The sequence below is a fragment of the Roseateles sp. P1_C1_2 genome (assembly GCF_056406535.1).
In genome coordinates this window covers 57,672-114,578 of the sequence record NZ_JBFUAB010000017.1, presented here as the reverse complement: position 1 = coordinate 114,578, position 56,907 = coordinate 57,672, and the positions used below count along the sequence as shown (strand labels likewise).

Here is a 56,907-nt window from a genome sequence, read left to right as displayed (position 1 = left end):
GAAGGTGAAGCTGGAGATGTTCCTGGAGATCGCCGAGCGTGCCGAAGCGCAGCAAGGCGAGGAGCCCAAGAATCCCAACGCTTACTACTGGCAGGCCTATGCGATCGGTCGCTACGGCCAGGGCATCAGCGTCGCCAAGGCGCTGGCCCAGGGCCTGGGCAGCAAGGTCAAGAACGCGCTCGAAACCACCATCGAGCTCGCACCCAAGCATGCCGACGCCCACATCGCGCTGGGCGCCTTCCACGCCGAGGTCATCGACAAGGTCGGCAAGCTGCTGGGCCGCACCCAGGGTGCCGACACGGCCACCGGCCTGAAGATGTTCGAGCAGGCCATCAAGCTCAACCCGACCAGCGCCATCGCGATGATCGAGCGCGCCAACGGCCTCGTCATGCTGGAGGGCGACAAGCGCATGAAGGAAGCCGAAAAGCTGTACGCCGACGCGGCCGGCTGCGACGCGATGGACGCAATGGAGCTGCTCGACATCGAGCTCGCGAAGGAAGAACTCGAGGAGTGAGCGCGGACCGAGGACAGGACCTGCGTCCTGTCCGACGCCTCGCGAACGCCCGCTTCTTTGCAAAGAAGCGGGCATAAGTCACGATGCCGACAACCGGTCGTGAACTCCGTCACAACCCGATCTCCCGCGCCTCCGGGGGTGCAAGTCAGCGCACGGCGGCGTAAGCTTCGTCTCCATCAGCCACCCCCCAAACGAGACCGCACCATGAAGTTCCTGATCCCCGCTTTCGCTGCCGTCACCGTCTTTGCCGCCCAGGCCGCCAACAACGCGACCCCCGAGCAAGCCGAGCTGCGCGCCGAGTGCGCCAAGAGCTACACCGACACCAGCAGCATCGGCACGCCGGTCTCGTCCAACGAATACCAGTTCGTCTACGCCAACGGCAAGTACAAGGGCGAAGCCAAGCCCGGCAAGCTGCTGGCTTGCACCGAAGGCCAGTACGCCGCCTACCTGGACAAGGCCGATCCGGCCAAGGTGATGGCTGCCTACCCGACCGCCGCCGGCCGCCCGACCGCGCCCAAGAAGAAGGCCGAACCCTTCCGTCTGTGATTCGCTCGTGAATCGCTGCTGATCGTTTAGACCCTTCGGCAAAACAAGGCGCTCTTCGGAGCGCCTTTTGTTTTTTGCGGCGTGTCCCCCGACAAGCTGCGGGCCGCTGAGAACGGGGGGCACAGCATGCGTGCATTTGCGGCCGGCTAGGCGTAATCTCCCACCACTGCCTCTGGCAGTTTGGAGGTCGCCATGAGAACCCTCGCAGCCGCAATTGCCGCTCTGGTGTCTGCCCTCCCCGCCTTTGCCGACACGCCTGCCGACTACGCGCAGGCGACGTTGCGCGAAGGCTGCGCGCAGAGCTACGCCAGCTACAGCGCCTACTACCCGACCGGCAGCCCCGCCCCGGCGTTCAGCGGTGAACGCTACAAGGGCGACAACCGCTACTACAACAACGCCCAGCCCTGCGACGAAGCGCAGTACGCCGCCTACCTCGAGAAGGCGGACCCGGCCACGGTGACGATGGCCTACCCGACCGGGGCCGGCAAGAAGGCCAAGGCGAAGAAGCCCGGCGCCGCGGCGTCTGGGCCCGCGAAGGCCAAGTGAGTTTGCCCCCCGGGCCGAGCGCCGGGCCGCTCCCTAGCCGGCCCGCCACGGCGATGTGCGTGTCGGTCGATCCGACACGCATCGCCGTCACCTCGGGGGACCGGCCAAGGTACTCCTTGGACGAGGGGCTCAGGCTTCCCAGGGCATCATCAGCGACAGCATCAGCAGCTTCTCGAACTCCGGTGCGAAGTTGGCGATGATGGCCTCGGGGTCGGGGCACAGGCCGGTGTCGGTGATGAGGCCGAACTGAACGCGGCCGGCATAGGTCAGGATGCTGACCCCCATGCCGATGTCGCCGGACTGCGGCACCCAGAACATCACCTTCTCGACCGTCGAGCCGCAGAACTTCAGCGCCTCGGCCGGGCCGGGCACATTGGTCATGACCGCCGTCGCCTTCTTGGCGAAGAGGTTGAGCATCGCGTGCTGCACCGGCTTGATCAGCAGGCCGGCCACCGACAGCAGCCCGAAGGCCATCACCGGCTGGAAGCTGCCCTTGAGCTCGCTCATGCGTGCCCGCACCGCGAACAGCCGCTCGATGGGGTTGGCGATGCCGATGGGCAGCACCAGCGGCACGAGGCCGAAACGGTTGCCGAGCTGCCAGGCCTGCTCCAGCGGGCGCAGGTTGACCGGCACCATGGCGCGGATCTCCTTGCCCGCCGGGTCCTCGCCCTTGTCGGCGAGATAGCGGCCGATGGCGCCGGCCGCGCAGGCCAGCAGCACGTCGTTGATGGACGCGCCCAGCGCCTTGCCGACGGCCTTGACCTCGTCCAGCGCCAAGCTGTCGTCCCAGGCCACCGTCTTGGTGGTGCCGGGCTTGCCCTTGAGGCGCGTCGGCGAGTCGTCGGGCATCAACGCAAAGGCCGCCACGTCGGACACGGCCTGGTAGCCCATGCGGGCCATCTCCAGCGATGAATCCATCGGCGTGTCACCGCGCATGGCCAGGTCCACCCCTTTGGCCACGCCCTTGCCCGTCATGCCGATGGCCTTGACGGTCAGGTTGCTCATGGGGCGCAGGAAGGCGTCCAGCAGCCAGTCGGCTTCTTCCGGCTCCTTCGCCGCGCGCTTGGGCGGCGCCTTGCCGCCGTCGGTGATGGACAGCATGACGGCGATCAGCGCAATGCCGTCGGCGATGCAGTGATGGATGCGGGCGATCAGCGCGCTGGTGCCGTCACCCATGTCCTCGATGAGCTGGAACTGCCACAGCGGGTGAGCCGGGTCCAGCGCTTCAGAGCACAGCTCGCCCACGCGCTCACGCAGCACCTCGTCGCGGCTCTGGCCGCGCAGCGGCAGCGGCACCTCGGCGACGACATGGCGGGCGATGTCGAAGTCGCGGTCCGTCACCCATTGGGCACCGAGCAGGGCGTCCTCGACGACCCTCTGCCGGAAGCGCGGGTACTGCAAGAGCCGCTCGGCCACCCGCTCGCGCAGGGCGGCCAAAGTGATGCCGGGGCGGATGGACCAGACCCCGACGATCATCATCAGATTGGCCTCGGTGTCCATGCGCAGCCAGGCGGTATCCACCTTGGACATGCGTTCGCTGCTGGGGCCCATGCGTCTCCTCGGAATCGTTATTGGCCGGGCCTAAACTCGGCGGCCCGTCGTTCGATTGTGACCAAGTCGAACCCCGCGAATCAGCCTGGAGAACCCCCGTGAGCCTGAAAGACCAATTCGAAGCCGCCGTTGCCGGCTCCAAGGACCTGCCCGAGCGGCCGGACAACATGACGCTGCTGAAGCTCTACGCCCTCTACAAGCAGGGCAGCGCCGGCGACGTCGACGGCAAGCGCCCCGGCTTCACCGACATGGTCGGTCGCGCCAAGTGGGACGCCTGGAACGAGCTCAAGGGCACGTCGACCGATGACGCGATGCAGCAGTACGTCGATCTCATCGAATCTCTGAAGTAAGCGGCTCCACCGCCTCACCAGGAACCGGCCGGGCCTTTGCTCAGGCCGGTTTCTTTTTGGCCGCCGCCTTTTTCTTGGCCCCGGCCGCCAGCAGCGCGTCGAGTTCCTTCTCGATCTCGCCCTCGATGGTCTTCTTGAAGGCCCCGAGCAGGAAGCCGAGCTGGGCGACCAGGTCGAAATGGTCGGCTGCCACGGTCAATTCGCCCTTCACGCCGGAGCGCGTGAACTCCACGGTGTCGCCGTCGTCGCCCTCGTGCACCGTGCATTCCATGTCGAACTTCTCTTCGACCTGCTCGGCCCACTTCCAGGCAATCTCGCGGGCCTTCTTCAGGCCCAGCTCGTGGTCTCGGTGGATGCGGATCTCAGCCATCGGCGGCTCTCCTTGTCTCGTGCCGCGCACTCTACCGCCGGCGTCGCATTTGCACGCATACTTCGCCGCCTAAAAGCCTGGCGCCAAGCCAGCTGAAGTCCAGGGAGGATCCATGCGCCTTGCCGACCCCGACCCGCTCGTCCAGGACCCGCTCATCGAGGGGCTGGTGCATTTCCGCGCGGCCGAGCCCGATCATGAGCAGGCCGTCTACTGGTTCCGCGTCGCCGCCGATGCGGGCGACGCCGAAGGCATGGCGCTGCTCGCCCTTTGCCAGCTCGAGGGCACGGGCCTGCCGCGCGACCCCGCCAAGGCTCGCGAGGGCATGGAGAACGCGTCCAGGGAAGGCAGCCTGACGGCCAAGTTCCACCTGGGCCGCATCCTCGTCGCCGGCTGGGGAGGCGACCCGGACGCGCCGCGCGGCGTGGCCCTGTACACCGCCGCCGCGGCCATGGGCCATGCCGACGCCACCTTCAACCTCGCCAGCTGCCTGGACGCCGGCTGGGGTTGCCAGCCCGACCGCCTCGCCGCCAAGGCCTTGTTCCTGCGCGCACGCGCCATGGGCAGCCCGCTGAAGGCGCCGGGCCTGCGCATCCGGCAGCGCGAGCTGGATGCCGTGCGCGAGCTCGCGCGGCGCCTCGAGGTGGGCAGCGAACTGGGCCGCATCATCGACGAGCGCCAGCACGAGATCGCGCTGATTCACGATCTCTCCGGCAACCCGGCGCGCAAGGCCATGCTGAGCGCCCGCCAGCGCCGCCGCCTGCTGCACCTCGCCAGCATCACGGCCGTCGTCGCCGGCCTGGCTGCCGCGCTGGCCGGCCTGTTCGGCTGGCGTAACAACCACCCGCTGGCGCATGATTCCGGTCCCACATCGATAGCCTGAACATGATCCGCCCCCTGCCCCTGAACGCCCACCTCATCGACGTTGGCCCGCTGGTCTACGGCTGCATGGCCCTCGGCGGCGATTGGGGCGGTGACCCCATCACCGAAGCCGACGTCGCCCAGGCCCACGCGGCCGTCGAGGCGGCGCTGGAGATCGGTGTCAAGCTCTTCGACCACGCCGACATCTACCGCCGCGGCAAGGCCGAGGCCGTGTTCGGCGAACTGCTCAAGCGCGATGCCGGGCTGCGCGCCAAGGTCAGGCTGCAGAGCAAATGCGGCATCCGCTTCGCCGATGACACCAACCCGGGCCGCTACGACCTCAGCGCCGACTACATCGAGCACAGCGTCGACGGCATCCTGAAGCGCCTGGCCGTCGAACGCATCGACATCCTGCTGCTGCACCGCCCCGACGCGCTGATGGAGCCCGCCGAGGTCGCCCGCGCCTTCGGCCGCCTCAAGGCGGCCGGCAAGGTGGGTCATCTGGGCGTGTCGAACATGCACGCAGGCCAGATGCGCTGGCTGCAGACGGCGCTCGCCGAGCCCATCGTCGCCAACCAGCTGGAGCTGAGCCTGGCCAAGCTGGACGCCCTCGACGTCGGCACCACCTTCAACGACCCGCAGGCCGCGACGCGACCCGGTGGCATCGCCTGGGGTGGCACGCTGGAATACGCGCAGCAGCACGGCGTGCAGCTGCAGGCCTGGGGCTCGCTGGCGCAGGGGCGCTTCAATGATCCGGCGGCCTCAGCGGCAGCCAGGGTCGTTCATGAGATTGCTGAAGCGCATCGCACGACGGCCAATGCGGTGCTGCTCGCCTGGCTGCTGCGGCATCCGGCGGGCATCCAGCCGGTCATTGGCAGCGGCAATGCGGAACGCATCCGCGCCTGCGCCGATGCGACCAGGATTCAGCTGAGCAGGGACGAGTGGTACCGGCTGTATGTGGCGGCGCGGGGACAGGCGTTGCCATGAATACTTCGAGCCGAATGCCTTCCTGATTCGCCCATGCCAGCGCTAGTTTGGAACCCCGTCGATTTCCTTGACGTTCTCGAAACCGTTCCTCTCGAGGGTGAATACGGCATATCTTTCACCTACAGGATGGCGCGATCGAACTTCGTCCTGGAAATGGCCATCTTTCCGCTGGTCGGCGATGTGTCCATCCTGATCACTTGCGGCCAACAGGAGCAGCCCGTTCTCAAGATGAACCTGCTCGATTGCCCGGCGGCGCGAGTCGTTCATGACAAACGAGGAACGCACATCGAATTCGCCGGCGCCAATGCATTCACTGGTCGCTTCGACGAAAGCTCAGCGGCTCCATTCGGCTTTCGCCTTCAGGTGAAGCCGTTTGTTCAGATTGAGCCGTTTTCCTACCCCGGCTGAGAGACCGTCACGCGCCGGATTGCCGCACCAACGGCTGCCTCGGATGCAGCCGCGCCATCGCCAGCGCATCTACGTAAACCCCGTCGCGCAGCGCATAGGCCTTGAAGCGCCCCTCGTGCTCGAAGCCATGGCGCTCGTAGAGGCGGATGGCGCGCTCGTTGTCGTGGAAGACGGTCAGTTCGACGCGCAGCACCTGCGCCCAGTTGTCGGCGTAGTCCAGCAGCGCCTTCATCAACGCGCTGGCCACGCCCTGGCCCTGGGCTTCCGACAGCACCGAGATACCCATCATCATGGCGTGACGCCGGCGCAGCTGGGTGGCCGCGGGATGCAGGCCGGCGCTGCCGATGACGCGGCCTTCGCGTTCGGCGACGAGGAAGAGCTCGGGCGAGCCCGCCACGGGCGGCGTCTTGAGCCTTTGCTCCCACAGCTCCACATGCGCAAAAGGCACTTGCAGCAGGCCGGGAAAGATGTCGGGCGCGGCCAGTTGCTCCGCCACGGCCTGCGCGTCAGTGGGCCGTGCGCGTCTGAGGATCAGGGACATCAGGACCTCCTTGGCTGCGCAATGTAGCCCGGCGCTCCTCCCGCGCCAGTGGCTTCAGCCGCTCGACGGCAGCGTGAAACTTCACCCAGTCCCGCCCCTCGCGCTCGAACAGCCGCATGAAGGCCGGCACCAGTTCGTCGTACGCCGACAGGATGGCAAAGCTGGCGTTGTTGGCGCGCTGGAACCAGACCTCGTAGCCCGGCGCTTCCTTGGGCGCGCGTTCGCGCAGCTCGGCCATGACGGCGGCCTTGCCCGTGGCGCGGGACTCGGCCGGGCCGGCGTAGACGGCCTTGAGCTTGTCCCGCCCTTCGCGCGCCAATGCGAGGAAGCGTGCCCGCCGCGCACGGCCGGCCTCGAAGGCGGCCAGCGCCTCGGGCTTGGCGGCCAGCCATTGCCGCGCACCGAGCATCTCGACGGCGCTGGCATAGGCCTCGTTGAAGCCGGTGTCGTCGCTGGTGTAGACGCGCTGGTGGGTCAGCTCGTGGAAGATCATGGCCGCCAGCTCGCCCTCGGGATAGCGGATGAAGGTGTTCAGCAGCGGGTCGCCACCGAACCAGCGGCTCCAGCCCAGCGTCGAATAGGCCGGAATGGGCTGCACCTGCACCTCCCAGCCCTCGGCCTTGAGTTCGTCGGCATGGGCCTGGGCGGCATCGCGGTCGAACCAGCCCTGGTAGCCGGCGCAGCCCATGATGGGATAGCACCAGGTCTTGAGCTGGAAGCCGAACTCGGGGGCGGCGACGATGTTCCAGACGACGGCCGGCCGCTTGAGGTCGGCGTAGCGGCGGTAGCTGTTGTTCTCCGGCAGCGCGAGCTGGCTGCTGGCGTAGTCGCGCATCTGCTGCGACAGTTTGAGACGCTCCGCCAGCTCGGGTGGTGTTGCCGGGTCGGCCAGCCAGTCCTCGATCGGCTTGGCCGCGCGCACGATGCCCAGATGACCACCGGCCGCCTGGCCCCAGTGGCCGACGGCGCTGCAGCCACTCAAGGCCAGCACGGCGGCGGCGGCGAGCAAGGCGCGGGAAAACGTCATGCGCCCAAGGTTACCGTCAGTCCACCACGCCAGGCTCATCCCCTCAGCGCAGCACCACCGTCAGCACGGTGCCCGCGGGCACGCGCACGCCACGGCGCACATAGCGCGTGGCGCCCACCGGCACGCTGTCGTCCAGATAGGTGTGGCCGGTGCTGCCGAAGCGTGTCAGGCCATCCAGGGGCGCGGCCTTGCGGCTGTTGGCCTGTTGTGCGGTGTCGGCGCCCATCAGCCAGAAGCCGTCCCATTGCACCTGCGGGAAACCATAGCCCCAGGCTGCATGGCGCTGCGGCATGCCACCGAACACGCTGCTGCCCAGGCGCTCCCACTCGTCGGCGAGGCCATCGCTGCCGGCGCGCTTGAGCAGCGTGTCCAGGCAGGTGTAGCTGGTGGCGCTGCTGCCGCAATCGGTCACCAGTTGCCGCGCCCAGATGCTGCCGTAGCGGCGGTTCAGGAAGGCCGCCAGGCTGCCGCCGACGCCGTAGTTCACGGTGTCCGCGCTGTCCAGCCAGTCGATCATGGACGTGCTGCCGCCCGAACGCAGATAGCTGGGCAGTCGCGAGCCGACGATCTTGTTCACGCCCGGCGTGACGGTCTCGGCCAGCAGGTCTTCGGTGGCCATGGCCGAGGTTTCCTCCAGCCAGGTGTCGTGGGCGACGCCGCGCTGGATCGAGCGCTGGTGGTAGTTCACCATGTGTGTCAGCTCGTGCACCAGCGTGGAGGTGTAGAAGGTCGGGTTGCTGGCCAGGCCGGTGCCGCTCATGAAGAAGGCGAGCGCTTCGTTGGAATTCGCATAGCGGCTGCTGCGCCAGCGATAGGAGTTGTTGAGGCCGTAGAAGTAGCCGGCGGCGCCACTGTCGGCACCCATGTGGTTGGTGATGACGATGTTCATGTCCTGGGGCTGTGCGGCGCTTTCCTGCACCAGCCAGGGCCGGTTGGCCACCTCGCTGCCACCCCACACATCGCCGAGCAGGGCAATGACGCGCGCATAGCCGCCCTGGTCGCCGCAGAAGCTGCGCTTGAGCGGCTCGACCTGTGCGGCCTCGATGGTGCGGGCCGAGGTCAGTTCCTGATCCACCCAGAAGACGAGGCGGCGGCTACCGCCTGCGCCTCCGGTGCTGCAGGTGCTCAGCACGCTGGCCGTGAAGGGCACTGGCTTGGCGGGGTCGTCGTAGAGGTCGTTCCAGACCCGCGTGCTGCCCACCTCGGTGGCCGCCAGCGCACGGCGGCGCGGCTCGCCGGCCGGCGGGGCCTGCGGCGGCCGAAGCTCGTCCTGCTGGTCGTCAAGCCACTGCTGGCGCATCTGGCTGAGCATGCGGGCGTGCCTGGCGTCATGGCGGGCCTCGCCGGCCTGCGCGCCGTCCGAATCAAGCGCCGCCAGCGTGCGGGCGCCCGGCATTGCGCTCAGGCCGGCCAAAGCGATGCTGCCACCCTTGGGCAGCTCGGTGGCGTCGCTGCTACGGCCGTTGCTGAAGACCAGCGTCACGGCCTGCCCGGCCTTCACATTGGCGATGTCCACGTCGACCAACTGCGACGTGGTGCCGGCATTGCGCAGGCGCCAGACGCCCGTGCCGCTGCCGGCATAGCGCCCATCGGCTGCGACCGCGCAGTGCAGGCCGCTGCAGCCCGGCAGCAGCGCGCCGTCGGCGCGCGCCAGCTTCGCGGGTGCCGCCTCGACCTGCACGGTGGTGCTGGCCCGCACCGTCGTGCCGGCACTGTTCTGACCCACGGCCGTGGCGGTGAAGCTGCCCGCCTGGGCGAAGCGCCGCTCCACGACCAGGCCATCGGCCACGCCACCATCGCTGAATTCCCAGCGCCAGCTGACGCCGGACTGGACGTCGCCGGCGGTGAACTGCACATACTCACCCGCATAGAGCTGGCTGGCCGAGGCACTGGGGCGCACGACCGGGTCGGGCACGACCGGCGCGGGGGGCGTCGGCGTGCCGCCTCCGCCACCACCACCGCCACAGGCGGCAAGCAACACCAGCCCACAGGCCGCCAGCGCATGGCGCAGCCCACCGTTGAAACGGCTCTTCATGGTTCTCCCTGTCTTTTTCATTCCTGCGCCGCACCCTTGTGCGCACGCCGCGGCGCGCATTGTGCGGGAGCCACCCTGGCGTCAAACCGTTAGCCGCCCCTAGCCCGGGCGTTAAGAATCACCAAGAAAATGGAGTAGGCGTTCAGGCCGCTTCGACCTGCACCAGGCAGTCGTAGAAAGCCGGCGCATTGCCCATGTCGGTCAGGCGCTGGTGCGTGACCTCGTTGACATTGCTGCCCTGCACGCCCAGCTTGCGCCACCACACGCCCAGGCCGTTGACGACGCCGGGCCGCGCGCGCTTGCTGACCTTGAGCGTGGCCACATAACGGCCGCGGTCGTTGAAGGCTGAGACCAGCGCGCCATCGGCCAGGCCGCGCGCCGTGGCGTCGTCGGCATGCATCTCGATGATGGGCTCGCCCTCGATGTCGCGCAGGCTCTTCACGTTCACGAAACTGCTGTTCAGGAAGTTGCGCGCCGGCGGCGAGATCATGGCCAGCGGGTAGCGTGCGGCCAGCTCCGGTGAGCTTTGCGCACTCTCATAGTTCGGCACGAAATCCGCACCCGCCGCCTGGGCGCGGCCATTGGGGGTGCGGAAACCGCCTTGCGCAAACGGGGCCTCGGCAATGGGCAGCGGCTGCCAGCCCTGGCTGCGCAGCAAGTCCATGTCGATGTCGGACGTGAAGGCCTGGGCGGCCAGGTCCTCGTCGCTGTTCATGAAGCAGGGATCGGTCAGGCCCATCGCCGCGGCCAGCTCGCGGAAGATCTGCGTGTTGGTCTTGGCCTCGCCGAGCGGCGCTATGGCCGCCTGGTTCATCAGCACATCGGTGTGGCCGTAGGAGGTGTGCACGTCCAGATGCTCGAGCTGGGTCGTGGCCGGCAGCACATAGTCGGCCAAGTCGGCCGTGTCGGTCATGAAGTGCTCGAGGACGACGGTGAACAGGTCTTCGCGCTGGAAGCCCTTGATGACCTTGGGCGACTCGGGCGCCACGGCGGCCGGGTTGCTGTTGTAGACGATCAGCGCCGCTATGGGCGGGTCGGCCTGCAGCAGTGCGTCGCCGATGGTGCTCATGTTGACCATGCGCGGGTTGCGGCCGGCGAGCAGGTCGGGCCGCTCCAGATTCGCGTTCTTGTAGGGCGCGTTCCAGCCCGAGGCCGACAACAGCACGCCGCCGCTCTGGTGGCGCCAGGCGCCGGTCAGGCAGGGCAGCAGCGCGATCAGGCGCACCGCATTGCCACCGCCACGCACGCGCTGCAGGCCGTAGTTCATGCGGATGGCAGCGGGCTTGGTGGTGGCGTAGTCGCGGGCCAGGGCGCGCACTTCGTCAGCTGTGATGCCACAAGTCTCGGCCACACGCTCCGGCGGCCAGGCCAGGGCCTTGGCGCGCAGCTCGTCCCAGCCGTCCACGTAGTTGTCTATGTAGTCCTGATCCAGCCAGCCGTTCTGGATCAGCTCATGCATCAGGCCCAGGGCCAGCGCGCCGTCCGTGCCAGGCAGCACGGCGATGTGTTGATGACATTTGTCGGCCGTCTCGGTCTTGCGCGGGTCGATGCAGATCAGCTTGGCGCCTTCGCGCTTGGCCTGGTTGGCATAGGTCCAGAAATGCAGATTGGATGCGATGCTGTTGCTGCCCCAGATGACGATGAGCTTGGCGCCCGCGAAGTGCCGCGTGTGCATGCCCAGCTTGTGGCCATAGGTGGCGGTCAGGCCGGCGCCGCCGGCGGAGGCGCAGATGGTCCGGTCCAGGCGCGCGGCGCCCAAAGCGTTCCACAACCGGCCGGCCATCGCCTCGCCCTGGATCAGGCCCATGGTGCCGGCATAGCTGTAAGGCTGGATGGTCTGCGGGTCTTTCACTGCCTTGAGCCGCGCGGCGATGTCGGCGATGGCTTCGGTCCAGCTCACCTGCACGAAGGCCGGCGCCTCGGTCTTCTTGCTGACGCGCTTGAGCGGGTGCAGCAGGCGCTCGGCGTGATAGGTGCGTTCGGGGTAGCGCGAGACCTTGGTGCACAGCGCGCCATGGGTGTTGGGATGGTCGGCGCGGCCCTGCACCTTGATGACGCGTTCGTTCTCGACGGTGATCTGCATCGCGCAGGTGTCGGGGCAGTCGTGGGGGCAGGCGCCGAAGACGGTGCGGGTGGTCATGGCAATCGCGAAGCTATGGAACTCCGCGATTGTCTCAATCCACGCCGCCTGGGGTCAGCGACGGTTCAGGAAGTCCACCAGCCTGGGTATGACTTGCGCCGGCGCCTCTTCCATCAGCCAGTGGCCCGAGCCCTGGATGACGACGCCTTCGACCTTGTCATCCACCAGCTTGGCCTGCTCGATCAGGAAGCTGCCCGAGGCCTTCTCGCCGGTCAGCACCAGCATGGGCTGCTGCAGCTTGACCTTGGCGAAGCCGGCGAAGTCGGCCGCATCCTGCTCGAAAGCCTTGAAGTAGCCGAAGCCCGCCTTCATGCCGCCCGGTTGGGCATAGGCTGCCGTGTAGAACTGCCGGTCGGCCTCGGACAGCGAGCGCGTCTTGTCGGCCGCGAAGTCGTTCCAGAAATGCTCGAAGTAGATGCGCTCGCGGCCCGCCACCAGCTGCAGCGCGGTGTCGCCGTGGAAGTGGAAATGCCACAGGTCGCGAAGCAGCCAGACGTTCTTCCAGTCGCCCACGCCAGGCAGGAAGGCGTCCATCAGCACGATGCTTTCCACCTCGTCCGGGAACTGAGCCGCATAGGCATAGGCCACCATCAGGCCGATGTCGTGGCCCACCACCTTGACCTTGCGATGGCCCAGGCCCTTGACGAGGGCGTGCACGTCCTGCGCCAAGGTCTTCTTGTCGTAGACGCCGTCGGGCTTGGCCGAGCCACCAGCGCCGCGCAGGTCGGGTGCGATGACGACGCGGCGGTCGGCCAGCTTGTCGATCAGCGGCCGCCACATATGGCTGGTCTCGGTGTAGCCGTGCAGCAGCACGACCGGCGTCTCGCTGCCGGCACCGGCCTGCAGATAGCGCAGTTGCACGCCGTTGGCGGTGGCGCTGCGGTCTTCGATGGTGGCGGCATGCACGCCTGCTGCGAACAGCAAGGCGGCGATGGTGGAGATGAAGCGCTTCATGGTTCTCGCTCCTTAAAGTTGGCTCATGCCGCCGTCGACAACGATTTCCGTGCCGACGATGAAGGCCGATTCGGGCGCGGCCAGATGCAGCACGGTGGACGCGATCTCATCCGGTGTACCGAAGCGGCCCAGCGGCACCTGACTCTGGATCTGCGCGGCGACCTGCGTCAGCGTGTCGGCGTCAAAGCCCAGCTTGCCGTACAGCGGCGTGGTCACCGGGCCGGGGCTGATGACGTTGACGCGGGCGCCTTGGGGCAGCAACTCGGCCGACAGCGTCTTGGCCATGGAGATCAGCGCGGCCTTGCTGGCGGCGTAGATGGCCGAGTTGGGCATGCCGATGTGGGCATTGATGGAGCCGTTCAGCACGATGGACGCGCCCCTGGCCAGCACCGGGCGCAGTGCCTGGATCAGGAAGAAGGCGCCCTTGGCATTGGTGTTGAACGTGCGGTCCCACAGGTCTTCGCTGGCATCGGCCAGGGAGGCGAACTCGGCGATGCCGGCGTTGACGAAGACGGCATCCAGCTGACGGCCGGCGGCGGCGAGGTGGGCACCCAGCGCGCGGGCGCCGAGCACGTCAGACGCATCCAGCGCCACCAGCTCGAAGCCTTCGGCCTCGTGCTGCTTGCCCGGGCGGGCGGTGACGATGACATGGGCGCCTTCGGCCTTGAAGGCGCGAGCGGCGGCCAGGCCGATGCCGGAGGTGCCGCCGGTGACGAGGACGGTCTTGTGGGTGAAGCGTGTCGACATGATGGTTTCCTTTGGGTTTGCGGTTGAGCGGCTTGTCTGCCGTGGACTCGATACTCGGCCGCGCACCCTTTTTTGACGTCCGGCCGCGTTGGTCAACACGTGCAAGGCTTTCGAACATGCTCAGCGACGACGAGATCCAGTTGATGGAGGCCATCCTTGCCAGCGGCAGCCTGACGCGCGCCGCGGCCAGCCTGGGCAAGGCCCCGTCGACCGTCTCGTACACGCTGCGCCAGATCGAAGGCCGCTTCGACGCCCTGCTCTTCGACCGCCGCCGCTACCGGCTGCAGCTCACGCCCGCCGGCGCCCTGCTGGTGCGCGAGGCCACGCGGCTGCGCGACGACATGCAGCGCCTGACGCGCCGCGTCACCCAGGTGGCCAAGGGCTGGGAGGACCGGCTGTGGATCGTCACCGACGAGCTGATCGAGTTCGACAGCCTGCTGCCCGTCATTCGCGACTTCGATGCGCTCGACTCCGGCGTCAGCCTGCGCATCACTCACGAGGTGCTGGGCGGCACCTGGGAGGCTCTGGCCGAGGGTCGGGCCGACCTCGTCATCGGCGCCACCAACGAGCCGCCGGCCGGCATGAGCGTGCAATGGCGCGAGCTGGGCTCCCTGCGCTGGGTCTACGCCGTGGCGCCGCGCCACCCCCTGGCCAAGGCGCGCGAGCCGCTGAGCGCCGAGCAGATGCAGGCCCACCGCGCCGTCGTCGTGGCCGACACCTCACGCCGCAACGACGGCCGGGCCTATGGTCACGGCGCCGGCCAGGCCCGGCTGGCCTTGCCCAGCATGGCCGCCAAGATCGCCGCCCAGCGTACGGGCCTGGGCGTGGGTTGGCTGCCCGAGGCGCGCGTGGCCTCGCTGCTCAAGCGCGGCGAGCTGGTGCAAAAGCAGGTGGCCGTGCCGCGCGAGCCCAACACGCTCTACGTCGGCTGGCGAGCCAGCGACGGTCGCGCCCTGGCCTGGTGGCTGGAGAAGCTGACCGACGCGCGGCTGTGCCAGCGCCTGGTCGATGGCCTGGACACCCACGCCTGAAACCCTGCGCGAGCGCCGGATGGCGCCACGCACAGTGACGTTTGGCACGCCCGCTTCAAGAGAGCAGGCTCAGCAAGGGATTCCCTGGGGAAGGATTCGCCCCGCCGGGGGACCGGCAGGGGTAAATTGCCGGCTTGCCAGGGCCTCGAAAGGGACCGAGGCAGGTCGAAACAATGCGATCCAGCTCAAGGCCGCCCGGCGCTGATACCCCCGGACGGGAGAAGCCAACGGGAGACAGCGCATGCGAGTTCACGACAGCTCGGCCAGCACCTCGGCCCCGGCCGCCTGGCAGCGCTTTGCGCCATTGGGCCTGGGGTTCGCCGCGGCCCTGGCGGTGCTGGGCTGTGGCGGCCTCGGCCTGCTGCCCATCATCCTGGCCCTGGCCCTGGCAGCCGCCGGCCTTGCGCTGACGAGCAGCCTCGGCCGCTGGCAGGCTGGTCAGCGCGCCGACGTCCAGGCTTATCTGGACGGCGAACGGCAGCTGGGCGAGACGCTGTTACCGGTCTGGAGCGGCCACATCGAATCCACCCGCGGCCAGGTCGAGACAGCGATCTCGGCGCTGGCCGAGCGCTTCGCCGGCATCGTCCAGCAGCTGGACCAGACCGCACGCCTGTCTGACATGGCGGCCGACTCCATCGCCAACGGCGAGGGTGGCCTGGTGGCGGTGTTCGCCCAGGGCGAGCGTGATCTCGGCCAGGTCGTGAAGTCGCTGGAAGAGGCCATGGGTGGCAAGGCCGAGATGCTGGCCAAGATCCAGGCGCTGGAGCAATACATCCGCGAGCTGCAGGACATGGCGGCGGCCGTGGCCCGCATCGCCCAGCAGACCAATCTGCTGGCGCTGAACGCCGCCATCGAGGCCGCGCGCGCCGGCGAGCAGGGGCGCAGCTTCGCCGTCGTGGCCCAGGAGGTCAGGCAGCTGTCGCAGATGTCGGCCGACACCGGCCGCAACATCGCCGCCAAGGTGACGATGATCAGCGAGGCGATCGCGGCCACCAGCGCCGCTGCCGCCAAGTCACGGGTCCAGGACGACGCCGCCACCACCCATTCGGCCCAGATCATCGACACCGTGCTGCAGCAGTTCCGACGCTCCACCGACGCACTCGTCGAGTCCGGCAGCCACCTGAAGAGCGGCCGCGACTATCTGCAACAGGAGATCAGCGAGGCCCTGGTGCACCTGCAGTTCCAGGACCGCATCAGCCAGGTCATGAGCCATGTGCGCGACAGCATCGACGCGGTGCCGCCGGCCATGCGCGCCTTGCAGGACGAGTACGAGAGCCAGGGCCGGTTGCGCCCGCTGGATGCAAAAAGTCTGCTGGCCTCCCTTGAGAAAACCTATGCAATGGCCGATGAACGCAAGGTGCACCGCGGCGGCGCCAGCGCCAGCGCGCCCGCCCCGGCCGCTGCAGACGAGATCACTTTCTTCTAGGCCCTCTTCTAGGAACAACCAGCATGAGCAAAACGATCCTGGTGGTGGACGACTCCGCCTCGCTGCGACAGGTCGTGGGCATCGCCCTCAAGGGTGCGGGCTACACCGTCATCGAGGGTTGTGATGGCCGTGACGCGCTGACCAAGCTCAACGGCCAGAAGATCCACCTCGTCATCAGCGACGTGAACATGCCCAATATGGACGGCATCAGCTTCGTCAAGGCCATGAAGGCCATGCCGGCCTACCGCTTCACGCCGGTCATCATGCTGACGACCGAGTCCGCAGAGTCCAAGAAGGCGGAGGGGCAGGCTGCGGGCGCCAAGGCCTGGGTGGTCAAGCCCTTCCGGCCCGAGGTCATGCTCAACGCCGTGCAGAAGCTGGTGCTGCCGTGAGCGCCGCGCCGGGCCGCCCCAAGCAAGCTCGCTCCCGCTCAGCGGGACAGCGCGCAGCGCGAAGGGTGCACCAGTGAGCGCCGCGCCCCTGCGCCTGGACGGCGAGCTGAGCATCTACCGTGCAGCCGAACTCAAGCCCGTGCTGCTACAGGCGCTCGGGGCGGCCGAAGGCGGGCTGGAGATCGACCTGTCCGCCGTCACCGAATTCGACACTGCCGGCCTGCAGCTGCTGATGCTGGCCAAGCAGCAGGCGCGCGCCCTGCAGCGCGAGCTGCGCCTGGTCGGGCACAGCCCGGCCGTGCTGGAGGTGTTCGAACTGCTCAACGTGGCCGCCTATTTCGGCGACCCGCTGATCGTGGCCGCGCCAGCCGCCGGAGGTCGCCATGGATCTTGATGCCGCCCTGCAGACCTTCATCGCCGAATGCCGCGAACTGCTGGCCGACATGGAGACCGCCCTGCTCGGCATCGAACAGGCCAGCCAACCGGAGGAGGCGGTCAATGCCATCTTCCGCGCCGCCCACACCATCAAGGGCTCGGCCGGCCTGTTCGGCCTGGACCATTTCGTCAGCTTCACCCATGTGGTGGAAAGCCTGCTCGACCAGGTCCGCGATGGCAAGCTGGCCATAGGTGACGAGCTGGTCGTGCTGCTGCTGTCCTGCTGTGACCACCTGACCGTGCTGACCGACCGGCTGGAGGCCGGCCAGACCGAGGAGGATGCCGCCAGCGCGCGCAATGCCGAGCTGCTCATTGCGCAGCTGACCCGCTGGCTGGAGTCGGGCTCCTCGGCCCTGGCCGTGCCCGAGGTGCCGCTGGCCGAGGTGGAGAGGATCGCCCGCCAGGATGGGGCCGGCACGACGGAGGAACTCTGGCATCTGTCGCTGCGCTTCAGCCGCGACGTGCTGCGCATCGGCATGGACCCGCTGTCCTTCATCCGCTACCTGGGCCAGATCGGCCGCATCGCCGCGCTGGTGACGCTGGCCGACGCCCTGCCCGCGGATGCCGACGACATGGACCCGGAAAGCTGCTATCTCGGCTTCGAGATCGCGCTGCAGAGCAAAGCCGACAAGGCCACCATCGAAGGCGTGTTCGAGTTCGTGCAGGACGACTGCAGCCTGCGCATCCTGCCGCCGAACAGCCGCGTCGAAGACTATGTGGCCCTCATCAAAGGCCTGCCCGAGGAGCCCGCGCGCCTGGGCGAGATCCTGATCAACTGCGGCAGCGTCACCGCACGCGAGCTCGAGGCCGCGCTGGCCGCCCAGGCCGAGAGCGGCGCTGCTGGCGGCGTGGAACAAAAGCTCGGCGCCATCCTCATCGAGCAGCAGGCCGTGCCGCCGGCCGTCGTGGATGCCGCCCTGGCCAAGCAGCGCCAGAGCAGCGAGACGCGCAGCCAGGAAAACCGCTCCATCCGCGTCGATGCCGACCGGCTGGACCATCTCATCAACCTGGTCGGCGAGCTCATCATCGCCGGCGCCAGTGCTGACCTGCTGGCCCGCCAGGTGCGCAACCCCGAACTGCAGGAGGCCACCTCGCGCATGGCGGGCCTGGTTCAGGAGGTGCGCGACGGCGCGCTGCAGCTGCGCATGGTCAAGATCGGCGCCACCTTCAACAAGTTCCAGCGCGTCGTGCACGACGTGTCGCGCGAGATCGGCAAGGACATCGCGCTGCAGGTCAGCGGCGAGGACGCCGAGCTGGACAAGACCGTCGTCGAGAAGATCGGCGACCCGCTGCTGCACCTGGTGCGCAACGCCATCGACCACGGCATCGAGCCGGCCGAGGCCCGCCTGGCGCGCGGCAAGGCAGCCAAGGGCCTGGTCAAGCTCAACGCCTTCCACGACTCGGGCAGCATCGTCATCGAGGTCAGCGACGATGGTGGCGGCCTCAAGCGCGAGCGCATCCTGGCCAAGGCCATCGAGCGCGGCCTCGTCGATGCCGAGGCGCGGCTGAGCGACGCCGAGGTCTACGAACTGATCTTCGAACCGGGCTTCTCGACGGCGGAACAGGTCACCAATTTGTCCGGCCGCGGCGTCGGCATGGACGTCGTCAAACGCAACATCACCGCGCTGCGCGGCACCGTGGGCATACGCAGCGCCGAGGGCCAGGGCACCACCGTCAGCGTGCGACTGCCGCTGACGCTGGCCATCATCGACGGCTTCCTCGTCAAGGTCGGCGACTCCGTCTTCGTCGTGCCGCTGGACCTGATCGAGGAATGCATCGAATTCAGCACCGAGTCCGGCCACGACTATTGCAATCTGCGCGGCGAGGTGCTGCCCTTCGTGAAGCTGCGCGAGTTCTTCGACATCGACGCGGCGCCAGCGCGGCGCGAGAGCGTCGTCGTCATCCAGCACGCCGGCCAGCGCGCCGGCCTGGTGGTCGACGCGCTGCTGGGTGAGTTCCAGACTGTCATCAAGCCGCTGAGCGGGGTCTTCCAGCAGGTCAAGTGCATCAGCGGCTCGACCATCCTTGGCACCGGCGCCGTCGCGCTGATCCTGGATGTCGCCGCGCTGCTGCACCAGACCAGCCAGCGTCACCAGCTCGCCAACATCGCTCACGCCGCACGAGCCCATTGAGTCCGCCCCTTCGAAAGGAAGAACCATGCTCAACAAGATGACCGTCGCGATGCGACTGGGCCTGCTGGTCGCAGTGATGGCGATTGCAATGCTGCTGATCGGCTTTGCCGGCCTGCGTGGCATGCAGTTCAGCAACGACAAGCTCAAGACGGTCTACGAAGACCGCACGATCGCGCTGGTCCAGCTCAGCAAGATTGCCGATGCCGCCTATCAGATCCGGATCAACACGCAGAAGTCTGCCGAGGCCGACAAGGCGCAGGAAGCCGAACCCTTCATGCAGACCATCGTCAAGCAGGAAGAGATCTTCAACGGCCAGATGAAGGCCTATCTGGCCACCACTCTGACGCCCGAGGAGAAGCGGCTGGCCGACGAGCTGCAGCAGAGCTGGGGGGCCTACACCGAGGCACGCGGGCAGGTCCTGTCGCTGGTCAGAGCCGGCAACCTGAAGGCTGCGGTGGAGAAGGTGCCGGGCAGCGAGTCCCCGTTTCGCACCGCCCGCACCGCCTTGTCCAAGCTGCGCGAGCTGCAGGAAAACGTCGCCAAGCAGGAGTACGAGGAAGCGACCGCGCAGGCCGCTGCAACCTTCAAGGTCAACATCGCCCTGATCGTTGGCGGTTTGGTGCTCGGCGCGCTGTTTGCGTTCGTCATCATCCGCAATCTGATGGCACAGCTCGGTGGCGAGCCCGGCTACGCGGCGGCCATGGTGAGTGAGGTGGCGGCCGGCAACCTGACCGTCGACATCCAGACCAAGCCGGGCGACACCAGGAGCCTGCTGGCTGCCATGAAGACCATGGTCGAGAAGCTCAGCCAGGTCGTCTCCGAAGTGAGCAGCGGCGCCGAGGGCATCACCGGCGCCGCCGAGCAGGTCAGCGCGACGGCCCAGTCGCTGTCGCAGGCGACCAGCGAGCAGGCCGCCGGCGTCGAGGAGACCAGCGCCTCGGTCGAGCAGATGACCGCCTCCATCGCCCAGAACACCGAGAACGCCAAGGTCACCGATGCGATGGCCAGCAAGGCCGCCACCGAGGCGGCCGAAGGTGGCGACGCGGTCAAGTCCACCGTTGCAGCCATGAAGCAGATCGCCAAGAAGATCGTCATCATCGACGACATCGCCTACCAGACCAATCTGCTGGCGCTGAACGCGGCCATCGAGGCGGCGCGCGCCGGCGAGCATGGCAAGGGCTTCGCTGTCGTCGCTGCCGAGGTGCGCAAGCTGGCCGAGCGCAGCCAGGTCGCGGCCCAGGAGATCGGCGAGGTCGCCAGCAGCAGTGTCGAACTCGCCGAGCGGGCCGGCACGCTGCTGGACGCCATCGTGCCCAACATCAGGAAGACCTCCGACCTGGTGCAGGAAATCACCGCCGCTTCCGAGGAGCAGTCCAGCGGCGTCGCCCAGATCAATTCGGCCGTCAGCCAGCTCAGCCAGACCACGCAACAGAATGCAGCCGGCTCCGAGCAGCTCGCCGCCACGGCCGAGGAGATGAGCAGCCAGGCCGAGGAGCTGCAAGCCACCATCGCCTTCTTCAAGGTAGACGGCGGCGGGCGTTCGATGCCGCTGCGCCGCCGCCCTGCTGCGCCAGGCAAGCGACCGATCGCTCGCGCCGGCCTGGCCGACACCCGCGCCGGCTTCTCCGACGTCGAGCCGGACGAGTCGCAGTTCGTCAAGTACTGAGCCTCGAGGACCCGGTCCCATGAACGCCCTCGTCACCCAGGCCGGCGGCCGTCAGCTCGCGGCGGGCGCCGCCGCCGAACCCCAGCAATACCTCACCTTCATGCTCGGCGGCGAGGTCTTCGCCATCGGCATCCTGGCCATCAAGGAGATCATCGAATACGGCGGCCTGACGCCCGTGCCGATGATGCCGAGCACGATACGCGGCGTCATCAACCTGCGCGGCGCCGTCGTGCCCGTCATGGACCTGGCGGCGCGCTTCGGCCGGCCCAGCTCCGAGCCCAGCAAGCGCACTTGCATCGTCATCGTCGAGCTGCGCGCCCAGGAGGAGCAGCAGGTCATCGGCGTCATCGTGGACTCGGTCAACGCGGTGCAGGAGATTGGCCCCGCCGACATCGAGCCGGCGCCGGGCTTTGGCATGCGCATCGCGCCGCATTTCATCGCCGGCATGGGCAAGGTCAACGGCAAGTTCGTCATCCTGCTGGACATCGAACAGGTGCTGTCCATGCACGAGATGGACCAGCTGCAGGCGCTCAAGCCCGCGGAAACATGAGCCCCTCGTCCAAGGATTACCTTGGCCGGTCTTGCAGACCGCGCTGCGGCTTGAGCCGCAGCCCTTCGGCAGGCACAAGCCGCCCACCGGGCGCCTTGTGTCCGGCCTCAGCCCCCGCGGGGACGGCGATGCTTGCGGCATTGAGCCGCAAGCACATCGCCAGCGCGGGCCGGCTAGGGAGCGGCCCGGCGCCTGGCCCGCAAACTCCATGCGACGCGCGATGGGGCGCCTGATGTGATCGAGCTCGGCGACAAGGAGTTCACACGCTTCCAGGCCTTCATCTACGAAGCGGCCGGCATCAGCCTGTCCGACAGCAAGAAGGTGCTGGTCAGCGGTCGCCTCGAAAAGCGCCTGCGCCACCACCACCTGAACAGCTACAGCGACTATCTGGCCCTGCTCAGCCAGCCGGGCCAGGCGGCGGAGCGCCAGATCGCCATCGACCAGCTGACCACCAACGAGACCTATTTCTTCCGCGAGCCGCGTCATTTCGAGCTGCTGCGCGAATGGGCCCTGGCGGCACGCGACGCGGGCCGCGGCCTGCGCGTCTGGAGCGCCGCCTGCTCGAGCGGCGAGGAGGCCTACAGCATTGCCATGGTGCTGGCCGACTGCCTGGGCGAGCACCGGCCCTGGGAGGTCGTCGCCTCGGACATCAGCAGCCGCGTGCTGCAAAGGGCGCGTTATGGTCACTACCCGGTCGAGCGCACGACGCAGATCCCGCTCGGCTATTTGCAACGCTTTTGCCTGCGCGGCACCGGCGAGCAGGCCGGCACCCTGCTGGTTCAGCGCACACTTCGGCAGCGGGTGCAGTTCACGCAGATCAACCTCGACCAGACGCTGCCGCCCCAGGCCGCCTTCGACGTGATCTTCCTGCGCAACGTGATGATCTATTTCAGCAACGACACCAAGCGTCGCGTCGTCGCCCGGCTGGTGGGCCAGCTGCGGCCGGGCGGCCACCTGCTGATCGGGCATTCCGAGACGCTCAACGACATCAACAGCCAGGTGCGGCCGCTGATGCCATCGGTCTACTGCAAACCTTGACGCCATGGCTGCCGCCAAGACCATCGTGCTGCTGCCCGGCGAACACTTTGCCGGCGACGAGAGGTTTCGCGTGCGCACCCTGCTGGGCTCCTGCGTGTCCATCGTGCTGTGGCAACCGCACAGGCGCATCGGCGCGATGTCGCATTTCGTGCTGGCCGGCGGCAGCGCCGTGAACGACGGCGAGCTCAACGGCCGCTACGGCAACGAGGCGCTGGCCCTGATGCTGGCCGACCTGCGCGAGCTGGGCGTCGCGCCGGCCGACTGCCAGGCCAAGGTGTTCGGCGGCGGCGCGATGTTTGAGACCGGTACCAAGCTGCCCGACGTCGGCCGCAAGAACGGCGAAGCGGCCCGCGAACTGCTGCTTCAGCAAGGCATCCCCATCGTGTCGGAGAGCTTGTTCGGCGAGGGTCACCGGCAGATCATCTTCAGCATCCGCACCGGCGAGGTCTGGATGCGCCATGGCCATCAGGGCGCCGGTGCCGCCAGGAGCCCGGCATGAGCATCAAGGTGATGGTGGTTGACGATTCGGCGGTGGTGCGCCAGGTGCTGTCCGGCCTGCTCAATGCCGCGTCGGGCATCGAGGTGCTGAATGCCGTGTCGGACCCGCTGCTGGCCATGGAACGCATGAAGACGGCCTGGCCCGACGTCATCGTGCTGGACGTGGAGATGCCGCGCATGGACGGCATCACCTTTTTGCGCAAGATCATGGCCGAGCGGCCCACGCCGGTGGTGATCTGCTCGACGCTGACCGAGAAGGGCGCGCAGACCTCGATGGACGCGCTGGCGGCCGGCGCCGTGGCCATCGTCACCAAGCCCAAGCTCGACCTGAAGAACTTCCTGCAGTCCAACGCGGCCGAGCTGGTCGCGGCCGTGCGGGCCGCGGCGGGTGCAAACGTGGCCCGGCTGGCTCCGCGCGCTGGCCCCGCCCCAGTGGCGCGCGCCAAGCTGACGGCCGATGCCATGCTGCCACCCGCCGAAGGCCGCGCCATGGCCCAGACCACCGAGCAGGTCGTGGCCATCGGCACGTCCACCGGCGGCACGCAAGCGCTGGAGGAGGTGCTGACGGCCTTGCCACGGGTCTGCCCCGGCATCGTCGTCGTGCAGCACATGCCCGAGAAGTTCACGGCCGCGTTCGCCGCGCGGCTCAACACCTTGTCCGAAATCGAGGTCAAGGAGGCCGCCAACAACGACCGCGTGCTGCCGGGCCGAGCCCTGATCGCACCGGGTGGCAAGCACATGCTGCTGCGCCGCAATGGCGCGCAGTATTTCGTCGAGGTCACCGACGGACCCCTCGTCAACCGCCACCGGCCGTCGGTGGACGTGCTGTTCCGCTCGGTCAGCCGCTGCGCCGGTGCCAATGCGCTGGGCATCATCATGACCGGCATGGGCGACGACGGCGCGGCCGGGCTGCTGGAGATGCGCCAGGCCGGTGCCCGCACCTTGGGCCAGGACGAACGCAGCTGCGTCGTCTACGGCATGCCCAAGGAGGCGGTCAAGCGCGGCGCCGTCGAGCGCAGCCTGCCGCTGGGCAGCATCGCCGCCGAGATCGTGCAGCAGATGTCGCGTGGCGGCGGCATTCGGGGAGAGTCCTGATGACGGACGAGGCCATGAGCCAATTGGTCGCCCTCGTCGTCGAGGACAGCGCCGTGCAGCGCAACCATCTGGTGTCGCTGGTGCAGGAGCTCAAGATCGGCACGGTGCTGCAAGCCGCCGATGGCCTCGAGGCCATGCGCATGCTGGAGCAGCAGCCGCAGCAGCGCATCTTCCTCGTCATCACCGACATCGACATGCCGGGCATGGACGGCATCGAGCTGATCGGCCGCCTCGCCGAAGGCCGCCAGGTGGACAACCTCATCGTCACCAGCGCGCGCGACCCGCGGCTGCTGGAGACCGTCGAGAGCATGGGCGCTGGCGACGCGCGCCTGAAGCTGCTGGGCACCCTGCCCAAGCCGGTCACGGCCGCTGCGCTGGCACGCATGCTCGACCATGCCCGCCCCCGCAAGGGTGGCGCGGGTCTGCGCCCGCAGTTCGAACCCAGCCAGGAGGAGATCGGCCGGGGCCTGGACGCCGGCGAATTCATCCCCTTCTTCCAGCCCAAGGTCAACATCGCGACCGGGTTGATCAAGGGCGTCGAGGCGTTGGCCCGCTGGCAGCACCCGCAGCATGGCCTGCTCAGCCCCGCCACCTTCATCGCCCGCATCGAGGGCACGCCGTTGATGGCGCGTTTCACGCTGTCCATGGTCGAACAGGCCCTGCGTCAACTGCAGGAATGGGCACGTTCGCTGCCGGCACTGACGCTGTCACTGAACCTGTCGGCCGATGACCTGGCCGACCGCGACTTCATCGATCACCTGACCGCCCTGGTCGTCCAGCACGGCGCGGCGCCCGCGTCGGTGATCTGGGAGGTCACCGAAACCATGATCATGAACAGCCAGGCCATGGCCAATCTGGCGCGGCTGGGGCTGAAGGGCTTCGGGCTGTCGATGGACGACTACGGCATCGGCTATTCGTCCATGCAGACGCTGTCCCGCAGCCCCTTCACGGAGCTGAAGATCGACCGCATCTTCGTCAACGGCGCCAGCGAGCGCAGCAACCGCCGCGCCATCCTGAACAGCTCGCTGGACATGGGCCGGCGCCTGGGCGTGTGCACCGTGGCCGAAGGCGTGGAGACCGTGGAGGACTGGCGGCTGCTGGCCGAGCTGGGCTGCGACGTCGCTCAGGGCTATCTGATCGCGCGGCCCATGCCGGCCGCGGAACTGATCGGCTGGTACCGCGGCGAGCGCGCCCGGCTGCGCGCCCTCGCGGCCGGCGCCGTGGCGCCGCGCGCCTGATTCATTGCTCGGCGGGAAGCTGGCTGCGAAAGCCGATGGCGAAGCGGTTCCAGGCGTTGATGGTGACGATGGCCAGCGTCAGGTTCACGAGCTCCGCTTCGCTGAACTCGGCCTTGGCGAACTCGTAGTCGGCGTCGCTGGCATGACCCTGCGTCACCAAGGTCAGCGCCTCGGTCCAGGCGAGAGCCGCCTGCTCGCGCGGCGTGAACAGCGTGGTCTCGCTCCAGGCCGGCAGCACGTAGAGGCGCCGCTCGCTCTCGCCGGCCTTGCGCGCGTCGCGGCTGTGCATGTCCAGGCAGAAGGCGCAGCCGTTGATCTGCGAGGCGCGCATCTTGACCAGCTCGATCAGGCTGGCCTCCAGGCCCAGCTTGCCGATACTGCCCTCCAGGGTCAGCATGGCCTTGATGGCGGCGGGCGAGGCGCTGTAGAAGTCGATGCGGGGGGTGGTCATGAGATGCTCCAGAAGCTGGTGTTGGGGTGAGCAAATGGTGAACGCGCCCCGGCGCCGCGAGCAGTCCAATCCCGACCAAATCAACCAGTCCACCGCCGTCCCGTCGCATGGATCTCCACATCGTCATCGACCGCGACCAGCCGCTGGGCGAGCAGCTGCTGCGCCAGCTGCGCGGCCTGATCCGCAGCGGCCGCCTGGCCACCGGCGCCCAGCTGCCGCCGACGCGCCTGCTGGCCGAGCAACTGGGCCTGGCGCGCCAGACCGTGGCCGAGGCCTATGAGCGGCTGACGCTGGAGCAGCTCATCGAGGCGCGGCGCGGGCGCGGCAGCTTTGTGCGAGCGCTGCCGGCGGCCGAGGCCGAACGGCCCGTGGCAACCACCGTGCGCCTCGCCAGCGCCGAACGCATCGCCGCCTTCCAGGCCCTGCCGGTGCCGCTGCTGCGCTTTGCCGACAACCCGCTGGCGCGCTGGGACTTCATCGGCGGCTCGCCCGAGCCCGCCCTCTTCCCGCACGAGGACTGGCGGCGCCACCTGCACGCGGCGCAGCGCCAGCTCGGCCAGGGCGGCGCGCATGCCCCGCCGGCCGGGCTGGCCGCGCTGCGCGAGGCGATTGCCGAACACCTGGCCTATGCCCGCGGCGTGCGCTGCTCGGCGGCGGATGTCATCGTCACGCAGGGCGCGCAACAGGCGTTTGACCTGCTCATCCGCGTGCTGGTCGGGCCGGGCGATGTGGCGGCCATCGAGTCGCCAGGCTACCCGCCCATCATCGGGCTGCTGCAGGCGCAGGGCGCGCGCATTGCGCCCGTGCCGGTGGACGAACAGGGGCTGGTGACCGACGCGCTGCCGCCCGACGCCAAGCTCGTCTACACGACGCCGGCCCACCAGTTCCCGCTCGGCGTGGCGATGAGCGCGTCGCGGCGGCGCGCGCTGCTGGCCTGGGCCGCACGCACCGGCGCCGTCGTCATCGAGGACGACTACGACAGCGAGTTCCGCTTCGAAGGCCAGCCGCGCGACAGCCTGCAGGGGCTGGACACGGACGGCCGCGTGGCCTTTGTCGGCAGCTTTTCCAAGACGCTGGCGCCGTCGCTGCGGCTGGGCTATGTCATCGCGCCGCCGGCCTTGCGCGACGCCCTCTTGCACGCCAAGCACCTGACGGACGTGCACGGCCCCAGCCTGCTGCAGAACGTGCTGGCCCGCTTCATGGCCGAGGGCAACTACCGCAAGCACTTGCGCCGCTGCGTGGCCGAGTACGCGCTGCGGCGCGAGCGACTGATGGCGGGCTTTGCCGGGCCACTGGCGCCGTGGCTGACGCTGCTGCCCGCGGAGGCTGGCTTCCACCAGGCGGCGCTGTTCAAGCCGGGCGTTGCCATCGACGCACCGCAGCTCGCGGCGCTGGCGCGTCGGGTGGATGTCGGCCTGTATCCGCTGCAGGCATTTGCGGCCGGGCGGGATGGCTTGCTGATGGGCTTTGGGCGCGTCCCGCCCGAGGGCATAGCCGAGGCACTGGGCCGCGTCGCCGAGCTGCTGGCCTAAGCCGCCGGCAACGTCAGCCGCGCGATGCAGCCCTGTGGCGCCGCTGGCAGCAGCTCGGCGCTGCCGCCATGGCGCTCGGCAATCTCGCGGACGATGGCCAGGCCCAGGCCGCAGCCCTCGCCGGTCGTCGCGCCGCGCACGAAACGCTCGAAGGCGCGCTCGCGCAGCTCGGGCGCGAGGCCGGGGCCGTTGTCTTCGACGTCCAGCCACACGTCGTCCCCCGCGCGGCGCAGCTTGACGGTGATGGCCGCACCCCGGCCGGCATAGCGCACCGCGTTGTCGATCAGGTTGACCAGGGCCTCGCGCAGCAGCAGCTCAACGCCCTGCACTTGCAAGCCCTCGTTGACGATGTCCACGCCCAGGTCGCAACCCGCGGCCAGGGCGCGCGGCACGCTCTCCGTCGTCACCTCGTGCACCAGCCGGTCGCAGTCCACGGTCGCCCAGCCTTGAGCCGCGACCGCCTCGGGCTCGGCGCGGGCCAGCACCAGCAGCTGCGACACCAGCCGCGCGCCACGCACGGCGCTCTCGTGCACGCGCTCCAGGCGCTGGCGCAGGGCCGGGTCGCTGTTGGCCTCCAGCGCCAGCTCGGTCTGGCTCTTCAGCCCGGCCAGCGGCGTGCGCAGCTGATGCGCCGCGTCGCTGATGAAACGGCGCTGCGTGGCCAGGCTTTGCTGCACCTGGCCGAGCAACTCGTTGACGGCGCCGGCCAGCGCGCTGACCTCGGGCGGCGCGGCGCGCAGCTGCACCGGGTCCAGCGCATCGGCACGCCGGCCTTCCACCTGCTGCTGCAGCTCGGCCAGTGGCTTGAGCCCCTTGCGGATGCCGGCCCACACCACCATGCTCATCAGCGCGATCAGCAGCGACAGCGGCAGCGCCGTGTCCAGCAGCATGCGCCGCGCCAGCAGATCACGCGGCGCGCTGGAGCGGGCGATCTGCACGCGCAGCGCCGAGTCCGCCGCGCCGGCCGCACCCAGGTGCAGGTCCAGCGACACGACGCGCATCGCCTCGGGCACGGTGGCGTCGTAGAACAGCGGCTCGTTCAGCGCCGGCAGCCCCGGCGGCGACGGCATGCGCGCGTCGCCCAGCAGCAATTGGCCCGGCGGCGAGCTGACCATGTACATGACCCGGTCGTCGGGGTCGGCAGCCAGGATGTCCTGGGCCGAGCGCGGCAGGTCGACGAAGAGGCCGCTGGCGGTGGGCTTGATCTGGCGCGCCAGCGCGCGGGCGGCCTGCAGCAGGCTGGCATCGACGAGTTCGTCGGCATGGCGGGTGGCGAGGCGGTAGGCGCCGAAGGCGGCGACGAGCCACAGCACGATCTGCGGCAGCAGCAGCCACAGCAGCAGTTGCCGGTGCAGGGAACGACCGGCCGGCGCGCTCACGGTGACGCGGTGGCTTCGAGCAGATAGCCCAGGCCGCGCACGGTGCGCACGGCCAGGCCCGAGCCTTCGAGCTTCTTGCGCAGGCGGTGGATGTAGACCTCGATGGAACCGCCCTCGTCGGCACCCCAGGCGTCGACGATCTGCTGCTTGGTGACGACGCGGTCGCGCTCGGTCAGCAGCAGGTCCAGCAGCGTCCACTCGCGCGGGCTCAACTCCAGCGCCTCACCGCCGATGCTGGCGCGGCGTGCGGCGCGGTCGACGCTGAGGCGGCGCAGCTGCTGGGTCTGCGAGGCCGGCCGGCCGCGGCGCAGCAGGGCATGCAGGCGGGCCTCCAGCTCGGGGAAGTCGAAGGGCTTGGTGAGGTAGTCATCGGCACCGGCCTGCAGGCCGGCGACGCGGTGCTCCAGCGCGTCCAGCGCCGTCAGCACCAGGATGGGCAGGGTGCGGCCGGCCTCGCGCACGCGCTTGAGCACCGTGAGGCCATCCACCAGCGGCAGGCCGAGGTCGAGGATGGCGACGTCGAAATCCTGCTTGCGCAGCAGGTACTCGGCCACGGCGCCGTTCTCGGCCCACTCGACCTTGAACGAGGCGTTCAACAACTGCTGCTGCAGCGCGTCGGCCAGCAGGGGGTCGTCTTCGGCGAGCAGCAGGTTCATGGGCCGGACTTTAGTCGCGCAGAGCCTCATGGTTAATACGATATTAAGTTTCTTAATTGTCGGTAATGATGCCGGCATGCTGCGCGCTTTGCTCCGTGTCGCCCCTGCCTTGCTGGCCGCCGCGGCCCAGGCCGGGACGCCGACCGACGTCGTGCATTGGTGGACCTCGCCCGGCGAGATCGCCGCCAAGCAGGCCCTCGCCGAGTCCTATCGCGCCGCTGGCGGCCAATGGCGCGAACTGGGCGTCGGGGCTTCGGAGCAGGCCCGCACGGTCGTTTTCGCGCGCATCGCCGCGGGCAACCCGCCGTTGGCCGCACAGTTCAACCCTTCCCGGGCGCTGGCGCGGCTGGCGCGCGAAGGCCGGCTCAACGCCATCGACGACGTGGCGGCCCAGGGCCGCTGGGCCGAGGTGCTGCCCGCCGTGCTGCTGGACGCCGTGAAGGTGGACGGCCATGTCTATGCCGCCCCCGTCAGCATCCACATGCCGATATGGCTGTGGAGCTCCAAGGCGGCGCTGGCCAAGGCCGGCGTCAAGGCCGAGCCGCGCAGCATGGACGAGCTCTTCGCCACGCTGGACAGGCTGCAGGCCGCCGGCCTGATCCCGCTGGCCCATGGCGGCCAGCCCTGGCAGGACTTGAACCTCTTCATCGCGCTGCTGGCCAACCAGGGCGGGCGCGACCTGTATCTGGCCGTGCTGCGCGACCGCGATGCGACGGCCGTGCAGGGCGACGCGTTGCGCCAGGTGCTGTTGAGCTACAAGAAGCTGCGCCGCTATGTCGACCCCGCCTCCCCCGGGCGCAGCTGGGCCGACACGACAGCCCTGCTCGTCAGCGGGCGCGCGGGGCTGCAGTTCATGGGCGACTGGTCCAAGGGCGAGTTCACGCAGGCCGGCCAGCAGCCGGGCCGCGACTTCGGCTGCATGCCCGGCCTGGGCCCGCGCTCGCCCTATATCGTCAGCGGCGACGTGCTCGTCTTCCCGAAGGACAAGGACGGCAGCGCCCGGCCCGCTCAAGCGTTGCTCGCCCGCGCGGCGACGGCGCCCGCCACCCAGCTGGCCTTCAGCGCCCGCAAGGGCTCGGTGCCGGTGCGCACCGACATCGACACCCGCACGCTGGACGCCTGCGCCCAGGCCGGCGCCGCGGCCCTGCGCGATGCCGGCCGGCTGGTGGGCAACACCGAATTGCTGCTCGCGCCCGAGCAATTGACGGCGCTCGAACGTGCCGTCAGCGACTATTGGAACCGCGACATCCCCGTGCAGACGGTGCAGCAGACCCTCGCCAAGATCTTGCAAGACAACACAGACAACAGGAGACAGCCTTGACCCGCGTACACATCCAGGACCTCAGCATCCGCTTCGGCAACCACGAGGTCATCAAGGGTCTGGACCTCGACGTCAACAGCGGCGAGTTCCTCGTGCTGCTCGGCCCCTCGGGCTGCGGCAAGTCGACGCTGCTGCACACCATCGCGGGGCTCAACCAGGTCAGCGGCGGCAGCATCCACATCGGCGAGCAGGACATGACGCGCGCCGAGCCCAGCCAGCGCGGCGTCGGCATGGTGTTCCAGAGCTATGCCCTCTACCCGACCATGACGGTGAAGGAGAACCTCGCCTTCCCGCTGAAGATGGCCAAGACGCCCAAGGCCGAGCTGGAAAAGCGCGTCGCCGCCGCGGCCGACATGCTGCAGCTGACCGCGCTGCTGGAGCGCCGCCCCGGCCAGCTCTCCGGTGGCCAGCGCCAGCGCGTCGCCATCGGCCGCGCCGTCGTGCGCGAGGCCAAGGTGCTGCTGCTGGACGAGCCGCTGTCCAACCTCGACGCCAAGCTGCGCACCGACCTGCGCCGCGAGCTCAAGCTGCTGCACAGCCGCCTGGGCAACACCATGATCTATGTGACCCATGACCAGGTCGAGGCGATGACGCTGGCGACGCGCATCGTCGTCATGCACCAGGGCGTCATCCAGCAGATCGGCACGCCGGCCGAGGTCTACGAGAAGCCGAAGAACCTGCGCGTGGCGGGCTTCGTGGGCTCGCCGGCCATCAACCGTGTCGAAGGCCAGGTGGGCGAAGGCGGTGTGTTCGCGTCTCCCGCCTTCAGCGTGCCGCTGCCCGCCGTGCTCGCGGCGCGCCCGCAAGGCGAGGTGCTGACGCTGGCCATCCGGCCGGAGAACGTTCGCGTCGGTGCCGGCGAGTCCTTCGAGGCCGAGGTCCAACTCGTCGAGCCGCTGGGCAACCAGCATGTCGTCTGGCTGAGCTGTGCCGGCTCGACCATCTCCGCCGTGTTGCCGGGTCAACCGGAAGTGCAGGAAGGCGCCAAGGTGCGCTTGGGCTTCGATGCCGGCAAGACGATGTGGTTTGATGCCGCCGGAGACCGCATCGAGGTGTGAGGGCCTGTTAACGCGTCGGGATCGAGAACCGGTAGTCCAGCCCCAGCGCCAGGTTGTCGGCCTTGAACCGGCCGCCGCCAGCGCTGCGCGCCTCGATGCGGCCGACGCTGAAGTTCAGCGCCAGGCGTTCATCCAGCAGCCAGCGCACACCCGCACTGGCCTTGGCGGACTTGCCGTGCACATTGGCGCCAGCCATCAGCTGGCCGAAGGCCTGCAGGCGCTCACCGGGCCCCGCCAGCGTCTGCACGCCCAGGCCGCCGAGGATTTCGGCATAGCCCGGGTAGCCCAGGTAGGCGTTGTAGGCCGCCGAGGCCTGCAGGGGCAGATACCAGCGCGGGCCAACGGGGATGTCGAGCTGCAGGCCCAGCATCTGCACGGAGGGGCGGTCGGTCTCCCGGTAGCTCAGGTGCAGGTCCGTCTGGTGCAGCACCGACAGGCGCAGGCCCTGGTAGCGGGCCGGATCGGTCGCCTCGGCGCTGCGACCGGAACGCAGATGATGCGTCAGGCTCAGGCCCCAGGTCTGGTTGCGCGAACTGCCCTTGGGCGCCGTCATATAGCCCAGCGACAACGCCAGCCCCAGGTCGCGCGTCAGCGAATATTCGGCGGCCAGCCTGGGATAGACGAGCAGGCCGGAGCTGGTGTCGATCACATCCGACGAATAGCCCCCCGAACCGACACCGAGCTGCCCGTACAGCGTGAGTTCGGGCGTGAGGCGCCAGCGCTGGCCCACGCCGCCCAACAGCTGGTTGTACAGCGGCAGGCCGCTGTAGCCCATGCCGAGAGCGGCGAACCAATAGCTGTCGGCGGCGAAGAAATGGGCGTACTGCAGGTCGGCCAGCCGCACCGTGTTCCTGTTCGAACCCTGGGGATCCTGCTGCCGATAGTTGTCCAGGGACAGCGTCAACATGTTCTCGCCCATCTCCAGCCCGGCGCGGCGGTCGTCCGCAGCCGGCAAGGGCTGGCCGTGGCCGGAGAACGGCCCCGTGAGGTGGCTGAAGGGCACCTCCAGCAGCAGGCTGGCCTGGGTACCGTCGATGATGGCCTGGCGGAACTTCAGCCGCGAGACGGTGGCGCCCAAGGTGAACTCGCCGAAGTCATAGCCGAGGCCGGCATAGCCCTTGGCAAAGCCGCCGCTGCCCGACAGCAGCTTGCTGTGCTCGACGCTGCGCCCGCCGCCGCCGCCGCCGGCCGACAGGCCCGCCATCGCGAACACCGGCCCGGCCAACGGGCGCCTGAAGTGCAGGCCCAGGTCTGCGGCCACAAAGCCGCCATAGGCACCCCTGACAAGCGGCGCATAGAAGCCGCCGCCCACATAGACGCCGTCGAGCAGCTTGCGGTAGGCGTGAAAGCCCAGCAGGTCGATGGACTGGTCGCCTGGCACCTTGACGGTCTGGTATTCCAGCGTCAGCAGCGCGTCATTGCGGCGCAGCTCGGTGGGTTCGGCCGGGGGCTGCGCCTGTGCGGCGGCGCACAGCGCGATGCCGAGGCTGGCAAGGGTGAAGAGGCGCAACGGGAGACGAAACATGCGAGGCGGCGTGAACGGCCGGGCATGCTCTCACGGACTGCGCCTCGTCCAGCGCCACGCGGACTGTGAGCTTGGGGGTGCCGCCGGCACGCGGCTTGCATGGGTCAACCACCCGAAGTTGTCACGAAGACCTGCTGCAATCGGCGCCCCGCCGCTCGACACCGCCATGCCCGAACGCTCTAACCTTTCAAGCCTGCTGACCGCGCTGGCCCTGGCGCTGCCCCTGCTGGCCGCCGCCCAGACCAGCCCGCCTCCCCTGACCGCTGCCGAGCGCGCACAGCGCGACGCCCACCGCGTGTTCAGCGTCATCAAGTTCCACACCATCCGCAGCAAGCCGGCGGCCGAAACGACCAGCAAGCCGGCGCGCGCGCCGGCGCCCGCCGCACATCGCCCCGCGCCGAGCCCGGTCAACGCCACGGCGCCGGCTGCCGAGCCCACCGAGACCAACCCCGTCGTCAGCACGGGCGCGGCGCAAGCCAGCCCCCTGACCGCGGCCACTTCGCCCACGCCTGCTGCCGCCCCGTCGGTTCCAGATCAGGCCGATGAGCCGGTCGGCGCAGCGCCGACGATGGAGGCGGCGCCGGAAGCGGATGAACCGGAGGAGGTGCCGCTGCGCATGCAGAACTTCGTGGCCCCGGTCCTCACGCCTGCGGTGCAGGCCACGCTGGGCGCTGGCACGCGGCATATCCGGGTGCGGCTCACGGTCGAGGCCGACGGCACGGTCCGGCAGGCGGAGGCCGCGGCCAATGTGCCGCGCCGCCTGGCCAAGCCCGCAACCGACGCCATCCTGCAATGGCGGTTCGCGCCGCTGCCTCAGGCGCGCACAGCCGACGTCGAGATCGCCTTCCTGCGCGACTGACGCAGCGTTCATTGCAGCGCCGATATCCATTTCGGCATCGAAGCGCTTGGAAAAGTGACTGGCTTTCCAGCGGCGTCCACGCCTATCGTCCGCGCTCGGTGTGCAGGCACATCGATATTCGCGATGCCTTGGGTGATATCTCGGCAACGCCACCCCAAGCACAACGATAGAAGAGACATGAAAACCCATATTCTTTCGGCCTGCCTGCTGCTCGCCTCAACGCTTTGTTTTCCACAAACCTCGGGCGTCAATTTGCAGGTCGACTTGAATATCGACAAGGGGCCGCTCAAGCCGATGTGGGCCTGGTTCGGCTATGACGAGCCAAATTACACCTATATGAAGGACGGCAAGAAGCTGCTGACCGAACTGGCTGCCCTCAGCCCGGTACCCGTTTATGTCCGCGCCCACAATCTGATGACCTCGGGCGATGGCACGGCGGCGCTCAAATGGGGTTCGACCGGCATGTACAGCGAGGATTCAAACGGCAAGCCGATCTATAACTGGACGATCGTCGACAAGATTTTCGACAGCTATATTGAACGCGGCATGAAACCGCTGGCCCAGATCGGCTTCATGCCGGAGGCGCTTTCGGTAAAACCCCAGCCCTATCAGCACCACTGGGCGCCGGGCACGCCCTATCCGGAAATCATGACCGGCTGGGCCTACCCGCCGAGCGACTACCAGAAGTGGTCGGAGCTGATCTACCAGTGGGTCAGGCACAGCGTCGAGCGCTACGGCCAGAAGGAAGTGGAAAGCTGGTATTGGGAGCTTTGGAATGAACCCGACGGCTTCTATCTGATCGCACCGAATGTCGAGCAGGAATATTTCAAGATGTACGACTACGCCGCCGACGCAGTGAAGCGCGCACTGCCGACCGCGCGCATGGGCGGCCCGCACACGGCGCATGGCGGCAAGTTCTTCGATCACTTCATCCAGCATTGCCTGAACGACACGAACCACGCCACCGGTGCAAAAGGCGCGCCCGTCGATTTCCTGGCCTACCACGCCAAGGGGCGGCCGACGGTGGTCAATGGCGTGGTGCAGATGAGCATGAAGACGCATTTCAAGAATCTCGATGACGGCATGGCCATCGTGGCGTCCTATCCGCAGCTCAAGGGCATTCCGGTCATCATTGGCGAATCCGACCCGGAAGGCTGCGCGGCCTGCGGCATGGCCACCAACCCGGAAAACGCCTATCGCAACGGCACCCTGTATGCCAGCTACACGGCGGCATCGATCGCACGCGAATACGACCTGGCTGCCGCCCGCGAGGTGAATCTGCTCGGCGTGGTGAACTGGTCGTTCGAGTTTGAAGACCAGCCCTGGTTTGCCGGCTTTCGCGATCTGGCCACCAACGGCGTGGACAAACCCGTGCTGAACGTGTTTCGCATGCTGGGCATGATGACGGGCGACCGGGTTGGCGTCGCGGGCGACGGGGCCTACGACGCCGCGTCCATCCTCAAGTCAGGCGTGCTGGGCGAGCGCACCGACATCAATGCGTTGGCGGCGAAGAGCGCCAAGGGCGCGACCGTGCTGGTCTGGAATTACCACGACAAGGACATCATCGACGCCGGGTCGCCGGTCAGCATCACGATCAAGGGCATCCGCGCCAAAAAGGTGGTGATGACGCACTACCGCATCGATCAGGAACACAGCAATTCCTACGCGGCCTGGAAAAAGATGGGCTCGCCCGCCGCCCCCAGTCCGGCACAGATTGCAGAGCTGGAGAAGAGCAGCAAGCTCGCGACCCTCGGCCACCCCCAGACGCTGCCGGTCCGCGACCAGCAGGTGGTCGTCAACATGCAACTGCCACGGCAGGCGGTGTCCTTCATCCAGCTGAGCTATTGACCTCATGGCCAAAGCATTCGCACTGAAGGAGCTGCTGCCGTTGCTGCTGCTCGGTGCCATGGGCGCCCGAGCCGCACAGGGCGTCGACGGCGCCAGCATCTATGCCCAGCACTGCGCGCAGTGCCATGGCGCCAACCGTGAAGGCGGCCTCGGCCCCAACCTGACGGGCGCAAGCTGGAGCAAGGTCGAGGCCAGCAGGGAAAGCCTGGCCAGGTTCATCGCGCAGGGCTCCAGCGACGGCCGCATGCCGGGATGGAGCAAGCGCCTGACACGCCAACAGATAGGCGCCGTGGCCGGCCATCTGTTGACGCTGCCACGTGCGAAAGGCGGGGCGCCCACCGTCGGCGCCGCGGCCGACCCCTATCCGGAATTGAAGGACTTCCGCCTGCCGGTCGGCTTCTCGATCGCCGTCTACAGCGACAAGGTGCCGAGTGCACGCGGCATGGCCGTGGCGGAATCCGGCATCGTCTACGTCGCGTCGCGCACGACCGGCAAGGTGTTCGCGCTGGTCGACGGCACTGGCAAGCATGTGGCCGACCGGGTCGTGACCGTGGCCAGCGGCCTGGACTCACCCATCGGCCTGACGCTGCTGAACGGCTCGCTGTTCGTGTCCGAGCGCTTCCGCGTGGTGCGCTTCGACGACATCGCCCACAGCTACGACAAGTCGCCGCCCTTGCACGTGGTGAAGGACGACTTCCCCAAGGATGCCTGGCACGGGGAGAAGATCATCAAGGCCGGCCCGGACGGCAAGCTCTATGTCCCCATCGGCGCGCCGTGCAACAGCTGCGACCGGGAGAACGAGCCGCACGCCAAGATCCATCGCATGAACCCCGACGGCACGCAGTTCGAGGTCTATGCGCGCGGCGTGCGGAATTCGGTCGGCTTCGGCTGGCACCCGCTGACGCGGGAGTTCTGGTTCACCGACAACGGGCGCGACATGCTGGGCGACAACATGCCCTCCGACAAGCTCAACCATGCGCCGAAGCCGGGCATGCACTTTGGCTTTCCCTACTGCCAGGGCGGCGTGCTGCCGGACCCGGAGTTCCAGGCCGGCCGGCAGTGCAGCGAATTCACCGAACCGGCCGCCAAGCTGGGCCCGCATGTGGCCTCACTGGGGCTGCATTTCTACACCGGTCAGCAGTTTCCGCAGGCCTACAGCAACCAGCTCTTCATCGCCGAGCACGGCTCATGGAACCGCAGCCAGAAGATCGGCTATCGCGTCGCGCTGATCACCTTGTACGGCGACAAGGTGGTCAGCGACACCGTCTTCGTGGAAGGCTTTCTGCAGCGCGAAAAGGTGGTCGGCCGGCCAGTGGACATCGCGCAGCTGCCCGACGGCTCTATGCTCATCTCCGACGACTTTGCCGGGCGCATCTATCGCGTCAGCTACCAGGCGCCTGCCGTCACTGCTGCGGCGCCGAAGCCGCCGGCGCCGGCTGCGCCCAGGTGAACCCCTCGATGCCCTTGGCGAAGGCGTCCATCGTCTCCTTGTAGGGGCTGTCGTTCGGCCCCTTGAGCAGCACGATGAGGCGGTTGCCGCCCTTCACGGCCACATAGCTGACCGCGCGCAGGCCGTTCGGCAGCTTGCCCTCGTAACGGCCGCCTTCGACGCCGCCTATCGAGGCCGGCTTGGCGGCATCGCGGGTCAGCTTCTTGTCGAAAGGGTTGCCGATCTTGACCGCGCCGTCCAGCGCGTCATAGGGCTTGGCCGGGTCGGGCTCGGCGAAGTTCCACACGACGATGAAGATGGCCTTGGGATCGTCGGTGCGCGAGTAGACGGCCAGGCCCATGGGGTTGCCCGCCTTGTCGGGCTTCTCCTCGCGATTCACCTCGGACACGCCTTCGGGGGCGATGAAGCTGCCGAAGGCTGTCTTCACTTCACCCGCTTGCGCGGCCGCCGCGCAGAGCAGGACGGCGCTCAGGGTCAGGGCGGGAAGCAGACGGCGCATGATCAGTCCTCCTTGTAGATCCTGACCCAGTCGACCAACATCCGCGCCGGCAGCGGCGTCGTCGCGTCCGGTGCACCGGGCCAGTCGCCGCCGATGGCCAGGTTGAGGATGACGAAATAGGGCTTCTCGAACACCCAGGTGCCGCCGGCCGGCAGGCTGCTTGGCGTCAGGCGGTGGAAGTCGACGCCGTCGACCTGCCAGATGATTTCGTTGGGCCGCTTGATGATGGTGTAGGTGTGGAAGTCATCCGCCACCGGCTTGCCGAAGTCGCGCGGCTTGCCGATACCCTGGGCGCCCGAATAGCCCGGGCCATGCAGCGTGCCGTAGGTGATGTTCGGCGTCTTGCCGATGAACTCCATGATGTCGATCTCGCCCGACTTGGGCCAGCCGGCCGTCGCGAGGTCGGTGCCCAGGGCCCAGAACGCCGGCCAGATGCCCTGGCCCGAGGGCAGCTTCATGCGCGCCTCGACCTTGCCGTAGGTGAAGCCGACCTTGCCGTTGGTGTGGATGCGGGCCGAGGTGTATTCGCAGGGCTTGCCGTTCCAGCAGGGTCCGGGGTTGCTGGCCTTCTCGGCGGTGATGACGAGCATGCCGTTGCCGTCCGTCTGCGCATTGCGGGCGCTGGACGTGTAGTACTCGTACTCGTGGTTGCCCCAGCCATCGGCCTCCTTGTTGCCGAGGTCGTAGTTCCAGTTCGCGGCCTTGGGCACGGTGCCGGCGGCATCGTCGAACTCGTCGCTCCAGACCAGGCTCCATTTGTTGGACGGCGCAGGCGTCGGGGCGGGCGCAGGGGCCGGAGCCGGTGCGGGAGTCGGCGCGGCCGGTGCCGCCGTGGCCGAGCCACCGCCGCCGCCACAGGCGGTCAGCACGGCGGCGATGGCGGGCAGCGCACGGCGCCAGGGGCTGGGGGCGGGGTTGATGTTTTGCATGTCTTGTCTCCTGGTGTTTTTTATGAGGATGCGATCAGCCGCGCCAGTCACGCAGGAAGCTGCGGTACCACTCGGCGCTGGCCTTGGGCGTGCGGGCCTGCGTCTCGTAGTCGACATGCACGATGCCGAAGCGCTTCAGATAGCCGCTGGACCATTCGAAGTTGTCCATCAGGCTCCAGACCATGTAGCCGGCCATGGGCACGCCCTGCTGCATGGCCCTGGCCACGGCCGCGATGTGGTCGCGCAGATAGGCGATGCGGTCGTCGTCCTGCACACGGCCGCCCACCACGGTCTGGTCCTTGAAGGCGCCGCCGTTCTCGGTCACGTAGACGGGCGGCAGGCCCGGGTAGTCGCGGTGCAGCAGGCACAACAGGTCGTCCAGGCCCTGGGCGTAGATCTCCCAGCCCATGTCGGACACCGGCAGGCCGCGCTCCTCGGGCTTCCAGTCCGCGCCGCTGGCCGACACGACGGTGCGGGTGTAGTAATTGACGCCGAGGTAGTCCATCGGCTGGGCGATCGCGGCCATGTCGCCGGCATGCACGACGGGCGCGTCGGCGCCGAGCTCGGCCATCACCTCTTCGGGATAGCTGCCCTTGAACAGCGGGTCGGCATACCAGCGGCGGCCGCGGGCGTCGGCCATGGCCGCGGCGGCGATGTCCTCGGGCATGGCCGTGGCCGGCACGCAGGACGACAGGTTGAGCACGATGCCGAGCTGGCTCTTGGCGCCATCGGCGCGCAGAGCCTGCAGGGCCAGGCCGTGGCTGAGCAGCAGGTGGTGGCAGACCTGGGTCGCGATCTTCCTGCTCTTGATGCCGGGCGCGAAATTGCCCTGCTCATTGCCGAGCACGGCGACGACCCAGGGTTCGTTGTGCGTCGTGATGCCGTCGACGCGGTCGCCGATGCGGGCCTGCACATGGCGGGCATAGTCGACGAAGCGGTGCACGGTGTCGCGGTCGTTCCAGCCGCCGCGGTCCTGCAGGCCCTGGGGCAGGTCCCAGTGGTTCAGCGTCGCGAAGGCCTGGATGCCGCGCGCCTTCAGGCCGTCGACGAGGCGCTCATAGAAGTCCAGGCCCTTGGGGTTGAACTCGCCGTAGCCATTGGCCTGCACACGCGGCCAGGCGATGGAGAAGCGGTAGCAGTTGACGCCCAGCGATGCGATGAGATCGAGGTCTTCGTCGAGGCGGTTGAAGTGGTCGCATGCCACTTCGCCATTGCTGCCATCGGCAATCGCGCCGGGCTGCTTGCAGAAGCGGTCCCAGATGGACTCGCCCTTGCCGTCCACATGGGCGGCGCCCTCGATCTGGAAGCTGCTGGTGGCCACGCCCCAGACGAAGTTGGGCGGGAACTGACGGTGCAGGGGAGCTTGGGACATTAGGTGCCTACGAACACTACGAGGATCGGTGCGAGAGGGTCTGCGCGGGTGCAGGGCTAGGCGCACGACGCCGCCTGGGCTCATGCCCAGGCCAGGCGCGCAACGACGCCATGCGCCCGCGCAGACCCTCTCCCGAAGGGTTGTCACTCAAAAGCCCGCGCGCGGCGTTGCGAAGCCTCGCTGGGGATGACCCCAGCTTCGACTTCGCGCCTTGCTCGCGGGCTTTTGAGTGGCAACGCATCCGACCCTCGTAGTGTTCGTAGGCACCCATGCTTTACTTGACGGCGCCGGCGGTCAGGCCCGCGATGAGCTGGCGCGACGAGATGACGAAGAGGACGAGCAGGGGCAGGGTCGCGATGGCCGAGCCGGCCATCAGCGCGCCCCATTCGGTGCTGGTGGTGCTGAAGAGGCTGCGCAGGGCCAGCGGCAGCGTGTAGTTCTCGGCCGTGCGCATGACGATCAGCGGGTTCATGAAGTTGTTCCATGAACTGATGAAGGTGATGAGGCCGAGGGTGCCCAGCGCCGGTTTCATCAGCGGCAGCGCGATGCGCCAATAGATGCCGAGCTCGCTGGCGCCGTCGATGCGGGCGGCGTTGAGCAACTCCTGCGGCACCGTGGAGGCGGCGAACTGGCGCATCAGGAAGATGCCGAAGGCGCTGGCCGCGCCCGGGATGTACAGCGCCCGGTGCGTGTCTATCCAGCCCAGGGTGTCCATGACCATGAAGGTCGGGATCATGTTCATGAAGGCCGGCACCATCATGGTCCCCATGACGAGGGCGAACAGGGCCTTCTTGAAGCGGAACTCCAGCATCGCGAAGGCATAGCCGGCCATCGAGCAGAACAGCAGCGTCAGCGCCGTGGACATCAGGCCGACGTAGAGGCTCCAGCCGACGTTCTTCCAGAACGGCAGCCGCGTCGTCAGCACCGCGATGTTGTTGAGCAGCTCGGTGCTGAAGAACAGCGGCGGCGGCACGTTGAAGATGTCGGTGCGCGACTGGGTTGCGAACACGAACATGAAATAGAACGGCGCCAGCATGATGAGCGCGCCGACGCCGACGACGGCGTAGGCCGCGTATTTGGGCAAGGTCTTCATACCGCGACCCTCCGATCCGCGAAGGCCTTGTTGGTCAGCCAGGTCAGCAGCGCGATGACGCCGAACATGATCCAGGCCAGCGCGCTGGCGCCGCCGAAGTCGCTGAAGTCAAAGGCCTCGCGGTAGAGGTACATGGCCACCGTCATGGCTTGCTGGTCGGCGCCGCCCTTGCCGTTGGTCAGGATGAAGGGCTCCTCGAACAGTTGCAGGCCGCCGATGAGGGACAGCGTCACGCCGAACAGGATCATGGGTTTGAGGCTGGGCAGGGTGATGCGCCAGAACTGCTGCCATGCATTGGCGCCATCGAGCTTGGCGGCCTGGTAGAGGTCGTGGGGGATCGTCTGCAGCGCGGCCAGATACAGCACCACGTTGAAGCCCACATAGCGCCAGAACACGATGATGGCCACGGCCGGCTTGACGGCGTCGGGCGAGCGCATCCAGTTGATGTGCTCCAAGCCGAACAGCGCTTCCAGGGCCTGGTTGACGAGGCCGTAGTCGGTCGAGAACAGCGACCCGAACAGCATCGCGATGGCGACGGTGGACGTGATGTAGGGCAGGAAATAGGCGCCCGAGAACAGGCCGCGCCAACGCCCGAAGGCCTGGTGCAGGAAAACGGCCAGCGGCAGGGCCACGAGGTGCTGTGGCGCGCCCGATGCGAAGGCCAGCCACAGCGTGTTGCGCAGCGCCTTCCAGAACCAGCCGTCGGTCAGCGCGAAGATGAAGTTGTCGAGGCCGACGAAGCGCATCGAATCGATGCCGCTGGTCGGCTCCCAGGACTGGAAGGCCAGCCAGGCCGAGAACAGCAGCGGGAACAGGCCGAAGACGGCGAACAGGATCAGGAAGGGGCTGACCAGCAGATAGGGCGCCCAGGAAGCCGGAATGCGGAACTTCATCAGCGGTTCGCTCGGTGGACCAGCAGGGCCTGGGCGTCTTCCAGGGCCTTGGGGATGGGCTTGCCGTACTCGAGCACGTTGTCGAGCTCGGCGTTGATGACCTCGTCGGCGAACTTGTGCTGCTTGTGCATCTTGACGACGGGGATGCGCCGCGCCGCCTCGCGCCACAGCACGCGGGCATGCTGGCCACCGAGGAAGGGCACGGGCTGGTCGAAGAAGGCGTCCTGCTGCGCGTCAAGCAAGGCTGGAAAGGCGTCCTGGGACTTGAAGGCCTCGAGCTGGCGGGCGCGGTCCAGCGTCAGCTCCTGGATGAGCTGCCAGGCGAGCTGCTTGCGCTCAGGCGCCGAGCGGCGCGGGATGGCGTAGTAGGTGCCGCCATAGGAGCAGAAGGTGTTCTCGGGCAGCTGCGCGATGCGCCATTTGCCGGCCGTCTGCGGAGCCACCCAATTGGCCATCTGGCCGGCCATCCAGCCGCCGGACAGCTCGGTGGCCAGGCGGCCGCGCTTGAGCATCTCGGCCCAGTCGTTGAACCAGACCTCGACGCGCGCATCCAGCTTCTGGCGTCTCACCTTCTGGGCCAGCTCGAAGGCGCGCACGAAGCGCGGCGACGTGATCTGCGGCCGGCCCTGGTTGTCGAAGAACTGACCCTCGCCCGGCGGCGTGCCACCGCGCACGATGATGTCCTTCAAGAGGCGCACATCGCCGATCAGATAGGCGCCGGTCTTGGCCTTGAGCTGGGCGCCGGCGTCGACATAGCCCTCCCAGGACTGCGTCAGGTCGGCTTCCTTCAGCCCGGCCTGGGACAGCAGGTCGGTGCGATAGAACAGCGAGCCGGGGCCGATGTCGGTCGGCAGCGCGACGATGGCGCCCTGGCGGTTGCGCGCCGTCTCGATGGCGAAGGACACGAAGCGGTCCTTGAAGCGCTCGGCGCCGAAAGCCGGGGCGGACAGGTCGTCCAGGCCCGAGCCGAGCGAGAAGCGGCCGAGGTAGCTCGTCTCGAGCGCGATGACATCGGGCAGGTGGCCCGAGGTCGATAGCGCTGTCGTCATCGCCGTGTGGTGGTCGTCGTACTGGCGACTGATGACCTCGGTGCGAATTTCCGGGTGACGCTGGTTCCAGCCCTTGAGCACGTCCTTGGCGATGACATCGACCAGCGGGAAGGCGGCCACCGTCAGCGGTGACGGCTGCTCCTTGGCGCGAGCCAGACCCGCAGCGCCGCCGAGAGCGGCAGCAAGCAGGTGGCGGCGAGGGAGGGAATGGGTGTCGGACATGGGTTTGAAAGCGCTTTCAAGATTGTGCTTCATGCCGGCTTGGCCCCCAGCAGCACAAACCCTAGGGCAACTCCAGACGAAGGCTCACCCTCCCTAGAAACCCGTGACAGCAACGTTTTGTCACCCGAACCCCGGGTTTCCACCGGTGACTCTTGGTGCACTGGTGGCAAAGTGGTATTCAAGAGGTGGTAGCAGTCACAAACTGGATGCATACCAGTTAGAACCAGCTCCAAAGAGCCTGCACGGAGAGGCAGGCCAGCCGCCGGAGAGCCCCCGTTGGGACTCTCCTTTTCAACGAGCTCTTGCACGTACAGGACGTCTCCCATGAAACAGCCCTCTACCGGCATCCCGATGCACCAACTGCGTCGCCTTGCCGCCATCACCGCCACCGCCTTCGCACTCGGCGCCAGCGCCACCGCGGCCCTGGCCCAGACCTATCCCGCCTGGGCCCCCGACGTCTACTACACGGCCGGCACCGTCGTGACCTACCAGGGCCACAACTACCGCGCCCTCGTCAACCAGACCGACTATTCATCGACCGGCTGGAACCCGACCAACGCCTCGCTGTGGACCGACCTCGGCCCCGCCTCCGGCCCGGCGCCCTCGCCGGCTCCGACCCCTGCCCCCACACCGGCGCCAACGCCCGCGCCCACGCCGGCTCCATCGCCCGCACCCAGCCCCGCCCCGGCGCCCACGGGCACCTGCGCGCCGGTCTGGGCCGCCGCCACCGCCTACAGCGGCGGTGCCATCGCCAGCAAGGGCACGACCAACTACAAGGCCAACTGGTGGACCCAAGGCAATGACCCGGCCACCAACAACGGCCCGGTCGGCAGCGGCCAGCCCTGGACCTCGCAAGGCGCCTGCACGACCGGCCCCGCGCCCAGCCCGAGCCCGTCCCCCAGCCCGAGCCCGTCGCCGTCACCGTCGCCCTCTCCTTCGCCCAGCCCGGCCCCCTCGCCTGCACCGGCGCCGGGCCTGAGCGACCCGAACGCCAAGTCCGCCAACCAGAACGGCCGCGCCTACACCGTCTACTACCCGAGCTGGAGCGACAACTGGTTCGATGCCACCGGCATGACGATGAACCAGGTCTTCGTGGCCAGCAACTTCGCGCGCATCCCGGCCAACTACACCCATGTGGTGGCGGCCTTTGCCCAGCCCAACTTCTCGTGGGGCGGCATGGCGGCCAACAACTGGTCGGGCACCGGCATCAACTTCAACGGCCGGCCGTCGGACATCAAGGCCGCCATCGACGTGCTGCACGCCCGCAACATGAAAGTCATCCTGGCCGTGGGCGGCGCGACCTACAACAGCTGGGGCACGCTGTCCGCTGAAGGCCATGCCGGCAGCGGCCCGACCATCACGGCCCTGTCCAACCTGATGAAGGACGTCGGCTTCGACGGCCTGGACGTGGACTACGAGGTCGACGGCATCACGACCGACGCCTATGCCGGCGCCGTGAAGGCCATGCGCAAGGCGGTGGATCTGGCCGGCGGCGGACRCATCCTGACGGTGGCCGCCTGGTCGTCCGGCTCGGACTGCACCGCCTCCACGGGCAGCGACCCGCAGTGCAACGGCGTGGGCACCAGCTACTGGGGCGGCAAGGCGGGCGGCGAGCGCCTGCTCGTCAACGCCTACCCGGCGCTGAAGACGGCGTTCAACATCGTCAACATCATGACCTACGACGCGCGCTTCGAGCACTTCGACGGTGTGACGGCATGGAAGTCCTACCGCCAGCTCTTCCCGGCCAGCACCATCGTGTCCATCGGCTTCGAGACGTCGCCGGAAGGCTGGAGCGGCGCGAATCTGGTGGTGAACAACGCCGACGCGCAGTGCACGGGCTCCGTCATCCTGCAGAACAGCTATGGCGTCAACATCAACCAGGCCTATTCGGTGGAGCGCTATCTGAACGCGGTGACGACCAGCACGCTGGCCAACAAGAACCCGCGTGACGGCGCCATGCTGTGGCAGGCCCTGAAGACGGCGAGCGGCAGCTGCGGCAGCGCGGCGCTGGCCTCGCCGGGTTCCATCGGCAAGAAGGCCGCCGGCCTGCTCAACCTGGTCGACGACCCGGCGCTGCAGAACGCGCCCTGGAAGTAAGCAGCTCGGCCTGAGCTGAATCGCCGCCGCTCCGGCCTGCCGGGCGGCGGCCTCTTCCGTTCTTCCATCCCCACCTCGGAGATACCCATGATCTCGCGCCCACCCCTGCCGCGCGCGGCCACGCCATGGCTGCTCGCCGGTGCGCTGGCCTTCAGCGTGCCCGCTTTCGCTCAAACCTACCCGGCCTGGAAGGCCGACACCTACTACACGGCCGGCACCCTCGTCAGCTACAACGGCCACAACTACCGCGCCCTGGTCAACCAGACCGACTACGCGTCGACCGGCTGGAACCCGACCAACGCCTCGCTGTGGACGGATCTCGGTGCCGCTTCCGGCCCGGCACCCGCGCCGACACCGGCACCTACTCCCGCTCCGACGCCTGCACCGACACCCGCGCCCACACCGGCCCCCTCGCCCGCCCCCAGCCCCGCACCCGCGCCGAGCGGCAACTGCGCGCCGGTCTGGGTGGCCTCCACCGCCTACAACGGCGGCGCCATCGCCAGCAAGGGCACGACCAACTACAAGGCCAACTGGTGGACCCAGGGCAACGACCCGGCCACCAACAACGGCCCGGTGGGCAGCGGCCAGCCCTGGACCTCGCAGGGCGTCTGCGGCGGCGCCCCCAGCCCCGCGCCGAGCCCCGCACCATCGCCAGCCCCCACGCCTGCGCCCACTCCGGCCCCCACGCCGGCGCCAACACCCGCCCCCTCGCCTGCTCCATCACCCAGCCCGGCCCCCGCGCCCGCTGGCAAGCACCAGCTGATCGGCTACTGGCACAACTTCACCAACCCGTCCGGCCCGACCTTCCCGATCAGCGATGTGCCTGCGGCCTATGACGTCATCGTCGTGGCCTTCGCCGACGACGGCGGCAACGGCAGCATCACCTTCAACCTGGACGGTGGCTCCGGCGGTGAGGCGCGCTTCATCGCCGACATCGCCACCGCCCACACCAAGGGCAAGAAGGTGGTGCTGTCCTTCGGCGGCCAGAACGGCACCGTCACGCTGAACAACGCGACCCAGGTGACGAACTTCGTCAACAGCGTCGAAGCCATCCTGCGCAAATACGGCTTCGACGGCATCGACATCGACCTGGAAAGCGGTGCCGGCGTGTCCTGGGGGGCGGCGGTGCAGACCAATCTGGTCACCGCCGTGAAGCAGCTCAAGGCCCGCATCGGCAGCAGCTTCTATCTGTCGATGGCGCCGGAGCACCCGTATGTGCAGGGCGGGTTTGTGGCCAGCAGCGGCATCTGGGGCGCCTACCTGCCCATCATCGACGGCCTGCGCGACGAGCTCTCGGTGCTGCATGTCCAGTACTACAACAACGGTGCCGTCTACACGCCCTACTCCACGCAAGGCCTGGCCGAGGGCAGCGAGGACATGCTGGTGGCTGCCAGCCGCATGCTGATCGAGGGCTTCACGACCAACAACGGCACGGGGTCCTATGTCTTCCGCGGCATCCGGCCCGACCAGGTCGCCTTCGGCCTGCCCTCGGGCCCGTCGTCGGCCAACTCAGGCCTGGCCAGCGTCGCCACCATCACGGCGGCCCTGAACTGCCTGACCAAGCTGACGCAATGCGGCGCCATCAAGCCGCCGGTGGCCTACCCGAGCTTGCGTGGCGTCATGACCTGGTCCATCAACTGGGACAAGAAGGATGGGCAGTCGTTCTCCAACGGCGTGCGGAATGCCCTGAACGCCTTGCCTTGATGGATTGACACCCGGCGTTCTGCGGGCCGAGCGCCGGGCCGCTCCCTAGCCGGCCCGCCTATGGCGATGTGCGTGCGGCTCGATGCCGCAAGCATCGCCGTCCCCTCGGGGGACCGGCCAGACGCGACCGCGTTCAGCGCGTCGCGACTGGACGAGGGGCAAACCCACCCTCGGGTCCTCCCGTCCCTGAGTTCTGGCACACGTCAGGTGTTGCCGCCAAGGTGCCCGTCCGCTTACGCTTGAAAGCGCTTTCAGTTCACGCGGTGAACGGCGGAGAGCACCTCAAACCTGGAGATTTCCAATGAGACTGCTTCATCCCCTCGCCGCACTGGTCCTGCTCGGGCTGGCCGGCACCGCCTTTGCCCAGACCAAGGTCGTCGGCTACATCCCGTCATACAAGGGCCTGCGCGCCGTCGCCGACCGCACGGACCTGGCCAAGCTCACCCACATCAACCTCGCCTTCGCCAACCCGGCGCCGGGCGGCAGCTTCCTGAACGGCGGCAACCCCGCCTGCATGGAAGCGGCCACGGGCGCCGACATCAGCTATGTGGTGCAGAAGGCCCATGCCGCCGGCGCCAAGGTGCTGGTGTCGCTGGCCGGGGGCGTCATCCCGAGCTGCGCCGGCAACTGGCAGACCCTGCTGCAGCCGGGCAGCCGCGCCACGGTGGTCAACAACCTGGCGCAGTTCGTCAACAGCTTCGGCCTGGACGGCGTGGACGTCGACATCGAAGGCGCGCTGCTGACGGCTATCGACAACGCCGGCAACTACACGCCCTTCATCCAGGCCCTGCGCGCCGCCCTGCCCGGCAAGCTCGTTACCGCGGCCACCGCCACCTACGAGGGCGGCATGGTGCCGGTGTCGTCGCTGGCCTCCTTCGACTTCGTCACGCTGATGGCCTACGACGCGGTGGGCCCGGGCTGGGGAACGGTGGGCACCGAGCACTCGACCTATGCGATGGCGCAGAACCACATCGCCACCTGGCAGGCGCGCGGCCTGCCCAAGAGCAAGCTGGTGCTGGGCCTGCCCTTCTACGGCTACGGCTTCAACGGCTATGCCGCCAACTACGCCTTCTCGGACATCGTCAACCAGTTCGGCGCCGCCGCGGCCCAGACCGACCTGATCGGCACCCTGTGCGCGAGCTGCGCCTACATCACCTACAACGGCATCCCGACGATCAAGGCCAAGACGCGGCTGGCGCTGCAGCAGGGCGCGGGCGTCATGATCTGGGAGCTGTCGCAGGACGGCACTGGCGCCAACAACCTGCTGGCGGCCGTGCGCGCCGAGATCGGCACCACCCCGCCACCCACCGGCGTGGCCACGGTCTACCAGGACTGCAACTACGCCGGCTACTCGGCGCCGCTGCCCGAGGGCAGCTACACGTTGAGCCAACTGCAGTCGCGCGGCGTGCGCGACAACGACCTGTCGTCGCTGCGCGTGAACGCCGGCTACCAGGTGCAGCTGTTCGACGGCGACAACTTCAGCGGCGCCAGCGTGACCCGCAATGGCGACACCGGCTGCCTGGTCGACCAGGCCTTCAACGACCGCGCCAGCTCGCTCATCGTGTCCAGGACGACCGCGGCATGGTCGCGGCAGATCGAGGCCGAGAACTTCAGCAACCAGAGCGGCGTGCAGACCGAGGCCTGCAGTGAAGGCGGTCAGAACGTCGGCTGGATCGACGCGAACGACTGGATGGCCTACGCCAACGTCGCCTTTCCCACCAGTGGCAACTACCGCGTCGAGTACCGCATTGCCAGCGTCAGCGGCGCCAGGCTGTCGCTGGACCTCAACGGCGGCAGCATCCAGTTGGGCCAGGTGAACGTCCCCGCCACCGGCGGCTGGCAGACCTGGACCACGGTGTCCCACACCGTGACGATCAATGCAGGGACCTATGCCGTCGGCGTCTTCGCGCCGGCCGGCGGCTGGAATCTGAACTGGATCAAGTTCACCAAGCTCTGAGCAACGCACTCGGAGCACTTTCCCCCACCCACAGGAGACAACATGAAATCGTTGAGATACATCGCCGCAGCCTTGCTGGCCGCGGCCAGCAGCCTCGCCCACGCCCAGTGGCAGCTCGTCTGGAGTGACGAGTTCAACGGCAGCATCGGCCCGAACTGGGTCTTCGAGACCGGCGCCGGCGGCTGGGGCAACAACGAGCTGCAGTACTACCGACGCGAGAACGCCACCATCGAGAACAACGCCCTGGTCATCACGGCCAAGCGCGAGAGCTTCGGCGGCGCGGCCTACACCTCGGCGCGCATGAAGACGCAGGGGCTCAAGACCTTCAAGTTCGGCCGCATCGAAGCGCGCATGAAGCTGCCCGCCTTCCTGGGCGCCTGGCCGGCGTTCTGGATGCTGGGCGCCAACCTGCCCCAGGTCGGCTGGCCGGCCTCCGGCGAGATCGACATCATGGAGCACGTCAACGACGAGCAGAAGGTCTACGGCACCATCCACTGGCAGGACAACAACGGCCAGTACGCCCAGTACGGCGGCAACATCGGCACCACCGTGACCGACTGGCACGTCTACGCCGTGGAATGGGACGCCAACGCCATCCGCTGGTATGTCGACGGCACCAAGTACCACGAGGCCAATATCGCGGGCGGCGTCAACGGCACCGACGAATTCCAGAAGGACTTCTTCCTGCTGCTGAACTTCGCCATCGGCGGTAACTGGCCGGGCTTCAACGTCAACACCGCCGCCCTGCCCGCCAAGATGTATGTGGACTATGTGCGCGTCTACGCCCCGGCCGCCGGCGGCGTGGCCACGGTCTACCAGGACTGCAACTACACCGGCTACGCAGCCGCCCTGCCTGAAGGCAGCTACACGCTGGCCCAGCTGCAGGCCCGCGGCGTGCGGGACAACGACCTGTCGTCGCTGCGCGTGAATGCGGGCTATCAGGTGCAGCTGTTCGACGGCGACAACTTCACCGGCGCCAGCGTGACGCGCACCGCCGACACCGGCTGCCTGGTGGACCAGGGCTTCAACGACCGAGCCACCTCGGCCGTGGTCTCCAAGGTCACCGCGGCCTGGTCGCGCCAGATCGAAGCCGAGGCCTACAGCGCCATGGCCGGCGTGCAGACCGAGGCCTGCACGGAGGGCGGCCAGAACGTCGGCTACATCGATAACGGCGACTGGATGGCCTACAACAGCGTCACCTTCCCCAGCAGCGGCAGCTACCGCGTCGAGTACCGCGTGGCCGGAGCCGTAGGCGGCACCCTGTCGCTGGATCTCAACGCCGGCAGCATCCAGCTCGGCCAGCTCGGCGTGCCCAACACGGGCGGCTGGCAGAACTGGACCACCATCTCGCACACCGTGAACATCAATGCCGGCACCTACAACGTCGGCGTGTTCGCGGCTCAAGGGGGTTGGAACCTGAACTGGATCAAGTTCACCAAGCTCTGAGCGCGCCAGCGCTTGTGACCCAGGGCCGCGTCAGCGGCCCTTTTTGTCACGGCACTCCCGCTTGACCCGCCCTGTGCTCGACAGCCAGGGCCGGGTTACGGCCGCGCCTACACTCACCGCCTCGCCCTTCCACCGCCGATGAACGCCAAGACCCCCGCCAAGAAAGCGCCTTCAAGCCGACCGGACGGCGTCGTCACGCTGGAACAGGTCGCTGAGCTGGCCGGCGTGTCGCCGAGCACGGTGTCGCGCATCCTGAATGGCACCGCTGCCGTCAGCCAGGCCAAGAAGGATTCGGTGCAGGCCGCCATCCAGGAACTGGGCTTCCGGCCGAACCCGGTGGCCCGCGGCTTGGCGGGTGGGCGCACGCTGTCGGTCGGCGTCGTCACCCAGATCATTTCCAGCCCGTTCTACGGCGAAGCCCTGCTCGGCATCGAGCGCGAGCTCGAGCGCGCCGGCTATGTGCCCCTGTTCGTGTCCGGCAACTGGCATGAGGACGACGAGCGCAAGGCCATCGAGACCCTGCTGTCGCGCCGCGTCGACGGCGTCATCGTGCTGGCCGGCCGCATCGCGGACGCCGAGCTCACCAAGGTCTCCGACAGCCTGCCCGTCGTCGTCGTCGGCCGCCAGCTGTCCGGCCCCCAGCTGTTCAGCTTCAGCTTCGACAACCGCGAGGGCGCCCGCCTGGCCACCCAGCACCTGATCGACCAGGGCCACCGCCGTATCGCCTTCATCGCTGGCGACCTGATGCACGACGACGCCGTCGAGCGCCAGAACGGCTATCTCGACGCCCACGCCGCGGCCGGCATCCCCGTCGACCAGGGCCTCATCGTGCAGAGCGACTACACCGAGGCCGGCGGCATGCTGTCGGTCACGCGGTTGCTGGAGCGCGATGCTCATTTCACGGCGCTGTTCGCCTCCAACGACCAGATGGCCATCGGTGCCTGCCTGGGCCTGCACMGGCGCAACCTGCGCGTGCCCGACGACGTATCCCTCGTCGGCTTCGACGACCTCATCATGGCGCGCTACTCCATGCCGCCGCTGACCACCGTGCGCCAGTCGGTCTACGAGATCGGCGTCGAGGCCGCGACGGCCATGCTCGAGATGCTGCGCGGCGGCAAGCCCAAGGCGCAGCTGCCCCAGCCGGAACTCGTTGTGCGCGAGAGCACAAGACGCATGCAGCGATAGCTGCATTCGTATTTGCGGCCGAGCGCTGGGCCTGCCACGGGCCAGAGGCCCGCGGCCTTCCGTAGGCACGGACAGTCCGCAGGGGCTGTCTGTGTCCGACTCCAGTTCACCGAGCCGGCCGCCTAGGGCGATGTGCTTGCGGCTCAACGCCGCAAGCATCGCCGTCCCCTCGGGGGCTGAGGCCGGACACGGCAAGTCCGGTGGACTGTCGCGCCTGCCGAAGGGCTGCGGCACTGCCGCGGCGCGGTCTGCAAGACCGATCAGGCTGGCCCGCGTTCAGCGGCGCAAGACTGAGCGAGGGGCGGACTGTTGTTCGGCCCGGGTAAACCATGTGGCCGATCCTTTGGACGCGACGCATCATTATCTGAAAGCGCTTTCATTGCGTTCGCCAGGTCACCGCTTTTCAACCCAGAACTACCCTTAGTCCGCCCTCCGTTTTGCGCACCGCCCCTATGGGAGCGGTCACATGGGCCGGTACGGAGTAGCCCGCCAACAGCCCTCGTCACGCGTTGCACACGCGCAGCAGACCGAGGGTGTTGCCTAGGTTGAAAGCGCTGCCATTCGCGTATTCTTGAAAGCGCTTTCAGCTCGTCAACGAGCATCACTCGACAAGATTCATAACTCTGGAGACAAGTGAATGAGACAGCCTCGCCCTGCCCTTCGCCTCACGACCCTGGCCACGGCCAGCGGCTTGCTGTTTGCCAGCGCCTCCGCGCTGGCCCAAAGCCCGGGCAACCCCAACGCCGGCCCCACGCCAGCCACCTCGGTGCCCCAGGCGTTGGCCAGCACGACGCAGCTGGAAACGGTCATCGTGACCGGCATCCGCAAGTCGCTGGAGACCTCGGTCAATCTGAAGCGCTCCTCGTCAGGCCTGGTGGATGGCATCGTTGCTGAAGACATCGGCAAGTTCCCCGACACCAACCTCGCTGAATCGCTGAGCCGCATCAGCGGCGTGTCCATCGACCGCGCCAACGGCGAAGGCACCCGCATCACCGTGCGCGGCATGGGCCCCGACTTCAACCTGGTGCTGCTCAACGGCCGCCAGATGCCAGGCGCCAGCGTCGACGGCAGCGCGCCGAGTTCGCGCTCCTTCGACTTCTCCAACCTCGCGTCCGACGGCGTCGCCGCCCTGGAGGTCTACAAGACCAGCCGCGCCAGCAGCCCGACCGGCGGCATGGGCGCGACCATCAACGTCCGCACCCCCCGCCCCTTGGACATCAAGGAAACCATCGCCCAGGTCGGTGTGAAGCTGGTGAGTGACCAGTCTGCCCGCCGCCTGCCTGGCGAGGAGCAGGGCAAGAACGCCACGCCGGAACTGAGCGGCATCTACAGCACGCAGACGAACGACGGCATGTTCGGCATCGCGCTGATGGGCACCTACCAGGTGCGCGACTCCGGCTATTCGCAGGCCAATGTCAGCAGCGGCTGGAAGACTTTCGACGGCATCCAGGACAACGACTGGAGCGGCTCCAACGCCGTCTGGGGCGGCCTGCCCAAGACGTCGACCGAGATCAAGAACCGTCCGGCCGTCGGCTCCATCTATAGCGTGCCGCAAAACCTGAACTACTCGTTCACCGGCGTGCACCGCGAGCGCCTGAACGGTCAGCTCGTCATGCAGTTCAAACCCACCAAGGATCTGGTCGGCACGCTGGACTTCGTCATGTCGGAGCAGAAGTTCCGCCAACGCCGCAACGACATCTCCGCCTGGTTCAACTACGGTGGTCAATTCGGCGAATTCCAGACCGGTTCGCCCTCTTCGCCCGTCATCTACGGCGAGCACATGGCCAACTCCGACCTGGCCATGGGTGCCTCGCGCATTCAGACCAAGAACAAGAACCAGCAGATCGGCCTGAACCTGAAGTGGAAGGCCACCGACGCGCTGAGCTTCGACGTCGACGCCCACCACTCCACCGCCACCTCGGGTGCCAACGATCCGCTCGGCACCAGCGTCACGCTGGCCACCGCGTCGCTGAACCGCGGCGACACCTTCGTCGACTTCAGCAACAAGTTCCCGGTGCTGGGCATCGCCGGCGCGACGCTGGACCCGACCAAGCAGGAACTGCAAGGCTCGGTGTTCGGCAACAGCTACCAAAAGAACCAGATCGACCAGCTGCAGACCAAGGGCAACTGGAAGATCAACGACGACAGCAGCCTGGACTTCGGCCTGTCGCTGACCAACGTCAAGAACCGCTCGGCGTTCGCCAACGTGCAGCGCGACACCTGGGGCGGTGGCGCCGCAGGTGGCCCTGCTGGCATGCCGGACGACATCTGGCATGCCGATTCGATCAGCAAGTACTTCAGCCGCATTCCGGGCTCGAACGACTCGCGCCTGTTCAACCAGTTCTTCTATTTCAACTTCGAAGACCTGCGCGCAGCAGCGATCAAAAACCTGGGCTCGGATGCCCTGCTCAAGGCCTCGTTCGACTGGAGCGATGATTTCCGCACGACGGAAAAGTCGCAAGCCGTCTTCGGCCAGTACAACCTGGCCTGGGATTGGGGTGTGCCGATGGAGGCCGCCCTCGGCGCTCGCTACGAGCGCACCAAGGTCAGCTCACCGTCCACAGAGAAGATCCCGGTGTCGGTGGCCTGGGTTGCCAACAACGAAATCCCCATCAGCTTCAGTGGCACGCGCTCCGCGGAGCGTAGCGGCAAGTACGACTACTTCCTGCCTTCCATCGACCTCAGCGCCGACGTGACGTCCGATACCAAGCTGCGCGTCAGCTACGGCCAGACCATCGGCCGCCCGGCCTGGAACGCCATCCAGGGCGGTCAGCGACTGGATCCCCTGGCGCGCGTCGATGGTGGTGTAGGTTCTGTGGGCAACCCCAACCTGAGGCCGCTGAAGTCGAGCAACATCGACTTCTCCGCCGAGCACTATTACGCCAAGAGCAGCTACGTCGCGGCGAGCTACTTCCGCAAGTCCCTCAAGGACTACAACCAAGCGGACGAAACCAGAGAGAACCTGTTCAATCTGCACACACCGGTCGGAAGCGCGATGTACAACCAGGCCCAGACGGCTGGTGGCTGCGGCGCGGATTCGGAGTGCATCCGCAAGTACATCTTTGCGAACTTCCCAACCGCTCCCGGCGTCAGCCCCGGTGCGCCTGGCACGTCGCTCGGCACCATCACCGCCCAGCCCAATGACCCGCTGTTGATCTTCAGGCTCGGCACCTTCGTCAACAACCAGCGCAGGAGCAAAATCAACGGGATCGAGCTGAACGCCCAGCACATCTTCGGCAACAGCGGCTTCGGCGTGTCGGCCAACTTCACCAAGGTGAAATCCGACCTCAGCTACGACGTCAACAAGCGGGGTGCGCAGACCGACGTGCTGGTCGGCATGGGCGACTCCGGCAACCTGGTGGGCTTCTTCGAGAACGAGACCTTCACGACCCGCCTGGCCTACAACTGGCGTGGCAAGTTCCTGGCTGCCAACTTCCCCGGAGCGGAAGGCGCCCAGCCGCTGTTTGTCGAGCCCTACGGTCAGTTCGACCTGAGCCTGGGCTACAACTTCAACTCCCATCTGCGCTTCCAGTTCGAAGCCATCAACCTGACCGACGAGTACACCCGCACGCACATGCGCAACGAGAACCAGATGGGTGCCGTCACGCAGTTGGGCCGTCGCTTCATGATCGGCGCACGCTACAAGTTCTAAGAGAACGCCTCGGGGGTCGGCTGCGGCCGGCCCTCAAGGAAAGTCGGGACTCCCCGGCCCTTCCTTGTGAGGCAAAGTCTGGTTCGGCGGCGCTCGCGCTCTGGGGTGCCGTCCTTGTTCGCCGTTTGGCGAGGCCGCGCGAGCGGCTTTTTTTATGACACCTCGTCCAGTCTCGCCCGGCTGGACGCGGGCGGGCCTAGCCGATCTTGCAGACCGCGCTGCGCCAGTGGCGCAGCTCTTCGGCAGGCACATCGCGTCCACTGGACGCGATGTGTCCGGCCTCAGCCCCCGTGGGGATGGCGATGCTCGCTGCCTTGAGCCGCGAGCACATCGCCAACGGGCCGGCTAGGGAGCGGCCCGGCGCTCGGCCCGTTCCAGAGTTAAATACAAGAGATGAATGAAAGACTGCGGGAAGTGGTGGTGCTGGGCGGTGGCTCGGCGGGCTGGCTGGTGGCTGGCCTGCTGGCCGCTGAACATCGCGAGCTCAGGATCACGCTGATCGAATCCAGCGACGTCCCGACCATCGGCGTCGGCGAAGGCACCTGGCCGTCCATGCGCGACACGCTGCGCCGCATCGGTCTGTCCGAAGCCGAGTTCATCCGCCGCTGCCAGGTCTCCTTCAAGCAGGGCTCGCGCTTCGACGGCTGGGCCCGTGGTGCAGCGGGCGCGGACGGCGACCGCTACCACCACCCCTTCATGTTGCCCGTCGGCTATGGCGACGTGGACCTGGTGCAGCCCTGGCTGGCCACCCAGGGCACGAGACCGTTTGCCGATGTCGTCAGCCCCTCGGTGCAGGTCTGCGAAGCCGGCCGCGCGCCCAAGCAGGTGCAGACGCCCGAGTTCGGCGCCGTTGCCAACTACGCCTATCACTTCGACGCCGGCCTGTTCGGCCAGCTGCTGCGCGAGCACGCCGTTGCCAAGCTCGGTGTGCACCACGTCATCGACCACGTCGACGCTGTGCGGTCGCACGAGGACGGCGACATTGCCGCGCTGCAGACCCGCGAGCACGGCGAAATCAAAGCCGACCTCTTCATCGATTGCTCCGGCCTCACCTCCCGCCTCATCGGCCAGCATTTCGGCGTGGCGTTGAAGAGCGAACGCGACGTGCTCTTCAACGACGCGGCGCTGCCGGTGCAGGTGCCCTACGCCACCCCTGACGCGCCGCTGGCCTCGGTCACCATCGCCACCGCCTGGGCCAAAGGCTGGATCTGGGACATTGGCCTGCCCGCCCGGCGCGGCGTCGGCTGCGTCTACTCGCGCGCCCACGCCAGCGACGACGAGGCCCACGCCGCGCTGACCGCCTATCTCGATGCCACCGGCGCGCCGGCCGAGCGCCCCACACCGCGCTCCATCCGTTTCGATCCCGGCTATCGCGAGCAGTTCTGGGTGCGCAACTGCGTCGCCATCGGCCTCTCTTCGGGCTTCATCGAACCGCTGGAGGCGTCCGCCCTGGCCCTGGTCGAGCTGTCGGCCCAGCGCCTGTGCGACGAGCTGCCGATGACGCGTGCGTCGATGGACGCCGTCGCCCGCCGCTTCAACGACGATTTCAGCTACCGCTGGGCCCGCGTCATCGACTTCCTGAAGCTGCACTACGCGCTCAGCAGCCGCGACGACAGCGACTACTGGCGCGCCCACCGCGACCCGGCCACCTGGCC

General features: G+C 67.9%; 49 protein-coding genes (2 of these 49 running past the window's edge). 31 read left to right on the top strand and 18 right to left on the bottom strand.

Annotated features, from left to right (window positions below):
- The 3 genes from AC1D2H_RS17980 to AC1D2H_RS17970 form a co-directional block, all read left to right on the top strand.
- Positions 1–514, top strand: the 3' portion of a protein-coding gene (locus AC1D2H_RS17980; protein ID WP_478011921.1) for a hypothetical protein. It extends 260 nt beyond the left edge of the window; the window shows 514 of its 774 coding nt (coding positions 261–774); the start codon falls outside the window, past its left edge; it ends in the stop codon at positions 512–514.
- 204 nt (positions 515–718) lie between these two features.
- Entirely contained in the window at positions 719–1,060 is a 342-nt protein-coding gene (locus AC1D2H_RS17975) for a hypothetical protein (protein WP_477935783.1), read from the top strand.
- A gap of 192 nt (positions 1,061–1,252) precedes the next feature.
- Positions 1,253–1,606: a hypothetical protein gene (locus AC1D2H_RS17970; protein ID WP_478011920.1), complete on the top strand. Its 354-nt coding sequence runs from the start codon at positions 1,253–1,255 to the stop codon at positions 1,604–1,606.
- Positions 1,607–1,735: 129 nt separating this feature from the next.
- On the opposite strand, the gene AC1D2H_RS17965 is transcribed toward AC1D2H_RS17970, so the two are convergent.
- Entirely contained in the window at positions 1,736–3,157 is a 1,422-nt protein-coding gene (locus AC1D2H_RS17965) for a wax ester/triacylglycerol synthase family O-acyltransferase (protein ID WP_477935787.1), read from the bottom strand.
- A gap of 98 nt (positions 3,158–3,255) precedes the next feature.
- Between AC1D2H_RS17965 and AC1D2H_RS17960 the strand changes: the two genes are divergently transcribed.
- Complete coding sequence (locus tag AC1D2H_RS17960; protein ID WP_477935789.1) at positions 3,256–3,507, top strand: acyl-CoA-binding protein; 252 nt, start codon at positions 3,256–3,258, stop codon at positions 3,505–3,507.
- Positions 3,508–3,547: 40 nt separating this feature from the next.
- On the opposite strand, the gene AC1D2H_RS17955 is transcribed toward AC1D2H_RS17960, so the two are convergent.
- A complete protein-coding gene (locus tag AC1D2H_RS17955) occupies positions 3,548–3,877 on the bottom strand; it encodes a polyhydroxyalkanoic acid system family protein (protein WP_477935791.1) in 330 nt (109 codons plus the stop codon).
- A gap of 112 nt (positions 3,878–3,989) precedes the next feature.
- On the opposite strand from AC1D2H_RS17955, the gene AC1D2H_RS17950 reads away from it, so the two are divergent.
- The 3 genes from AC1D2H_RS17950 to AC1D2H_RS17940 are packed head-to-tail and all read left to right on the top strand — an operon-like array spanning position 3,990 to position 6,130.
- Positions 3,990–4,757 carry a tetratricopeptide repeat protein gene (locus AC1D2H_RS17950; RefSeq protein ID WP_478011919.1) on the top strand — a complete coding sequence of 256 codons (768 nt, stop codon included), beginning with the start codon at positions 3,990–3,992 and terminating at the stop codon, positions 4,755–4,757.
- Between the two features lie 2 nt (positions 4,758–4,759).
- The gene (locus AC1D2H_RS17945; protein ID WP_478011918.1) at positions 4,760–5,722 is read left to right on the top strand and encodes an aldo/keto reductase; all 963 of its coding nucleotides are present in this window, start codon (positions 4,760–4,762) and stop codon (positions 5,720–5,722) included.
- Between the two features lie 33 nt (positions 5,723–5,755).
- Entirely contained in the window at positions 5,756–6,130 is a 375-nt protein-coding gene (locus AC1D2H_RS17940) for a hypothetical protein (protein WP_478011917.1), read from the top strand.
- Between the two features lie 7 nt (positions 6,131–6,137).
- Here the strand turns inward: AC1D2H_RS17940 and AC1D2H_RS17935 are convergent, their stop codons facing one another.
- The 6 genes from AC1D2H_RS17935 to AC1D2H_RS17910 form a co-directional block, all read right to left on the bottom strand.
- Entirely contained in the window at positions 6,138–6,671 is a 534-nt protein-coding gene (locus AC1D2H_RS17935) for a GNAT family N-acetyltransferase (RefSeq protein WP_478011916.1), read from the bottom strand.
- Positions 6,637–7,698, bottom strand: coding sequence for an aminopeptidase (locus tag AC1D2H_RS17930; RefSeq protein WP_478011915.1), 1,062 nt, complete (start codon positions 7,696–7,698; stop codon positions 6,637–6,639). The genes AC1D2H_RS17935 and AC1D2H_RS17930 overlap by 35 nt, the downstream gene beginning before the upstream one ends.
- Before the next feature lie 43 nt (positions 7,699–7,741).
- The gene (locus tag AC1D2H_RS17925; protein ID WP_478011914.1) at positions 7,742–9,733 is read right to left on the bottom strand and encodes a M30 family zinc metallopeptidase; all 1,992 of its coding nucleotides are present in this window, start codon (positions 9,731–9,733) and stop codon (positions 7,742–7,744) included.
- Positions 9,734–9,875: 142 nt separating this feature from the next.
- On the bottom strand, positions 9,876–11,873 hold the full coding sequence (locus AC1D2H_RS17920) for a molybdopterin-containing oxidoreductase family protein (RefSeq protein ID WP_478011913.1): 1,998 nt from the start codon (positions 11,871–11,873) through the stop codon (positions 9,876–9,878).
- Between the two features lie 54 nt (positions 11,874–11,927).
- Positions 11,928–12,827 carry an alpha/beta fold hydrolase gene (locus tag AC1D2H_RS17915; protein WP_478011912.1) on the bottom strand — a complete coding sequence of 300 codons (900 nt, stop codon included), beginning with the start codon at positions 12,825–12,827 and terminating at the stop codon, positions 11,928–11,930.
- A 12-nt stretch (positions 12,828–12,839) separates the two neighbouring features.
- The gene (locus AC1D2H_RS17910; RefSeq protein WP_478011911.1) at positions 12,840–13,574 is read right to left on the bottom strand and encodes an SDR family oxidoreductase; all 735 of its coding nucleotides are present in this window, start codon (positions 13,572–13,574) and stop codon (positions 12,840–12,842) included.
- Between the two features lie 116 nt (positions 13,575–13,690).
- On the opposite strand from AC1D2H_RS17910, the gene AC1D2H_RS17905 reads away from it, so the two are divergent.
- From AC1D2H_RS17905 to AC1D2H_RS17855, 11 genes are all read left to right on the top strand, one after another.
- Positions 13,691–14,605, top strand: coding sequence for a LysR family transcriptional regulator (locus tag AC1D2H_RS17905; RefSeq protein ID WP_478011910.1), 915 nt, complete (start codon positions 13,691–13,693; stop codon positions 14,603–14,605).
- A 241-nt stretch (positions 14,606–14,846) separates the two neighbouring features.
- Positions 14,847–16,031, top strand: coding sequence for a methyl-accepting chemotaxis protein (locus tag AC1D2H_RS17900; RefSeq protein WP_478011909.1), 1,185 nt, complete (start codon positions 14,847–14,849; stop codon positions 16,029–16,031).
- A gap of 23 nt (positions 16,032–16,054) precedes the next feature.
- Positions 16,055–16,423 carry a response regulator gene (locus AC1D2H_RS17895; protein WP_477935813.1) on the top strand — a complete coding sequence of 123 codons (369 nt, stop codon included), beginning with the start codon at positions 16,055–16,057 and terminating at the stop codon, positions 16,421–16,423.
- A gap of 73 nt (positions 16,424–16,496) precedes the next feature.
- A complete protein-coding gene (locus AC1D2H_RS17890; RefSeq protein WP_477935815.1) occupies positions 16,497–16,817 on the top strand; it encodes an STAS domain-containing protein in 321 nt (106 codons plus the stop codon).
- The gene (locus AC1D2H_RS17885) at positions 16,807–18,990 is read left to right on the top strand and encodes a chemotaxis protein CheA (RefSeq protein WP_478011908.1); all 2,184 of its coding nucleotides are present in this window, start codon (positions 16,807–16,809) and stop codon (positions 18,988–18,990) included. Before AC1D2H_RS17890 ends, AC1D2H_RS17885 begins: the two co-directional genes overlap by 11 nt.
- A 25-nt stretch (positions 18,991–19,015) precedes the next feature.
- Positions 19,016–20,656: a methyl-accepting chemotaxis protein gene (locus AC1D2H_RS17880; RefSeq protein WP_477935819.1), complete on the top strand. Its 1,641-nt coding sequence runs from the start codon at positions 19,016–19,018 to the stop codon at positions 20,654–20,656.
- Positions 20,657–20,675: 19 nt separating this feature from the next.
- Positions 20,676–21,206: a chemotaxis protein CheW gene (locus tag AC1D2H_RS17875; RefSeq protein ID WP_477935821.1), complete on the top strand. Its 531-nt coding sequence runs from the start codon at positions 20,676–20,678 to the stop codon at positions 21,204–21,206.
- Positions 21,207–21,440: 234 nt separating this feature from the next.
- Positions 21,441–22,244, top strand: coding sequence for a CheR family methyltransferase (locus AC1D2H_RS17870; RefSeq protein ID WP_478011907.1), 804 nt, complete (start codon positions 21,441–21,443; stop codon positions 22,242–22,244).
- A 4-nt stretch (positions 22,245–22,248) separates the two neighbouring features.
- Entirely contained in the window at positions 22,249–22,743 is a 495-nt protein-coding gene (locus AC1D2H_RS17865; protein WP_478011906.1) for a chemotaxis protein CheD, read from the top strand.
- Positions 22,740–23,837: a protein-glutamate methylesterase/protein-glutamine glutaminase gene (locus AC1D2H_RS17860; RefSeq protein ID WP_477935827.1), complete on the top strand. Its 1,098-nt coding sequence runs from the start codon at positions 22,740–22,742 to the stop codon at positions 23,835–23,837. Before AC1D2H_RS17865 ends, AC1D2H_RS17860 begins: the two co-directional genes overlap by 4 nt.
- Before the next feature lie 14 nt (positions 23,838–23,851).
- A complete protein-coding gene (locus tag AC1D2H_RS17855) occupies positions 23,852–25,075 on the top strand; it encodes an EAL domain-containing response regulator (protein WP_478011905.1) in 1,224 nt (407 codons plus the stop codon).
- A 1-nt stretch (position 25,076) separates the two neighbouring features.
- Here AC1D2H_RS17855 and AC1D2H_RS17850 read toward each other — a convergent pair whose 3' ends face one another.
- Positions 25,077–25,526: a carboxymuconolactone decarboxylase family protein gene (locus tag AC1D2H_RS17850; RefSeq protein ID WP_478011904.1), complete on the bottom strand. Its 450-nt coding sequence runs from the start codon at positions 25,524–25,526 to the stop codon at positions 25,077–25,079.
- Between the two features lie 107 nt (positions 25,527–25,633).
- Between AC1D2H_RS17850 and pdxR the strand changes: the two genes are divergently transcribed.
- The gene (gene pdxR / locus AC1D2H_RS17845) at positions 25,634–27,058 is read left to right on the top strand and encodes a MocR-like pyridoxine biosynthesis transcription factor PdxR (RefSeq protein WP_478011903.1); all 1,425 of its coding nucleotides are present in this window, start codon (positions 25,634–25,636) and stop codon (positions 27,056–27,058) included.
- On the opposite strand, the gene AC1D2H_RS17840 is transcribed toward pdxR, so the two are convergent.
- The gene (locus tag AC1D2H_RS17840) at positions 27,055–28,437 is read right to left on the bottom strand and encodes a sensor histidine kinase (RefSeq protein WP_478011902.1); all 1,383 of its coding nucleotides are present in this window, start codon (positions 28,435–28,437) and stop codon (positions 27,055–27,057) included. The genes pdxR and AC1D2H_RS17840 overlap by 4 nt on opposite strands.
- Positions 28,434–29,093: a response regulator transcription factor gene (locus AC1D2H_RS17835; protein WP_477935837.1), complete on the bottom strand. Its 660-nt coding sequence runs from the start codon at positions 29,091–29,093 to the stop codon at positions 28,434–28,436. The genes AC1D2H_RS17840 and AC1D2H_RS17835 overlap by 4 nt, the downstream gene beginning before the upstream one ends.
- Positions 29,094–29,169: 76 nt before the next feature.
- Between AC1D2H_RS17835 and AC1D2H_RS17830 the strand changes: the two genes are divergently transcribed.
- Both AC1D2H_RS17830 and AC1D2H_RS17825 read left to right on the top strand, forming a co-directional pair.
- On the top strand, positions 29,170–30,414 hold the full coding sequence (locus AC1D2H_RS17830; RefSeq protein WP_478011901.1) for an ABC transporter substrate-binding protein: 1,245 nt from the start codon (positions 29,170–29,172) through the stop codon (positions 30,412–30,414).
- Positions 30,411–31,472, top strand: a complete 1,062-nt coding sequence (locus AC1D2H_RS17825) for an ABC transporter ATP-binding protein (protein WP_477935841.1) — start codon at positions 30,411–30,413, stop codon at positions 31,470–31,472. Before AC1D2H_RS17830 ends, AC1D2H_RS17825 begins: the two co-directional genes overlap by 4 nt.
- Before the next feature lie 7 nt (positions 31,473–31,479).
- On the opposite strand, the gene AC1D2H_RS17820 is transcribed toward AC1D2H_RS17825, so the two are convergent.
- Positions 31,480–32,997 carry a hypothetical protein gene (locus AC1D2H_RS17820; protein WP_478011900.1) on the bottom strand — a complete coding sequence of 506 codons (1,518 nt, stop codon included), beginning with the start codon at positions 32,995–32,997 and terminating at the stop codon, positions 31,480–31,482.
- A 166-nt stretch (positions 32,998–33,163) separates the two neighbouring features.
- Between AC1D2H_RS17820 and AC1D2H_RS17815 the strand changes: the two genes are divergently transcribed.
- The 3 genes from AC1D2H_RS17815 (at position 33,164) to AC1D2H_RS17805 (ending at position 37,154) form a co-directional block, all read left to right on the top strand.
- A complete protein-coding gene (locus tag AC1D2H_RS17815; protein ID WP_478011899.1) occupies positions 33,164–33,856 on the top strand; it encodes an energy transducer TonB in 693 nt (230 codons plus the stop codon).
- 177 nt (positions 33,857–34,033) lie between these two features.
- Positions 34,034–35,704 carry a GH39 family glycosyl hydrolase gene (locus tag AC1D2H_RS17810; protein ID WP_478011898.1) on the top strand — a complete coding sequence of 557 codons (1,671 nt, stop codon included), beginning with the start codon at positions 34,034–34,036 and terminating at the stop codon, positions 35,702–35,704.
- Between the two features lie 4 nt (positions 35,705–35,708).
- Entirely contained in the window at positions 35,709–37,154 is a 1,446-nt protein-coding gene (locus AC1D2H_RS17805) for a c-type cytochrome (RefSeq protein ID WP_478011897.1), read from the top strand.
- Here the strand turns inward: AC1D2H_RS17805 and AC1D2H_RS17800 are convergent.
- The 6 genes from AC1D2H_RS17800 to AC1D2H_RS17775 all read right to left on the bottom strand — a co-directional run bounded on the left by AC1D2H_RS17800 (position 37,108) and on the right by AC1D2H_RS17775 (position 43,211).
- On the bottom strand, positions 37,108–37,653 hold the full coding sequence (locus tag AC1D2H_RS17800) for a hypothetical protein (protein WP_477935851.1): 546 nt from the start codon (positions 37,651–37,653) through the stop codon (positions 37,108–37,110). The two genes, AC1D2H_RS17805 and AC1D2H_RS17800, sit on opposite strands and share 47 nt — an antisense overlap.
- Positions 37,654–37,655: 2 nt before the next feature.
- Positions 37,656–38,582 (bottom strand): glycoside hydrolase family 16 protein, encoded by a 927-nt coding sequence (locus tag AC1D2H_RS17795; RefSeq protein ID WP_478011896.1) that lies wholly within the window; start codon positions 38,580–38,582, stop codon positions 37,656–37,658.
- A gap of 34 nt (positions 38,583–38,616) precedes the next feature.
- A complete protein-coding gene (locus AC1D2H_RS17790; RefSeq protein WP_478011895.1) occupies positions 38,617–39,954 on the bottom strand; it encodes a GH1 family beta-glucosidase in 1,338 nt (445 codons plus the stop codon).
- A gap of 274 nt (positions 39,955–40,228) precedes the next feature.
- Positions 40,229–41,047: a carbohydrate ABC transporter permease gene (locus AC1D2H_RS17785; protein ID WP_477936885.1), complete on the bottom strand. Its 819-nt coding sequence runs from the start codon at positions 41,045–41,047 to the stop codon at positions 40,229–40,231.
- On the bottom strand, positions 41,044–41,940 hold the full coding sequence (locus AC1D2H_RS17780) for a carbohydrate ABC transporter permease (protein WP_478011894.1): 897 nt from the start codon (positions 41,938–41,940) through the stop codon (positions 41,044–41,046). The genes AC1D2H_RS17785 and AC1D2H_RS17780 overlap by 4 nt, the downstream gene beginning before the upstream one ends.
- A complete protein-coding gene (locus AC1D2H_RS17775) occupies positions 41,940–43,211 on the bottom strand; it encodes an ABC transporter substrate-binding protein (RefSeq protein ID WP_478011893.1) in 1,272 nt (423 codons plus the stop codon). Before AC1D2H_RS17775 ends, AC1D2H_RS17780 begins: the two co-directional genes overlap by 1 nt.
- A gap of 324 nt (positions 43,212–43,535) precedes the next feature.
- On the opposite strand from AC1D2H_RS17775, the gene AC1D2H_RS17770 reads away from it, so the two are divergent.
- From AC1D2H_RS17770 to AC1D2H_RS17740, 7 genes are all read left to right on the top strand, one after another.
- Positions 43,536–45,308, top strand: coding sequence for a glycosyl hydrolase family 18 protein (locus AC1D2H_RS17770; RefSeq protein ID WP_478011892.1), 1,773 nt, complete (start codon positions 43,536–43,538; stop codon positions 45,306–45,308).
- An 87-nt stretch (positions 45,309–45,395) separates the two neighbouring features.
- Positions 45,396–47,012, top strand: coding sequence for a chitinase (locus tag AC1D2H_RS17765; protein ID WP_478011891.1), 1,617 nt, complete (start codon positions 45,396–45,398; stop codon positions 47,010–47,012).
- A 301-nt stretch (positions 47,013–47,313) separates the two neighbouring features.
- On the top strand, positions 47,314–48,969 hold the full coding sequence (locus AC1D2H_RS17760; RefSeq protein WP_478011890.1) for a carbohydrate-binding protein: 1,656 nt from the start codon (positions 47,314–47,316) through the stop codon (positions 48,967–48,969).
- 42 nt (positions 48,970–49,011) lie between these two features.
- A complete protein-coding gene (locus tag AC1D2H_RS17755; protein ID WP_478011889.1) occupies positions 49,012–50,415 on the top strand; it encodes a carbohydrate-binding protein in 1,404 nt (467 codons plus the stop codon).
- Positions 50,416–50,553: 138 nt separating this feature from the next.
- Positions 50,554–51,600 carry a LacI family DNA-binding transcriptional regulator gene (locus AC1D2H_RS17750; RefSeq protein ID WP_478011888.1) on the top strand — a complete coding sequence of 349 codons (1,047 nt, stop codon included), beginning with the start codon at positions 50,554–50,556 and terminating at the stop codon, positions 51,598–51,600.
- Positions 51,601–52,237: 637 nt separating this feature from the next.
- Positions 52,238–55,252 (top strand): TonB-dependent receptor, encoded by a 3,015-nt coding sequence (locus AC1D2H_RS17745; protein WP_478011887.1) that lies wholly within the window; start codon positions 52,238–52,240, stop codon positions 55,250–55,252.
- 393 nt (positions 55,253–55,645) lie between these two features.
- A protein-coding gene (locus AC1D2H_RS17740) for a tryptophan halogenase family protein (protein WP_478011886.1) crosses the window boundary here: on the top strand, positions 55,646–56,907 show its 5' portion. The gene runs 268 nt beyond the window's last position; 1,262 of the gene's 1,530 nt are visible here — the first part of the coding sequence; the start codon lies at positions 55,646–55,648; its stop codon lies beyond the right edge, outside the window.

Bases quoted from the DNA above. Each gene is read 5' to 3' on its own strand.
- AC1D2H_RS17795 (WP_478011896.1), bottom strand. From the start codon at position 38,582: ATGCAAAACATCAACCCCGCCCCCAGCCCCTGGCGCCGTGCGCTGCCC.
- AC1D2H_RS17900 (WP_478011909.1), top strand. From the start codon at position 14,847: ATGCGAGTTCACGACAGCTCGGCCAGCACCTCGGCCCCGGCCGCCTGG.
- AC1D2H_RS17935 (WP_478011916.1), bottom strand. From the start codon at position 6,671: ATGTCCCTGATCCTCAGACGCGCACGGCCCACTGACGCGCAGGCCGTG.
- AC1D2H_RS17885 (WP_478011908.1), top strand. From the start codon at position 16,807: ATGGATCTTGATGCCGCCCTGCAGACCTTCATCGCCGAATGCCGCGAA.
- AC1D2H_RS17760 (WP_478011890.1), top strand. From the start codon at position 47,314: ATGAGACTGCTTCATCCCCTCGCCGCACTGGTCCTGCTCGGGCTGGCC.
- AC1D2H_RS17930 (WP_478011915.1), bottom strand. From the start codon at position 7,698: ATGACGTTTTCCCGCGCCTTGCTCGCCGCCGCCGCCGTGCTGGCCTTG.
- AC1D2H_RS17910 (WP_478011911.1), bottom strand. From the start codon at position 13,574: ATGTCGACACGCTTCACCCACAAGACCGTCCTCGTCACCGGCGGCACC.
- AC1D2H_RS17855 (WP_478011905.1), top strand. From the start codon at position 23,852: ATGAGCCAATTGGTCGCCCTCGTCGTCGAGGACAGCGCCGTGCAGCGC.
- AC1D2H_RS17860 (WP_477935827.1), top strand. From the start codon at position 22,740: ATGAGCATCAAGGTGATGGTGGTTGACGATTCGGCGGTGGTGCGCCAG.
- AC1D2H_RS17920 (WP_478011913.1), bottom strand. From the start codon at position 11,873: ATGACCACCCGCACCGTCTTCGGCGCCTGCCCCCACGACTGCCCCGAC.
- AC1D2H_RS17925 (WP_478011914.1), bottom strand. From the start codon at position 9,733: ATGAAGAGCCGTTTCAACGGTGGGCTGCGCCATGCGCTGGCGGCCTGT.
- AC1D2H_RS17810 (WP_478011898.1), top strand. From the start codon at position 34,034: ATGAAAACCCATATTCTTTCGGCCTGCCTGCTGCTCGCCTCAACGCTT.
- AC1D2H_RS17835 (WP_477935837.1), bottom strand. From the start codon at position 29,093: ATGAACCTGCTGCTCGCCGAAGACGACCCCCTGCTGGCCGACGCGCTG.
- AC1D2H_RS17775 (WP_478011893.1), bottom strand. From the start codon at position 43,211: ATGTCCGACACCCATTCCCTCCCTCGCCGCCACCTGCTTGCTGCCGCT.
- AC1D2H_RS17940 (WP_478011917.1), top strand. From the start codon at position 5,756: ATGCCAGCGCTAGTTTGGAACCCCGTCGATTTCCTTGACGTTCTCGAA.
- AC1D2H_RS17965 (WP_477935787.1), bottom strand. From the start codon at position 3,157: ATGGGCCCCAGCAGCGAACGCATGTCCAAGGTGGATACCGCCTGGCTG.
- AC1D2H_RS17955 (WP_477935791.1), bottom strand. From the start codon at position 3,877: ATGGCTGAGATCCGCATCCACCGAGACCACGAGCTGGGCCTGAAGAAG.
- AC1D2H_RS17875 (WP_477935821.1), top strand. From the start codon at position 20,676: ATGAACGCCCTCGTCACCCAGGCCGGCGGCCGTCAGCTCGCGGCGGGC.
- AC1D2H_RS17755 (WP_478011889.1), top strand. From the start codon at position 49,012: ATGAAATCGTTGAGATACATCGCCGCAGCCTTGCTGGCCGCGGCCAGC.
- AC1D2H_RS17820 (WP_478011900.1), bottom strand. From the start codon at position 32,997: ATGTTTCGTCTCCCGTTGCGCCTCTTCACCCTTGCCAGCCTCGGCATC.
- AC1D2H_RS17970 (WP_478011920.1), top strand. From the start codon at position 1,253: ATGAGAACCCTCGCAGCCGCAATTGCCGCTCTGGTGTCTGCCCTCCCC.
- AC1D2H_RS17975 (WP_477935783.1), top strand. From the start codon at position 719: ATGAAGTTCCTGATCCCCGCTTTCGCTGCCGTCACCGTCTTTGCCGCC.
- pdxR (WP_478011903.1), top strand. From the start codon at position 25,634: ATGGATCTCCACATCGTCATCGACCGCGACCAGCCGCTGGGCGAGCAG.
- AC1D2H_RS17850 (WP_478011904.1), bottom strand. From the start codon at position 25,526: ATGACCACCCCCCGCATCGACTTCTACAGCGCCTCGCCCGCCGCCATC.
- AC1D2H_RS17790 (WP_478011895.1), bottom strand. From the start codon at position 39,954: ATGTCCCAAGCTCCCCTGCACCGTCAGTTCCCGCCCAACTTCGTCTGG.
- AC1D2H_RS17905 (WP_478011910.1), top strand. From the start codon at position 13,691: ATGCTCAGCGACGACGAGATCCAGTTGATGGAGGCCATCCTTGCCAGC.
- AC1D2H_RS17805 (WP_478011897.1), top strand. From the start codon at position 35,709: ATGGCCAAAGCATTCGCACTGAAGGAGCTGCTGCCGTTGCTGCTGCTC.
- AC1D2H_RS17830 (WP_478011901.1), top strand. From the start codon at position 29,170: ATGCTGCGCGCTTTGCTCCGTGTCGCCCCTGCCTTGCTGGCCGCCGCG.
- AC1D2H_RS17780 (WP_478011894.1), bottom strand. From the start codon at position 41,940: ATGAAGTTCCGCATTCCGGCTTCCTGGGCGCCCTATCTGCTGGTCAGC.
- AC1D2H_RS17765 (WP_478011891.1), top strand. From the start codon at position 45,396: ATGATCTCGCGCCCACCCCTGCCGCGCGCGGCCACGCCATGGCTGCTC.
- AC1D2H_RS17880 (WP_477935819.1), top strand. From the start codon at position 19,016: ATGCTCAACAAGATGACCGTCGCGATGCGACTGGGCCTGCTGGTCGCA.
- AC1D2H_RS17745 (WP_478011887.1), top strand. From the start codon at position 52,238: ATGAGACAGCCTCGCCCTGCCCTTCGCCTCACGACCCTGGCCACGGCC.
- AC1D2H_RS17895 (WP_477935813.1), top strand. From the start codon at position 16,055: ATGAGCAAAACGATCCTGGTGGTGGACGACTCCGCCTCGCTGCGACAG.
- AC1D2H_RS17950 (WP_478011919.1), top strand. From the start codon at position 3,990: ATGCGCCTTGCCGACCCCGACCCGCTCGTCCAGGACCCGCTCATCGAG.
- AC1D2H_RS17865 (WP_478011906.1), top strand. From the start codon at position 22,249: ATGGCTGCCGCCAAGACCATCGTGCTGCTGCCCGGCGAACACTTTGCC.
- AC1D2H_RS17945 (WP_478011918.1), top strand. From the start codon at position 4,760: ATGATCCGCCCCCTGCCCCTGAACGCCCACCTCATCGACGTTGGCCCG.
- AC1D2H_RS17815 (WP_478011899.1), top strand. From the start codon at position 33,164: ATGCCCGAACGCTCTAACCTTTCAAGCCTGCTGACCGCGCTGGCCCTG.
- AC1D2H_RS17915 (WP_478011912.1), bottom strand. From the start codon at position 12,827: ATGAAGCGCTTCATCTCCACCATCGCCGCCTTGCTGTTCGCAGCAGGC.
- AC1D2H_RS17800 (WP_477935851.1), bottom strand. From the start codon at position 37,653: ATGCGCCGTCTGCTTCCCGCCCTGACCCTGAGCGCCGTCCTGCTCTGC.
- AC1D2H_RS17785 (WP_477936885.1), bottom strand. From the start codon at position 41,047: ATGAAGACCTTGCCCAAATACGCGGCCTACGCCGTCGTCGGCGTCGGC.